This window comes from Bradyrhizobium sp. UFLA03-84 (assembly GCF_002289535.1).
In the GTDB taxonomy this organism is placed as follows: Bacteria; Pseudomonadota; Alphaproteobacteria; order Rhizobiales; family Xanthobacteraceae; genus Bradyrhizobium; species Bradyrhizobium viridifuturi.
Genome location: NZ_NSJY01000005.1, coordinates 395467 through 452461 on the forward strand (window position 1 = coordinate 395467; position 56995 = coordinate 452461).

At 66.0% G+C, this 56995-nt stretch carries 53 protein-coding genes and 1 tRNA gene; 27 read left to right on the forward strand and 27 right to left on the reverse strand.

The window, feature by feature from the left end; translation table 11 throughout:
• Nucleotides 1-46 precede the first annotated feature (46 nt).
• The 5 genes from CK489_RS04645 (at nt 47) to CK489_RS04665 (ending at nt 7516) form a co-directional block, all read left to right on the forward strand.
• On the forward strand, nt 47-634 hold the full coding sequence (locus CK489_RS04645; RefSeq protein WP_095731456.1) for a PadR family transcriptional regulator: 588 nt from the start codon (nt 47-49) through the stop codon (nt 632-634).
• Between the two features lie 276 nt (nt 635-910).
• Nucleotides 911-4477, forward strand: a complete 3567-nt coding sequence (locus tag CK489_RS04650; protein ID WP_095731908.1) for a tetratricopeptide repeat protein — start codon at nt 911-913, stop codon at nt 4475-4477.
• A gap of 115 nt (nt 4478-4592) precedes the next feature.
• Nucleotides 4593-5438 carry a COG3904 family protein gene (locus tag CK489_RS04655; protein WP_095731457.1) on the forward strand — a complete coding sequence of 282 codons (846 nt, stop codon included), beginning with the start codon at nt 4593-4595 and terminating at the stop codon, nt 5436-5438.
• A 369-nt stretch (nt 5439-5807) separates the two neighbouring features.
• Nucleotides 5808-6737, forward strand: a complete 930-nt coding sequence (locus CK489_RS04660; RefSeq protein WP_050628218.1) for a sulfite exporter TauE/SafE family protein — start codon at nt 5808-5810, stop codon at nt 6735-6737.
• Entirely contained in the window at nt 6734-7516 is a 783-nt protein-coding gene (locus CK489_RS04665; protein ID WP_095731458.1) for a TIGR02186 family protein, read from the forward strand. Before CK489_RS04660 ends, CK489_RS04665 begins: the two co-directional genes overlap by 4 nt.
• Here CK489_RS04665 and CK489_RS04670 read toward each other — a convergent pair.
• Nucleotides 7513-8823, reverse strand: a complete 1311-nt coding sequence (locus CK489_RS04670; RefSeq protein WP_095731459.1) for an aspartate aminotransferase family protein — start codon at nt 8821-8823, stop codon at nt 7513-7515. The two genes, CK489_RS04665 and CK489_RS04670, sit on opposite strands and share 4 nt — an antisense overlap.
• Nucleotides 8824-8970: 147 nt before the next feature.
• Here CK489_RS04670 and CK489_RS04675 point away from each other — a divergent pair, with 147 nt between their 5' ends.
• Nucleotides 8971-9465, forward strand: a complete 495-nt coding sequence (locus CK489_RS04675) for an Lrp/AsnC family transcriptional regulator (protein ID WP_095731460.1) — start codon at nt 8971-8973, stop codon at nt 9463-9465.
• On the opposite strand, the gene CK489_RS04680 is transcribed toward CK489_RS04675, so the two are convergent.
• Genes CK489_RS04680 through CK489_RS04690 form a run of 3 tightly spaced genes read right to left on the reverse strand, consistent with a single transcriptional unit; the run spans nt 9462 to nt 12538 of the window.
• Entirely contained in the window at nt 9462-10793 is a 1332-nt protein-coding gene (locus CK489_RS04680; RefSeq protein ID WP_095731461.1) for an NRAMP family divalent metal transporter, read from the reverse strand. The genes CK489_RS04675 and CK489_RS04680 overlap by 4 nt on opposite strands.
• A gap of 57 nt (nt 10794-10850) precedes the next feature.
• Complete coding sequence (locus tag CK489_RS04685; RefSeq protein ID WP_095731462.1) at nt 10851-11615, reverse strand: MBL fold metallo-hydrolase; 765 nt, start codon at nt 11613-11615, stop codon at nt 10851-10853.
• On the reverse strand, nt 11612-12538 hold the full coding sequence (locus tag CK489_RS04690; protein ID WP_095731463.1) for a DMT family transporter: 927 nt from the start codon (nt 12536-12538) through the stop codon (nt 11612-11614). Before CK489_RS04690 ends, CK489_RS04685 begins: the two co-directional genes overlap by 4 nt.
• A gap of 110 nt (nt 12539-12648) precedes the next feature.
• Between CK489_RS04690 and CK489_RS04695 the strand changes: the two genes are divergently transcribed.
• On the forward strand, nt 12649-13512 hold the full coding sequence (locus CK489_RS04695; RefSeq protein ID WP_095731909.1) for a LysR family transcriptional regulator: 864 nt from the start codon (nt 12649-12651) through the stop codon (nt 13510-13512).
• Between the two features lie 215 nt (nt 13513-13727).
• Here the strand turns inward: CK489_RS04695 and pdeM are convergent, their stop codons facing one another.
• The 4 genes from pdeM to CK489_RS04715 all read right to left on the reverse strand — a co-directional run bounded on the left by pdeM (nt 13728) and on the right by CK489_RS04715 (nt 19737).
• Nucleotides 13728-14399 carry a ligase-associated DNA damage response endonuclease PdeM gene (gene pdeM, locus CK489_RS04700; protein WP_198960830.1) on the reverse strand — a complete coding sequence of 224 codons (672 nt, stop codon included), beginning with the start codon at nt 14397-14399 and terminating at the stop codon, nt 13728-13730.
• Between the two features lie 63 nt (nt 14400-14462).
• Nucleotides 14463-17078 carry a ligase-associated DNA damage response DEXH box helicase gene (locus CK489_RS04705; RefSeq protein ID WP_095731910.1) on the reverse strand — a complete coding sequence of 872 codons (2616 nt, stop codon included), beginning with the start codon at nt 17076-17078 and terminating at the stop codon, nt 14463-14465.
• Nucleotides 17079-17308: 230 nt separating this feature from the next.
• Nucleotides 17309-18535, reverse strand: a complete 1227-nt coding sequence (locus tag CK489_RS04710) for an ABC transporter substrate-binding protein (RefSeq protein WP_095731465.1) — start codon at nt 18533-18535, stop codon at nt 17309-17311.
• Between the two features lie 275 nt (nt 18536-18810).
• Nucleotides 18811-19737 carry a methyltransferase domain-containing protein gene (locus CK489_RS04715; RefSeq protein WP_095731466.1) on the reverse strand — a complete coding sequence of 309 codons (927 nt, stop codon included), beginning with the start codon at nt 19735-19737 and terminating at the stop codon, nt 18811-18813.
• 129 nt (nt 19738-19866) lie between these two features.
• Here CK489_RS04715 and CK489_RS04720 point away from each other — a divergent pair, with 129 nt between their 5' ends.
• The 5 genes from CK489_RS04720 to CK489_RS04740 all read left to right on the forward strand — a co-directional run bounded on the left by CK489_RS04720 (nt 19867) and on the right by CK489_RS04740 (nt 25219).
• Nucleotides 19867-20946 (forward strand): ligase-associated DNA damage response exonuclease, encoded by a 1080-nt coding sequence (locus CK489_RS04720; RefSeq protein WP_095731911.1) that lies wholly within the window; start codon nt 19867-19869, stop codon nt 20944-20946.
• Entirely contained in the window at nt 20943-22595 is a 1653-nt protein-coding gene (locus CK489_RS04725; RefSeq protein ID WP_095731467.1) for a cisplatin damage response ATP-dependent DNA ligase, read from the forward strand. Before CK489_RS04720 ends, CK489_RS04725 begins: the two co-directional genes overlap by 4 nt.
• 97 nt (nt 22596-22692) lie before the next feature.
• Nucleotides 22693-22998, forward strand: coding sequence for a DUF6460 domain-containing protein (locus CK489_RS04730; protein WP_050632008.1), 306 nt, complete (start codon nt 22693-22695; stop codon nt 22996-22998).
• Nucleotides 22999-23020: 22 nt separating this feature from the next.
• Entirely contained in the window at nt 23021-23755 is a 735-nt protein-coding gene (locus CK489_RS04735; protein WP_050632005.1) for an MBL fold metallo-hydrolase, read from the forward strand.
• Between the two features lie 120 nt (nt 23756-23875).
• Entirely contained in the window at nt 23876-25219 is a 1344-nt protein-coding gene (locus CK489_RS04740) for an MATE family efflux transporter (RefSeq protein WP_050632004.1), read from the forward strand.
• Here the strand turns inward: CK489_RS04740 and CK489_RS04745 are convergent.
• Both CK489_RS04745 and CK489_RS04750 read right to left on the reverse strand, forming a co-directional pair.
• Nucleotides 25191-26288: a quinone-dependent dihydroorotate dehydrogenase gene (locus CK489_RS04745; protein WP_095731468.1), complete on the reverse strand. Its 1098-nt coding sequence runs from the start codon at nt 26286-26288 to the stop codon at nt 25191-25193. The genes CK489_RS04740 and CK489_RS04745 overlap by 29 nt on opposite strands.
• On the reverse strand, nt 26285-26629 hold the full coding sequence (locus tag CK489_RS04750; RefSeq protein ID WP_198960831.1) for a DUF952 domain-containing protein: 345 nt from the start codon (nt 26627-26629) through the stop codon (nt 26285-26287). Before CK489_RS04750 ends, CK489_RS04745 begins: the two co-directional genes overlap by 4 nt.
• Nucleotides 26630-26829: 200 nt before the next feature.
• Between CK489_RS04750 and CK489_RS04755 the strand changes: the two genes are divergently transcribed.
• A complete protein-coding gene (locus CK489_RS04755; protein ID WP_050632001.1) occupies nt 26830-27483 on the forward strand; it encodes a S24 family peptidase in 654 nt (217 codons plus the stop codon).
• Between the two features lie 165 nt (nt 27484-27648).
• Here the strand turns inward: CK489_RS04755 and CK489_RS04760 are convergent, their stop codons facing one another.
• From CK489_RS04760 to CK489_RS04785, 6 genes are all read right to left on the reverse strand, one after another.
• Nucleotides 27649-28434, reverse strand: a complete 786-nt coding sequence (locus tag CK489_RS04760; protein WP_245350257.1) for a class II aldolase/adducin family protein — start codon at nt 28432-28434, stop codon at nt 27649-27651.
• Nucleotides 28435-28745: 311 nt separating this feature from the next.
• Nucleotides 28746-30386: a lysine--tRNA ligase gene (locus CK489_RS04765; RefSeq protein WP_095731471.1), complete on the reverse strand. Its 1641-nt coding sequence runs from the start codon at nt 30384-30386 to the stop codon at nt 28746-28748.
• 182 nt (nt 30387-30568) lie between these two features.
• Nucleotides 30569-31603 carry an ABC transporter substrate-binding protein gene (locus CK489_RS04770; RefSeq protein ID WP_095731912.1) on the reverse strand — a complete coding sequence of 345 codons (1035 nt, stop codon included), beginning with the start codon at nt 31601-31603 and terminating at the stop codon, nt 30569-30571.
• A gap of 91 nt (nt 31604-31694) precedes the next feature.
• A complete protein-coding gene (locus CK489_RS04775; protein ID WP_050629614.1) occupies nt 31695-32285 on the reverse strand; it encodes an SCO family protein in 591 nt (196 codons plus the stop codon).
• 18 nt (nt 32286-32303) lie between these two features.
• Nucleotides 32304-32459, reverse strand: coding sequence for a hypothetical protein (locus CK489_RS04780; protein WP_245350258.1), 156 nt, complete (start codon nt 32457-32459; stop codon nt 32304-32306).
• Nucleotides 32460-32642: 183 nt separating this feature from the next.
• The gene (locus tag CK489_RS04785) at nt 32643-33110 is read right to left on the reverse strand and encodes a hypothetical protein (RefSeq protein WP_050629612.1); all 468 of its coding nucleotides are present in this window, start codon (nt 33108-33110) and stop codon (nt 32643-32645) included.
• 275 nt (nt 33111-33385) lie between these two features.
• Here CK489_RS04785 and CK489_RS04790 point away from each other — a divergent pair, with 275 nt between their 5' ends.
• Nucleotides 33386-35044: an FAD-binding dehydrogenase gene (locus tag CK489_RS04790; RefSeq protein WP_095731472.1), complete on the forward strand. Its 1659-nt coding sequence runs from the start codon at nt 33386-33388 to the stop codon at nt 35042-35044.
• 111 nt (nt 35045-35155) lie between these two features.
• Here CK489_RS04790 and CK489_RS04795 read toward each other — a convergent pair whose 3' ends face one another.
• Entirely contained in the window at nt 35156-35515 is a 360-nt protein-coding gene (locus CK489_RS04795; RefSeq protein ID WP_094194082.1) for a hypothetical protein, read from the reverse strand.
• 281 nt (nt 35516-35796) lie between these two features.
• Entirely contained in the window at nt 35797-36144 is a 348-nt protein-coding gene (locus CK489_RS04800; protein ID WP_050629610.1) for a winged helix-turn-helix transcriptional regulator, read from the reverse strand.
• Nucleotides 36145-36249: 105 nt separating this feature from the next.
• On the opposite strand from CK489_RS04800, the gene CK489_RS04805 reads away from it, so the two are divergent.
• The 3 genes from CK489_RS04805 to CK489_RS04815 all read left to right on the forward strand — a co-directional run bounded on the left by CK489_RS04805 (nt 36250) and on the right by CK489_RS04815 (nt 39248).
• Nucleotides 36250-37719, forward strand: a complete 1470-nt coding sequence (locus CK489_RS04805) for a CDGSH iron-sulfur domain-containing protein (RefSeq protein WP_095731473.1) — start codon at nt 36250-36252, stop codon at nt 37717-37719.
• A gap of 80 nt (nt 37720-37799) precedes the next feature.
• On the forward strand, nt 37800-38723 hold the full coding sequence (locus CK489_RS04810) for a CE1 family esterase (protein WP_095731474.1): 924 nt from the start codon (nt 37800-37802) through the stop codon (nt 38721-38723).
• A gap of 174 nt (nt 38724-38897) precedes the next feature.
• The gene (locus tag CK489_RS04815; protein WP_028334578.1) at nt 38898-39248 is read left to right on the forward strand and encodes a RidA family protein; all 351 of its coding nucleotides are present in this window, start codon (nt 38898-38900) and stop codon (nt 39246-39248) included.
• Between the two features lie 72 nt (nt 39249-39320).
• Here CK489_RS04815 and CK489_RS04820 read toward each other — a convergent pair whose 3' ends face one another.
• Together CK489_RS04820 and CK489_RS04825 are read right to left on the reverse strand one after the other, a co-directional pair.
• Nucleotides 39321-40469, reverse strand: a complete 1149-nt coding sequence (locus CK489_RS04820) for an alpha/beta fold hydrolase (RefSeq protein ID WP_502694103.1) — start codon at nt 40467-40469, stop codon at nt 39321-39323.
• Between the two features lie 195 nt (nt 40470-40664).
• Nucleotides 40665-41729: an aromatic ring-hydroxylating dioxygenase subunit alpha gene (locus CK489_RS04825; RefSeq protein ID WP_050629607.1), complete on the reverse strand. Its 1065-nt coding sequence runs from the start codon at nt 41727-41729 to the stop codon at nt 40665-40667.
• A 106-nt stretch (nt 41730-41835) separates the two neighbouring features.
• On the opposite strand from CK489_RS04825, the gene CK489_RS04830 reads away from it, so the two are divergent.
• The 9 genes from CK489_RS04830 to CK489_RS04870 all read left to right on the forward strand — a co-directional run bounded on the left by CK489_RS04830 (nt 41836) and on the right by CK489_RS04870 (nt 51059).
• Nucleotides 41836-42744 (forward strand): LysR family transcriptional regulator, encoded by a 909-nt coding sequence (locus CK489_RS04830; RefSeq protein ID WP_095731476.1) that lies wholly within the window; start codon nt 41836-41838, stop codon nt 42742-42744.
• Between the two features lie 108 nt (nt 42745-42852).
• Complete coding sequence (locus CK489_RS04835; RefSeq protein ID WP_095731913.1) at nt 42853-43215, forward strand: nuclear transport factor 2 family protein; 363 nt, start codon at nt 42853-42855, stop codon at nt 43213-43215.
• A 201-nt stretch (nt 43216-43416) separates the two neighbouring features.
• Nucleotides 43417-44208 (forward strand): helix-turn-helix transcriptional regulator, encoded by a 792-nt coding sequence (locus CK489_RS04840; protein ID WP_050629605.1) that lies wholly within the window; start codon nt 43417-43419, stop codon nt 44206-44208.
• Nucleotides 44209-44312: 104 nt separating this feature from the next.
• Complete coding sequence (locus tag CK489_RS04845; RefSeq protein WP_095731477.1) at nt 44313-45482, forward strand: cytochrome P450; 1170 nt, start codon at nt 44313-44315, stop codon at nt 45480-45482.
• Nucleotides 45483-45729: 247 nt separating this feature from the next.
• Nucleotides 45730-46122, forward strand: coding sequence for a DUF5132 domain-containing protein (locus CK489_RS04850; protein WP_095731478.1), 393 nt, complete (start codon nt 45730-45732; stop codon nt 46120-46122).
• Between the two features lie 136 nt (nt 46123-46258).
• Nucleotides 46259-46816, forward strand: a complete 558-nt coding sequence (locus CK489_RS04855) for an HMA2 domain-containing protein (protein ID WP_095731479.1) — start codon at nt 46259-46261, stop codon at nt 46814-46816.
• 26 nt (nt 46817-46842) lie between these two features.
• Nucleotides 46843-48960, forward strand: a complete 2118-nt coding sequence (locus tag CK489_RS04860) for a heavy metal translocating P-type ATPase (protein WP_095731480.1) — start codon at nt 46843-46845, stop codon at nt 48958-48960.
• Nucleotides 48957-49796: an EcsC family protein gene (locus CK489_RS04865; protein WP_095731481.1), complete on the forward strand. Its 840-nt coding sequence runs from the start codon at nt 48957-48959 to the stop codon at nt 49794-49796. Before CK489_RS04860 ends, CK489_RS04865 begins: the two co-directional genes overlap by 4 nt.
• Before the next feature lie 15 nt (nt 49797-49811).
• Nucleotides 49812-51059, forward strand: coding sequence for a DUF445 domain-containing protein (locus tag CK489_RS04870; RefSeq protein WP_095731482.1), 1248 nt, complete (start codon nt 49812-49814; stop codon nt 51057-51059).
• Nucleotides 51060-51129: 70 nt separating this feature from the next.
• On the opposite strand, the gene CK489_RS04875 is transcribed toward CK489_RS04870, so the two are convergent.
• From CK489_RS04875 to CK489_RS04890, 4 genes are all read right to left on the reverse strand, one after another.
• A complete protein-coding gene (locus CK489_RS04875; protein WP_095731483.1) occupies nt 51130-51330 on the reverse strand; it encodes a hypothetical protein in 201 nt (66 codons plus the stop codon).
• Complete coding sequence (locus tag CK489_RS04880) at nt 51330-52433, reverse strand: hypothetical protein (RefSeq protein ID WP_095731484.1); 1104 nt, start codon at nt 52431-52433, stop codon at nt 51330-51332. The genes CK489_RS04875 and CK489_RS04880 overlap by 1 nt, the downstream gene beginning before the upstream one ends.
• A gap of 147 nt (nt 52434-52580) precedes the next feature.
• Complete coding sequence (locus tag CK489_RS04885; RefSeq protein WP_095731485.1) at nt 52581-53510, reverse strand: dihydrodipicolinate synthase family protein; 930 nt, start codon at nt 53508-53510, stop codon at nt 52581-52583.
• A gap of 39 nt (nt 53511-53549) precedes the next feature.
• Nucleotides 53550-54716, reverse strand: coding sequence for an NADH:flavin oxidoreductase/NADH oxidase (locus CK489_RS04890; RefSeq protein WP_095731486.1), 1167 nt, complete (start codon nt 54714-54716; stop codon nt 53550-53552).
• A gap of 289 nt (nt 54717-55005) precedes the next feature.
• Here CK489_RS04890 and CK489_RS04895 point away from each other — a divergent pair, with 289 nt between their 5' ends.
• A complete protein-coding gene (locus CK489_RS04895) occupies nt 55006-56025 on the forward strand; it encodes an LLM class flavin-dependent oxidoreductase (RefSeq protein WP_095731487.1) in 1020 nt (339 codons plus the stop codon).
• A 286-nt stretch (nt 56026-56311) separates the two neighbouring features.
• On the opposite strand, the gene CK489_RS41665 is transcribed toward CK489_RS04895, so the two are convergent.
• The 3 genes from CK489_RS41665 to CK489_RS04905 all read right to left on the reverse strand — a co-directional run bounded on the left by CK489_RS41665 (nt 56312) and on the right by CK489_RS04905 (nt 56893).
• Complete coding sequence (locus tag CK489_RS41665; protein WP_198960832.1) at nt 56312-56482, reverse strand: hypothetical protein; 171 nt, start codon at nt 56480-56482, stop codon at nt 56312-56314.
• Between the two features lie 43 nt (nt 56483-56525).
• Nucleotides 56526-56777 carry a DUF3551 domain-containing protein gene (locus CK489_RS42870; protein ID WP_158226409.1) on the reverse strand — a complete coding sequence of 84 codons (252 nt, stop codon included), beginning with the start codon at nt 56775-56777 and terminating at the stop codon, nt 56526-56528.
• Between the two features lie 42 nt (nt 56778-56819).
• Nucleotides 56820-56893, reverse strand: a tRNA-Gly gene (locus CK489_RS04905).
• Between the last annotated feature and the right edge of the window lie 102 nt (nt 56894-56995).

Here is a 56995-nt window from a genome sequence, read left to right on the forward strand (position 1 = left end):
GCGAACTTCAGGATGCCGAACTCGGGAACTCAAATGGAGGTGGGCGTTGGCACTCGGTGACGCAATCCTCGCCTGCCTCACGGAGCGTCCGATGACGGGCTATGAGCTCGCCAAGACGTTCGACGCCTCGATCGGCTTCTTCTGGAAGGCCGACCATCAGCAGATCTACCGGGAGCTCTCCCGGCTGCGCGACAAGGGCCATGTCCAGGGCCGCGAGGTGGTGCAATCCGGCAAGCCGAACAAGCTGGTCTACACGCTGACGGCCGAGGGCCGCGCGGCGCTGAAGCACTGGGCGGCGCGACCGAGCGTCCCGCCTTCGATCAAGGACGATTTGCTGGTCCGGCTCTATGCGCTCGACTGCGTCGACATCGAGCCGCTGCGCACCGACCTGATGGCGCGGCTGGAACATCATCGCGACCGCTATGAGCGCTACGAGCGCCTGCTCAACAAGCGCTTCCCCGACGGCACCGCGCCTGCCGCCGATGTCGGCAAGATGCTCAGTCTGCGGCTCGGGATGCGCCACGAGCGTGTCGTGGTGGAGTGGTGCGAGGAAGCGCTCGATGCGCTGTCGGCAATGTCAGGCCGCGGCAACGTTACGCCGCTCGACGACGGCAAGCGCGAAAGCAACGGCTAGAAACAAACGTCGTCCCGGCTTGCCGTGTTCGTCATGCGCGGCTGAATCCGCTCTGCCGGAAAACGATAGGCCTGTCCTGATCCGGCGCAACAGGTTCCGGGAATCCCTAACTTTAAGGCCCGCCGACTGCATTCCTTAACCCGTTATTTACCGTGACGGGAAAAAGTCAGCAGCTGAAGCAGACGACCAGCGCAGAATTCGATTGTCTCTTAACGGGAATGCGCGGGGAGGCTGCGGGCGCAGAGTATGGCGCCGGAGTCGGGACCGGACGGAATCATGAATTCGCGCGTATCGTGGAGTGTTGACGGCATCGATCCCTCCGTCCGCGACAGGGCCGAAGCGGCTGCGCGTCGCGCCGGGATGTCGCTGAACGACTGGCTCAATTCCACCGTCGGTGAGCCGAGCCCGCCGGATTGGCGCACGGAGCAGCGGCAGCCGATGCCGAGCCGGGAAAGCCGCGAAGTCGCCGACATCCATCAGCGGCTCGACGCGATCACCCGCCAGATCGAGCAGATTGCAAAACCGATGACGCGCGCCGAAGCCGTGCGCGCCGAAGTGCCGCGCGGCCAGCCCGCGGTGGCACGGCAGCTGAACGATGCGATCTCGCGCCTCGATGCGCGGCTGTCGCAGATCTCGCGGCCGCAGCCGACGCGCGAACCGCAGCCCCAGCCCCAGCCGCAGCCGCAGCCGATGCGTGAAGCCCAGATGCAGCGGGAGCCTCAGATCAACGACCGGCAACTGGAGGAGCGGCTGCGCCAGGCGGAAGCGGTCGAGCGCGCCGCAGCCCAGATCTACCGCCCCTCGCCGCCGCTGAGCCCGGCGTCGTTCGATTCCGCGATCGCGGAAATCGCTGCGCGCCAGAACGAGCTCGACGACCCCACGCCCCGGCAGATGCCACAGCGCAGCGCGCCGCCGACGCAGCAGTCGGCACCGCCGATGGCCGCCTACGCGCCGCCGCCGGCGGCGCCCGCCGGCCCGGACTTCTCCTCGCTCGAGCGTCATCTGCTCAAGATCACGAGCCAGATCGAGGCGCTGCAGCGGCCCGACCATATCGAGCAGTCGATCGCGTCGTTCCGCGGCGAGCTCGCGGAAATCCGCCAGGCGATCACCGAGGCGATGCCGCGCCGGGCGATCGAGTCGATCGAGAACGAGATCCGCTCGCTGCATCACCGGATCGACGAGATCCGTCACGACAGCAACAACGGCCAGGGCCAGGCGATTGCCGGCATCGAACGCGCGCTGTCGGAGATCCGCGAGGCGCTGCGCACGCTCACGCCCGCCGAGCAGCTCACCGGCTACGACGAGGCGATCCGCAATCTCGGCGCCAAGCTCGACATGATCCTGCGCGCCAACGACGATCCGTCGACGGTGCATCAGCTCGAGAGCGCGATCGCGGCGCTGCGCGCCATCGTCTCCAATGTCGCCTCCAACGACGCGCTGCTGCAGCTCTCCGGGGACGTGCATGCGCTGGCGGCGAAGGTCGACCAGCTGTCGCAGATGTCGCGCGGGGATTCCTACGGCGACGCCTTCGCGGGGATCGAGCAGCGCATTGCGGCACTGGCCTCGTCGCTGGAAGGCCGCGAGCGGCCGGCCGGCTATGACAACACCGATGCGATCGAGGGCGCCCTGCGCTCGCTGTCGGAGCGGATCGACCGCCTGCAGGTCGGCAACGACAGCTCGTCGGCATTCACCCATCTCGAACAGCGCGTCTCCTATCTGCTCGAGCGCCTGGAGTCCGCCGACCAGCGCTCCGGCAATCTCGGCCGGGTCGAGGAAGGGCTGCATGACATCATGCGGCACCTCGAGGCGCAGCACGCCCATATCGCCTCGCTCGCCGACGCCACCCGCAACAGCGCCAATACATCAGCGCCGCAGCCGATGATGGATAGCGGCATCGTCGATCTGGTGAAGCGCGAGCTGTCCGACATCCGCTTCAGCCAGTCGGAGACCGATCGCCGCACCCAGGATTCGCTGGAGACGGTTCACAACACGCTCGGCCATGTCGTCGATCGGCTGGCGATGATCGAGAGCGATCTGCGCACGGTGCGCACCGCGCCGCCGCCTGCCCCTGCGCCGGCCGAACTGCGGATGGACGCGCCGCGGATGGAGATGCCGCGCGCGGCGATGCCGCAACCGGTCGCGCAGCCCCAACCTGAATCGTACAGGCCGGAATCGTACCGGCCCGAATTGCCCAATCCTGCGCAGGCGCAGGAGCACTTCATGTCCGCGCCGCGCGAATTCCATGCCGCACAGCCGGTCGAGAGCGCACCGCCGCCGCTGCCGCCGCGCGCGATCAGCGAGATCCTCGAGCCGCATGCGGCGTCCGCACGCGCTGCGCTCGCACCGGAACTGCCGCCGGATCATCCGCTCGAGCCGGGCACGCGCCCGTCGGGCCGGGCGTCGTCGCCGTCGGAGCGGATTGCGGATTCCGAGCGCGCGATCTCCGATCTGCCCGCGGGCAAGAAGGAGCCGGTCTCGACATCGAGCTTCATCGCCGCCGCGCGCCGCGCCGCGCAGGCCGCCGCCGCGCAACCGGTCAACGAGAAGGCGGCGCGCGCAGCGAGCAAGGCCGCCGCCAAGGCCAAGGAGAAGGCCGACAAGGCCGCGAAGGCTGCCGCCGCCAAGGCCGGCGTCAAGGCCGGCGCGCCGGCGGCTGCCGCAACCGAAGCCCAGCCTTCGACCATCACCTCCAAGATCCGCTCGCTGCTGGTCGGCGCGAGCGTGGTCGTGATCCTGCTCTCCACCGCCAAGATGGCGATGAACCTGCTCGATACCAGCTCCGCGCCGCAGGCGCCTGCGATCGAGCAGCGCGAGCCGGCCGCACCTGCCATGCAGCCGCCCGTTGAAAATCCTGTGACCCCGGCACCGGCTGCGCCATCCGGCGTGCCCGGGCCGTCGATGACCTCGCCGACCCCGCTCGGCCGTCAGTCCAACAACACCGCGGCGCCGAACACGCTCGACAGCGCGCAGGTGACGATTCCTCAGGTGGCCCCTGCACCGGCCGCCGCGCCGGAGCCCGCCGCGGCGCCACCGGTTGCCGCCGCCAGCGATATCACCGGCACGATTCCGACCGCTCCGCCGCTCGGCGGCAAGCTCGCGACGATCCAGATTCCGGCCGGCGAGAAGCTGCCCGAAGCGATCGGCGGTCCGGCGCTGCGCACCGCCGCGATCAAGGGCGATGCGGCCGCGGCCTACGAGGTCGGCATCCGCTATGCCGAAGGCAAGGGCGTGCCCGCCAATGTCGACGAAGCCGCCAAATGGTACAGCCGCGCGGCGCAGGCCGGCGTGGTGCCGGCGATGTTCCGGCTCGGCACCTTCTACGAGAAGGGTCTCAGCGTGAAACGCGACTTCGACGTGGCCCGGCGCTATTACGTGCAGGCCGCCGAGCGCGGCAACGCCAAGGCGATGCATAACCTCGCCGTGCTCGACGCCGATGGCGGCGGCAAGGGCGCCGACTACAAGAGCGCTGCGCAATGGTTCCGCAAGGCGGCCGATCGCGGCGTTGCCGACAGCCAGGTCAACCTCGGCATCCTCTATGCCCGCGGCATCGGGGTCGAACAGAACCTCGCCGAGTCCTTCAAATGGTTCAGCCTCGCCGCCGCACAGGGCGACGCCGACGCCGGCCACAAGCGCGATGATATCGCCAAGCGGCTCGACCCGCAGTCGCTCGCCGCCGCGAAGCTTGCGATCCAAACCTTTACCCCCGAACCGCAGCCGAGCGATGCGGTCAATGTGCCGGCCCCGGCCGGTGGCTGGGACGGCGCCCCCGCGCAGCCCGCGGCGGCGAAGTCCGTCAAGCCACCGTCGAAGCGGACCGCGGCGCTGGCGGCTCCCGCTCACTAAAACGAGAATGGCAACGGCGCCTCGACGGCGCCGCTGTCCTATCCCTCCCGCCTTCCGCCGTGTAGACAGGCGCGCAGTCCCGCCCCAGCGGCGTGTGCGTCCCGGAGGACCAGGTTTGTCTGTCGACGATCGTCAGGATGATGGCACCAGCCACCGTTCGTCGCCGACCGGTCCCCGCGTCGCGCCCCCTCGCCAGACGCCGTCGCCGTTTGCCGCGCGCCCGAGCGCTGCGCCGCCGCCTCCGCCGCGGCAAGGAAACGTGGCCCCGCCGCGCGGTACCTTCCGCTTCTCGCTCCCCTCCATCATCATCTTCGTGCTGCTGCTGTCGAGCGTCGCCATTCAGGCCTACCGCGACCTGTCGCGGCCGGGCGCCTGGGACTTCTGGCGCGAGACCTACATCGCCGCGAGCATGACCTCGGCGGTGATATCAGACGTCGACATCGACGGGTCGGGCCGCGGCCGGCGCGCGCTCGCGATCAGCGGCAAGATCGGCTCGGCCAGCGCGAGCTGGTTCCGCGACCGGCTGAGCGAGGCCCGTCTCGCGCCAGGTGATGCCGTGCTGCTGTCGTCACCGGGTGGCGCGCTGAATCAGGCCGCCATCATGGGCGAGGTCATCCGCACGCACGGGCTGGTCACCGCCGTCGCGACGGCCGATGCTTCGGGCAAGCTCCGCCCCGCAGCCTGCGCCAGCGCCTGCGTCCTGGTCTATGCCGGCGGTGCGACCCGCTATGGCGTCGCGGGCTCGCGGCTCGGCGTGCACCGCTTCACGACCAGCGCACCGGTCAGCGATCCGCTCGCCGAGGCGCAACGCATCCAGGGCATGGTGCTCGGCTACATGACCAAGATGGGCGTCTCCTCCGGGATCGTGGAGGCGATGTCGCAGACCTCGGATATCCGCTGGTTGAGTGCGAAGGAAGCGCTCGCGCTCAACCTGATCACCAGGCCCGTCGACCAGCCCTGAGGCATGATCCGGACCCGAAGGGCCGCGTTAGCGCAAAGTGCGGAGCGGCTTTCCCTCGCGACAAACGCGGAACGCGTTTGCGCGGAGATCATGCTCAAACAAGCCGGCTTCGCTGTCGTTAATCTGAATTATCAACCACGTCCGCAGCCGAGCGGCCACGTGCGGCGAAAAATGCCACCCGGGGCGGAAACTTTAGTCCCTCCCCCCGCCAAATTCGGTTATGCAAGAATGCGGCAATCGACCCGCGTTCGCCTGCTCCTTGCGCGCCGACCGGATTCGTTCAGCCGGAGAATGCCCGACCCGAACGACATCACGCCGTGATGCGGCCTTGCGCCCCAGCATGCGGCGAACCGACAAGAAGCGACGCGCGTGCAGCTCTACCTCCCGATCGCCGACATTCCGGTCAATGTCTTCCTCATCCTGGCGATGGGCGCAGCGGTTGGATTCGTCTCCGGCATGTTCGGGATCGGCGGCGGCTTCCTGATGACGCCGCTCTTGATCTTCGTCGGCATCGCGCCAGCGGTCGCAGTCGCCTCGGTCGCCAGCCACATCGCGGCTTCCTCGTTCTCCGGCGCGATCTCCTACTGGCGCAGGCGCGCAATCGACCCACTGCTGGCGGCGGTGCTGCTGGTCGGCGGCACGCTCGGCACCGCGCTCGGGGTGTGGACCTTCACCTTCCTGCGCTCGCTCGGCCAGCTCGATCTGATGATCGCGCTGTCCTACGTCATCCTGCTGACAACGGTCGGCGGGCTGATGTTCTGGGAGGGCCTGCGCGCGATGCTGCGTGCCCGCCGCGGCGGAACGGTCACGCTGCGCAAGCCCGGCAGCCACGGCTGGATCCACGGCCTACCGCTGAAGCTGCGCTTCAAGCGCTCCAAGATCTACCTCTCGGTCATCCCGGTCGTCGTGACCGGGCTCGTGATCGGCTTCATCGGCGCTGTCATGGGTATCGGCGGCGGCTTCATCCTGGTGCCGCTGATGATCTACGTGCTGCGGGTGCCGACCTCGACCGTGATCGGCACCTCGATGGTGCTCACCCTCGTCACCATGGTGTTCGCCACCATGCTGCACGCGGTGACCAACCATCTGGTCGACGCCGTGCTGGCGCTGATCCTGATGATCGGCGGCGTCACCGGCGCGCAGTTCGGCGCCCGCGCCGGCCAGAAGATCCGCGGCGAGCATCTGCGCCTCTTGCTCGGCCTGCTGGTGCTCGCGGTCGGCATCCGTTTTGCCGTCGAGCTGGTGATCCGGCCGCAGGACCTCTACAGCATTCGCGAAACCGGCGGAGCCCCGCCATGAGGCTGCGCTCGCTGCTTGTCATCGCCGGCCTCGCCGCCGCCAGCCTGGCGGCCTCGCCCGCCTGTGCCGAGCGGCTGATCGTGTCGGTCTCCAACCACCGCGTCACGGTGACGCCGAATTATTCCGGCGGCGAGCTGGTGCTGTTCGGCTCGGTCGAGAAGGACGACAAGACGCCGCCCAATCGCAGCAATTACGATCTCGTCGTCACGGTGGCCGGCCCGCGCGCCGACATGGTGACGCGGCGCAAGGAGCGTAAATTCGGGATCTGGATCAACACCGATTCGCGCCAGTTCATCCAGGTGCCGGGCTATCTCGCGCTGTTCTCCAATCGGCCGTTCGACCAGATCGCCGCACCGGAGGTGCAGCGGCGGCAGCAGCTCGGGCTCAACAACGTGCTGCTGATGCAGCGGGTCGGCCCTGACTTTGCCGACGTGGTGCCGAACGATCCGTTCCGCAGCGCCTTCGTCCGGCTGCGCTCCGAGCACGGCCTGTACCGCGAGGCGACCTCGGCGGTGACGTTCCTGACCCCGACCCTGTTCCGCACCGGCATTCCGCTGCCGGCGGAGGTGCCGATCGGCACCTACAATGTCGAGATCAAGCTGTTCAGTGACGGCGCGCTGGTGACCAAGACCGAGACCGCCTTCGAGATCGTCAAGGTCGGCTTCGAGCAGTTCGTCGCCACCACCGCGCGGCATAACGGCCTGGTCTATGGCCTCGTCACCGCGTTCATGGCGCTGATGACGGGCTGGATGGCCTCAATCGTGTTCCGAAAGGATTAGCCATCCTTTCCGTGCAACGCGCTTTCGAACGCGTCGCCTAGGATCGAGACGCCGAGATCGATCTCGTCATCGCTGATCGTGAGCGGCGGCGCGATGCGGAACACACTGCCCATGCCTGGCAACTGCACGATGTTGGTGCTCAGTCCGAGCTCCAGACAGCGCTGCGACACAAGCGTTCCGAGCGCTTCGTCAGGCTCCTTCTTGAAGCGGTCGCGCACGATCTCGATGCCCTGCATCAGTCCCCTGCCGCGCACGTCACCGATGCATTCGAACCGGTTCTGAAGCGCGAGCAGCCCGTCCCGCAGCCGCGCGCCCGCGATGGCGGCACGCTCGACCAGTCGGTCGCGCAGGATGATCTCGATGACCTTCAGCCCGACCGCGGCCGGCATCGGATCCGACACATGTGTCGTGTAGAACAGGAAGCCGCGCTCGTGACAGCGCTCCTCGATCTCGGCCGACGTGATGACCGCGGCCAGAGGCAGGCCGGCGCCGAGCGTCTTCGACAGGGTCAGGATGTCGGGCACGACGCCGTCGCGCTCGAAGGCGAACATGGCGCCGGTACGCCCAAGGCCGGTCTGCGCCTCGTCGACGATCAACAGCATGCCGCGCGCGCGGCACAGCTCCTTCAGCGCGGCGAGATAGCCCTCCGGCAGATCGATCAGCCCGCCGGAGCTGAGGATCGGCTCGGCGATCATGCAGGCGAGCGAGCCGGTCGACTGGCGATCGACGAGATCGAAGGCGTAAGCCAGTTCGGCCCGCCAGTCGGCCGCATTGCCGAAACGCGGCCGATAGGGGTTCGGCGTCGGGATCGCGAGCGCGCCGACCGGCGCGGGACCATAGCCCTTGCGGCCGGCTGAATAGGTCGCCCCCGCCGCGCCTGACGTCATGCCATGCCAGGACTGCGCGAACGCGACGGTTTCGAAGCCACCGGTGAAGAGCTTCGCCATCTTGATCGCCGCCTCGTTCGACTCAGCCCCCGTGCTCAGCAGCATGACGCGATCGAGCCCCGGCGGCAGCAGGTCCGCGAGTTTCTCGGCCAGCGACACGACCGAACGGCTCAGCATGCCGCTGAACAGATGGTCGAGCCGCTCGGCGTGCGCGCTGATGGTCTGGACGATCTCGGGGTGACCGTGACCAAGCACGGCGCTCATCTGCCCGGAGGTGAAATCCAGGATCGCGCGGCCGTCGGCGTCATGGACGAAGGATCCGGAGGCGCGCTCGATGATGACGGGCGCGAACGTCCCGCCGTACCGGATCAGGTGACGCCGCGCGCGATCCCAGAATGATTTGTCGTCATTTCCAGCCATACCCATGCCCTTTGCCGCTCAGTCGCCGTGATCAAGGCTATTGCAGCGCATCTTATGCGCGCGCTGCCGCAATGAGCTTGCGATTTGAGATGCATTTCATCCCAGTCTCTGCAATCAATTGCGCAAAACGCACCAAATGCGAAAGAAATGGGAACCACGATCGTGATGATCGACGAGATTGACCGGAAGATCCTCGACGTGCTGCAGGTCGAGGGGCGCATCACAAATCTCGAGCTGGCCGAACGGATCGGCCTCTCGTCTGCCCCATGCATGAGGCGGGTCCGGACCCTCGAAGAGGCCGGCGTCATCAATTCCTATGTGGCGCTGGTGGACCCGGCGCGGGTCGGGCTCGGATTCGACGTCATCGTCGAAGTTCGCCTCAAGCAACAGACCAGGGAATCCTTCGCGCGCTTCGAGAAGAAGGTGATCGACCTTCCGGAGGTCGTCGAATGCTGCATGATTGCCGGCGACTGGGATTACTCGCTGCGGGTCGTGTCCTCCGACCTCGCCCGCTATCAATCGTTCATCCTCGACCGCCTGATGCATCCGGACAGCGACATTGCGAGCTACCGCACGACTATCATCCTGCGGAAGGTCAAATCGACGACCAAGATCGATAGCTCGCTGTTCCGCGGGGACTAGAGGAGAAACCCGATCCCCATCGCGATCACGCTGAGCGCCATCGCAGCCGTGGAGAGCCAGCCGAGCCCATACAGCCACCCGCCGATCGCGAAGCGGCCCATCACCTCGGTGTGGCGGGCCATCAGCATCAGCAGCACCATCACGGGCACGGCAAGCACGCCGTTGACGACCGCGCTCCAGTACAGCGCCGAGATCGGATCGATCGGGGTGAAGTTGAGCGCGATGCCGATGCCGCCCGACAGCGCCAGCACCGAATAGAACGCGATCGCCTCCCTCGGCTTGCGCGTCAGTCCGACCGGCCATCGCCGGCCCTCGCCGACCGCGTAGGCCGTCGCGCCCGCAAGCACCGGGATCGCCAACAGGCCGGTGCCGACGATGCCGAGCGCGAAGATCACCTCGGCGAACGGCCCGGCGATCGGGCGCAACGCCTCGGCGGCCTGCGCCGAGGTCTGGATGTCGGTCTTGCCGGCGGCATGCAGCGCGGCTGCGGCGGTGACGATGATCGACAGCGCTATGACGTTGGAAAACGCCATGCCGGTGACCGTGTCGGCACGGATGCGCGAGAATTCGCGCTGCGCGCCGTAGTGCCGTTCGATCAGCGGATGCTTGCTGGCATCGACCCGCTGTTCCTCGGCCTCCTGCGAGGCCTGCCAGAAGAACAGATAGGGCGAGATCGTGGTGCCGAGGATCGCGACGATGGTTGTGAAATAATCCGCGCTCCACGTCAGGCGCGGAACGAGCACGCCGGCCAGCGCCTGCGTCCATGACACCTTGGCGAAGGCAAGCGCCGCGACATAGGCGAACAGGCTGAGCGTCAGCCATTTCAGGACGGCGACGTAGCGCCGGTAGTTCATGAAGATCTGGGCGGCGACCGAGGCCACGCCGAACAGCACGACATAGAGGATCGCGGGGCCACCGATCAGGAGTTTGGTCGCGTCCGCCATCGCCGACAGGTCGGCGGCGATGTTGACGGTGTTGGCAACGAACAACAGCATCACCACGGCTGCGAGCAGCCAGCCCGGATAGTGCTTGCATACGTTGCCTGCGATGCCGTGCCCGGTGACGCGGCCGACCCGCGCCGAGATCTCCTGGATCGCGGTCATCAGCGGGAAGGTCAGCAGCATGGTCCAGCCGATGCCGTAGCCGAGTTGCGCGCCGGCCTGGCTGTAGGTGCCGATACCCGATGGATCGTCGTCGGAGGCTCCGGTGATCAGGCCGGGGCCGAGCGTCTCCAGGACGCGACTGACGCTGAACGGCCGGCGCCGAGGCTTCGCCGTCGGCGCCGTGTCATGCTTGTCGTGTGGTGCGATCGTCCCTTGGCGCGTCATGTCCGGTTCCAGCCGTCTGACAACGAGCCGGATACGCCGGGGTTCCTGCAATGAAACCTAGCTCTCGATGACGGTGGCGACCCCGGGCTCGAGGATGCGCAGACGGCGGCCGAAGCCGAGCGTATCGAAGCTCGCGCGCAGATCGCTCGCGTTCTGCCGGAAATGCGCCCAGCCGTCGGTATGGACCGGCACGATCACCGCGTCGGCAAAGGCGCGCGCGGTCTCGATCGCGTCGTTGGTGTCCATCGTGAGATGGAACGGGCCGCGGGTTTGCGCCGCGCCGGCGAACGGCAGCACCACGCCGCAGTCGAAACGCCGCGCGACCTCGGCGACGCCGTCGAACCAGGTGGTGTCGCCACTGACATAGACCGGACGGCCCGGCTTCGTCCGCTCCACCACGAAGCCGATCACGTCGCCGGACAAGGGCTCGATGCCCGCGGGCCCGTGCCGCGCCGGCGTCGCGGTGATGGCAAGCGTCCGCCCGCCTTTCTTAAGTGTCGTCGAGGCCCAGGGCGCAAAACCCTCGGTATTGCCACCGAGCCGCTTGGCGCCGGCCTCCGTCGTCAGCACGCGCCTCGCGTCCTTGAGAAAGTCCCGGCCGGAATGGTCGAGATTGTCGGAATGCTGGTCGTGGCTCAGCAGCACCGCATCGATCTCGCCGACGTCGCGCGCACCGAGCGCGGGGCCTGTCAGCTTCTCCAGCTTCACATGCGGCAGTTGATAGTCGCCGGGCGCATCGAAGGTCGGATCGGTGAGCAGGCGGAACCCGTCGATCTCGATCAGGGCGGTCGGGCCCCCGATCAGGGTGATGGTGATGCTCACGTTCCACTCCTCTTGGGCGATGCCGCGGCGGGGCGCGTCACCAGATAAATGCCGAGAGCGACCGGAACGATCCCGAGCAGGTCGCGAAATTTGACATGCTCGCCGAGCACGAGATAGGCGAACAGCATGCCGAGCGGCGGCATCAGGAAGTGATAGGCGCTCGCAGCGGTCGCGCCACACACTTTCAGGAGATGAAACCAGAGCAGATAAGCGAGGATCGAGCCGCCGAGCACGAGGAAGGCGAAGGCGCCTGCGAGTCGCATGCTCGGCACGATGTCGCTGACGCTGGAGAGCGTGAAGGCGAACGGCATCACCGCAAGGCCACCGGCGATGTTCTGGATGCCGTTGCCGATCCACAGGCTACCCTTCGGCGCCAGCAGCTTGAACAGCACGGTGCCGGCGACGATCGAGGCCAGCGAAGCCAGCGTGAACAGGATGCCATGCGGGCTGTCCGTGCCGACCTTGATGCGATGCCAGACGATGAAGGCGACGCCGACGATGCCGAGCACGAGACCGATCACCTTGCGCAAGGTCATGCTTTCGCCGAGGAACATCGCGGCCAGCATCGCGGTGAAGACCGGATTGGCCGAGACGATCAGCGCGCCGAGCCCGGCGGAGACCGTCTTTAGTCCGGTATAGCCGAGGCCGAGATAGAGCGCGTTGTTGGCGACGCCGATTACGGCGAACACGGCGACATCGCGCCAGCTGAGATCCCATTGGTCCCGTCGCAGCCAGGAGATGCCGAGGATCAGAACGCCGGCGAGCGAGAATCGCGCAGCGAGCAGGATCAACGGCGGACAATCGGTGACGCCGATCTTGCCGGCGACGAAAGCATAGCTCCAGAGCAGGCAGAACAGCGCGATCAGCAGCGGCAGGGTGTTGAAGCGGGCGCGGGGGGCGGCGATTGACGTTGCGGCGGACATGGCGATTTTTCCTGGCGGGTTCTCCATCGCCCATGATCTAGGCCCGCGCCTTGTCATTTGGAAATTAAATGATAGACTGCCATCCAGTGGATTTATAAATGGAGGCTGCGATGCTCGATCTGGAGCTGTTGCGCAGTTTCGTCTCGGTGGTCGATGCCGGCGGCTTCACCCGCGCCGGCGAGCGCGTTCACCGCACGCAATCGACGGTCAGCCAGCAGATCAAGCGCCTGGAGGAGGATGTCGGCCAGCCGCTGCTGATCCGCAGCGGCAAGGACGTCACCCCGACGGAAGCCGGCGATCAGCTGCTGACCTATGCACGGCGGCTGCTGGCGCTGGCCGAGGAGGCACGCGACGTGGTGTCGCGTCCGGGCAGCGAAGGCGCGATCCGGATCGGCATCACCGAGGATTTTGCCGCCTATCGGTTGACGCGATTGCTCGCGACCTTCTCGCGCAGCCATCCGAATCTGCGCCTCGATGTGCGCTCCGGCCAGAGCCTTTACCTGTACCGCGATCTCGAGCGTGGCGATCTCGATCTCGCGCTGATCAAGCGCGCCGCCAGCGAGAGGGGCGGCATCGCGGTGTGGCCGGAACGCGTGCACTGGGTGACGAGCAAGAGCCATCCGCGCGACACCACCATCGGCTCGGTGCCGCTGATCGGCTTCGGCTCGGGCTGCCTCTACCGCGCCCACGCCATCCATGCGCTGGAGAGCGCCGGCCGCAACTGGCACATGGCCTACACCTCCTCCAGCCTCGCCGGCATCCAGGCTGCGGTCGCGGCGGGCCTGGGCTTGAGCATTCTTTCGGAAATGTCGATCCAGGCCGAGCATCGCGTGCTGACAGCGAAGGACGGCTTTGCGCCGATCGAGCGGACCGAAGTCGCCCTCGTCGCCGCCCCCGAGGCGAGGCCCGCGACATTGCGGCTGGCGGATCGGCTCGCGGAATATTGCGAGAGCGTGCAGGCGAAGGCGGCGTAGCGAAGGTCGGGCCGCAATTGCGGTGTCGTCCCTGCGAAAGCAGGGGACCCATGACCACAGGGCGCGGTGAGAGGGCAGGCTGGAGCCACAGCCCTCTTCAACTACAAAACCCTGTGATTATGGGTCCCGGGTCGCGCTGCGCTTGCCCGGGACGACGCTGAGTATGTGGTGCGATGTACGAATGACGGCAGGCTCGAGCGAGCCGGTCGCGACCGTCAATAACACCGCGACGCAGCGAACGCGTGGACGCGGTTGTCGCCGAGCACGTGGGCCATGAAGCCGCGCGACCCGAATATCCGGGCGAACGCGGCGTCGCGGACACTGAGGCCGCCGGTGTAGGCGCCGAACGCCGGCATCACCGCGCGCTCGCCGTCACTGGCAAAACAGCGCCGCTCGATCGAGCGGCCGCGGGTCGGCACCCGCGCCTTGGGATGCAGGTGCCCGGCGATCTCACCGCTCGCGCCGGTCGGCTCGTGGCGGAACACGATCGGGCCGATCGCAACTTCGGTCGCGACCACGCCGCCGAGACTGGACGGCAGCGCCGGATCGTGGTTGCCCGCGATCCAGATCCAGTTTCGCCGCATTTGCAGCGCCGCGAGCGCCGCACGATCCGGTTCCGATAGCCGCGCATGCGCGTCGCGATCGTGGAAGCTGTCGCCGAGCGCGACCACCTGCCGCGGATCGTGCCGCGCGATCACGGCGGCAAGCCGGCTCAGCGTCGCCACCGTGTCGTAAGGCGGCAGCAGCACGCCGCGGGCGGCAAAGCTCGAGCCCTTTTCCAGATGCAGGTCGGACACCACGAGCAGGCGCTGCTCTTCCCAGAACAGCGCGCCGGAAAAATCCGCCACGAAGCCGACATCCGCCACCGTGACTCTCGCAACGCGCATGTCGTCACCGTCTCGCAAAGCTAGCGCGCTTGCCGTCACGTCTTGTTCCCCACAATATCAGCGTTAGGTCATAGCCTCCCGCACGAGTTCCTCGGCCGCCTCGGCCAGAAGCTCGTCGGATGCTTCGCCATAAACTGACTCGCGGCCGATTTCCAGCAGCGCGGGGACGGCAAGCGGGGAAACGTGGTCGAGATCCTTGTGGGTGATCCGGCCGTGGATACGCGAAAGCATGTCGCTGAGACGGCGCAGATCGAGCAATCCCGTGGCGGCATCGTTGCGCGCGGCGCGCAGCAGCACGTGGTCGGCCTGATGCTTGCGCAGCACGTCGTAGATCAGGTCGGTCGAGAACAGCACCTGGCGGCGCGACTTCTCCTCGTCGGTGAAGCGGCGCGCGATCAGGCCGGAGATGATGGCGCAGTTGCGGAAGGTGCGCTTCATCAGCGCGGATTCCGCAAGCCACGCTTCGAGGTCGTCGCCGAGCATGTCGGGATCGAACAGCGCGTTGAGATCGAGCTTGCCGTGCCGGACCATGAAGGAGAGATCGCCGACGCCCCAGACCGCGAGCGCGTATTCGTTTGCGACGAAGCCGAGCGGACGGGCGCGGGCGCGCTCCAGCCGGCGCGTCAGCAGCATGCCGAGCGTCTGGTGCGCGAGCCGCCCCTCGAAGGGATAGCAGACCAGATAATGGCTGCCGCCGCGCGGAAAGGTCTCGACCAGGAGCTCGCGCACCGCCGGCACGCGGGAGAACTTCCGCTGCAATGACAGCCAGTCGTGCACCTGGTCCGGCAGCGCGTTCCAGGCGCGGCTGTTTTCGAGCAGCTTGCGAACCCGTTCGGCCAGATAGGTCGAGAGCGGGAACTTGCCACCCATATAGGACGGCACCTTTGCATCTTTGTCGTTGGCGCGGGAGACGTAGACTTGGTCTTCAACCAAGGCCTCATAGCGCACCACCTCACCGCCAAAGACAAACGTATCGCCGGGCACCAGGCCCTCGATGAACACCTCCTCGATCTCGCCCAGCATCCGGCCGCCGCGCGCGATCGCGCCGGTTGATCCGTGACCGCCGGCGCGCGAACGCACCAGCCGCACCTTCAGCATGGTCTCCTCGACGATGGTGCCGACATTGAGGCGGTAGCTCTGCCGCACCTTGGGATTGGTGACGCGCCAGCGGCCCTGCTTGTCCTGCTTGATGCGCGCGAAGCGCTCATAGGTCTTCAGCGCGTAGCCGCCGGTGGCGACGAAATCGACCACGTCGTCGAAATCGGTGCGTGACAGCGCTGCATAGGGCGCCGCGGTCCTGACCTCATCGTAGAGCTCATCCGACAGGAACGGTTTGCCGCAGGCACAACCGAGCACGTGCTGGGCCAGCACATCGAGCGCGCCCGAGCGCAGCGGCGGCGTGTCCTGCGCATTCTCGGCGATCGCATCGATCGCGACACGGCATTCCAGCACCTCGAACCGGTTGGCCGGCACCAGGACGGCGCGCGAAGCCTCGTCGAAGCGGTGGTTGGCGCGGCCGATCCGTTGCATCAGTCGCGATGATCCCTTGGGCGCGCCGATATTGATGACGAGGTCGACATCGCCCCAGTCGACGCCGAGGTCGAGCGAGGAGGTGCAGACCACGCCGCGCAGCCGGCCCGCGGCCATCGCGTCCTCGACCTTACGGCGCTGCGCGACGTCGAGCGAGCCGTGATGCAGCGCGATCGCGAGCCCGTCGTCGTTCATCCGCCACAGATCCTGGAACAGCATCTCGGCCTGGCTGCGGGTGTTGACGAACACCAGCGTGGTCTTGTTGCGCTTGATCAACTCATAGACCTCGGGCAACGCGTGGCGGGCACTGTGGCCGGACCACGGCAGCCGTTCGCGCGTATCGAGCATCTCGACCACCGGCGGCGCGGCGCCGCCGGCGGTGACGACGTCGGCGGATGCGTTCTCGCCGCCCGGCTGCGGCACCAGGAAGCGCGCCAGTTGCTCCGGCTCGGCCACCGTCGCCGAGAGGCCGATGGCGCGCGCCTGTGGCGCGATGGTCCAGAGCCGCGCCAGCCCGAGCGACAGCAGATCGCCGCGCTTCGAGGTGACCAGCGCATGCAGCTCGTCGAGCACGATGCGCTTCAGCGAGGAGAACAGGAACGGCGCGTCGTCGGAGGACAGCAACAGCGCCAGTTGTTCCGGCGTCGTCAGCAGGATGTCCGGCGGATAGCGACGCTGCCGTTGCCGCCGCGACACCGGCGTGTCGCCGGTGCGGGTCTCGATCCGGATCGGCAGCCCCATCTCGGCGACCGGCGTCTCCAGATTGCGCGCGATGTCGACGGCGAGCGCCTTGAGCGGCGAGATGTAGAGCGTGTGGAGGCCGCTGCTGCGGCGGACCGAGCGGCCGGTGGAGACGACTTTTGGCCTTGAATCGACTTCGACAGCTCCTTCGCTCGTCTGCCGCTGCGACTTGATCCCACCCGGCTCGTTCGCCAACTCCACCAGCGTCGGCAAGAACCCGGCCAGCGTCTTGCCCGCACCCGTGGGCGCGATCAGCAGCGCGGAACGCTCCTCGCGCGCTTTTTCCAGCAACGCGAGCTGATGCTCGCGCGGCGACCAGCCGCGTGAGGCGAACCAGTCGCGAAACCGGCGCGGCAAGAGATCGGCCGTTTCCGACGGCGGGACGGAAAAGAGATCGAGCGTCGACACGCCCAAGAGGTAGGTGGTTCAGGCGGTTTCGTCGAGGGCGGGACGGAAATGGCGGCAGGTGGCAGGAAGTCACTTCACCTCGCCCCGCTTGCGGGGAGAGGTCGGATCGCATCGGCAGATGCGATCCGGGTGAGGGGGCACAGGTCTCACGGCACACACCGCCTGGCGGAGAGAGCCCCTCACCCCAACCCTCTCCCCGTAAGAACGGGGAGAGGGAGAAGAAAGACGCCCTACTCCGTCATCGGCTCGCCGGAGAGGTCCCAATCCTTGCCGTTGAAGATCGAGACGTAGAGCGTCTTCATCGGTGTGTAGTCGTCGGGCGTGTAGCTGTAATTGATGCCGTCGAGGAAATAGGGCGAGTGGAAACCGGCCAGCGTGGTGGCGTGCTTCAGCACGTTGGCGCGGGTCAGGTCATCGCCGCAGCGGCGCAGGATTTCGCCCATCGTCACCGCCTGGCCGTAGCCGGCGAAAGCGATGGTGTTGTCGGGATCGATGTTCGGCAGGTACTTCTTGCGCAGCTCCTCGAACGCGACCACGTCGGCGTCCTTCTCGTAGCGCGGCACGCCGACTTCCTTGTTGTAGCGGATCGCGACGATGTCCTTGGCGTTCTCCAGCCCCGCGGCGCTCAGGATCGAGCGGCCGGTCGAGCCCGCCGACAACAGCTGCAGCGGCTTCCAGCCGAGCTCGGCGACCTTGCGGATCGACTGCGACGTCGCCTTGCCTGTCGTGATGTTGTAGAACACGTCGGCGCCCGACTTCGAGAGATTGATCAGCTGGGAATCGACCGTCGGATCGGTGAGATCGTAGGTCTGCTCCATGATCACCTGTGCCTTGCCGCCGGCATCGGCCAGCACCTTCTTGAACGGCCCCAGGAAGTCGCGGCCGAAATCGTCGTTCTGGTAGAGGATGCCGATCTTGGCATTCGGCTTCACGCTGACGACGTGCTTGGCGAGGATACGCGCTTCAGTCGGATAGAGCGGCAGGCCCGCCATGGTCCATTTGAAGTTCTTCGGGTCGTTCCACTTGGAGGCGCCAGTGTTGAGCAGCAACTGCGGCACGCCCTTGGAATTGAGATATTTGTGCACGGAGGTCTGCGGCGCGGTGCCGAGCGAACCATAGAGCGCTAGCACCTCCTCCTGCTCGACTAGGCGGCGCGTCGCCTCGACGCATTTCGGCGCGCTGTAGGCGTCGTCCATGGTGAGGAATTTCACCTTGCGGCCATTGATGCCGCCCTTCTCGTTCAGCATCTGGAAATAGGCTTCGCCGACGCGGCCGAGCACGCCATAGAGCGAGCCGGGGCCGGAATGCGGCACGGTCTGGCCGAGCTTGATCTCGGTGTCGCTCGCGCCCGGATCGTACTTCTTGTCGGCGGCCCGGACGAACGGCGCGGGCAGCACGGACGCTGCGATAACGGATAATGCGGTGGCGCCGAATTCGCGCCGAGTATGTTTTTTCATTGTGTCTCTCCCTGAGGCGCAAAGCTCTCGCATTCCGCCTTGCGCCGGGCAAGCGCGAAGTCACGGCTGTGTGGCGCAATGCCGCGTCACGGCAAATGCGTAGCGTGTAGACTCAAGTTGGGGAGCGATGCGCGCACTTTCTCCCTTCTCCGGGAGAAGGTGGCGCGGACAACGTCCGCGCCGGATGAGGGGTCTGCGTCCTCGGATAGAGACCCCTCACCTCGATGCTGCAGCATCGAAGCCATCCTCTCCCACAAGGGGAGAGGGTAAGGACGTCACGGCTTGATGGCCACCGCGACCAGCCCGGGCGCCGGAATGTTGTCTTCATTGCGCGCCGAGAGATCGTCGAGCAGGGCCAGCGTCAGCCCCGCGGCGGCCACCGACGCGCGCACATAGGCCGCGCTGTGGGCGTAGCGCAGCCCCTCACCGAGGATGACGCCCTCGCCGTCATGGGTCTCGGTCGTAATCGCGACCACGCCGCCCGGCACCAGCACGCGCGCGGCCTCGGCGAGCACAGGCGCGAGGTCGGCGACATAGACCATCGCATCCGCGGCGAGGATCAATTCGGCGCTGGCGTCCAGCTTACCCGAAATCCCCTGCAGCATGTCGTCGACCTCGAGCTCGGCATAAAGTCCCGTGGCGCGCGCCTTGTCGATCATGCGCGGCGACAAATCGATGCCGATGAAGCGATCGACATGCTGCGCGAACGCGCCGGCCGCGAGCCCGGTGCCGCAGCCGAGATCGATCGCGCGCTTGAAGAAGGCCGGCTTCTTCGCCGACGCGCGTACCGACAGCACCGCCTTGAACAGCAGCGCCGGACCACGATAGCCGAGATCGCCGACCAGCGCCGCCTCGAAGCGCGGCGCATATTGATCGAACAGCGTCTGGACATAGCCCGGCGGCATCGAACCGACGGCCTCGACGCCGAGCTGCATCAAATGCAGGCCGGCGCCGTGGCGGTCGTCGGGATCGGCGTCGCGCGCGGCGCGGAACGCTGCGATCGCGGCCTCGCGCTGCCCGAGCTCGAGGCGGATCTTGCCCAGCGTGTACCAGGCCGACGGGAATTTCGGCACCAGCTCGATCGCCTGTTCGAGCAGCTCGGCGGCAGCCGGCAGATCGCCCTTCAATTGCAGGTCGCGCGCGAACTCGTAGCGGCGGTCGGCAACGAGGTCGCCGGAGGACAGAAACAGGCGCGGGGCCATTCGCTTAAGGAACCAATCTTGGCCTAGTCTGGCCATCCGGAAAGCACGGACTTTTTCCGGAGATGGATGCGCCGGTCAAGCCCGCGCATGGCAATTAGATATCGCGGAATTGATGCCTATATGTCCGGCATGCGCCCGCAAGACATCCTGATGCCCGTTCCGGCCGGGCTTTGCTGCAAGCCCGGCGGCTTCCACATCGATCCAGTCAGGCCGGTCGAGCGGGCCCTGATCACGCACGGCCATTCCGACCATGCACGCCCCGGCCACGGCGCGGTTCTCGCGACCCAGGAAACGCTCGACATGATGCGGCTGCGCTATGGCGAGAATTTCGCCGGCTCGGTGCAGGCGGTCGCCTATGGCGAGGAGATCAGGCTCGGCGACGTCACGGTGACGTTTCACCCCGCCGGGCACGTGCTCGGTTCCGCCCAGATCTCCGTCACCTGCAAGAGCAGGCGCATCGTCGCCTCCGGCGATTACAAGGATGCGCGCGACCCGACCTGCGCACCATTCGAGCTGGTGCCCTGCGACGTCTTCATCACGGAGGCGACCTTTGGTCTGCCGGTGTTCCGCCATGGCGATGCCGCGGGTGAAGTGAACAAGCTGCTGGCATCGGTGAAGCTGTTTCCGGAGCGAGCGCACCTGGTCGGCGCCTATTCGCTCGGCAAGGCGCAGCGCGTGATCGCGCTGCTGCGCGAGGCCGGCTACGACGCGCCGATCTATCTGCATGGTGCGATGGAGAAGATCACTTACTATTACCAGGAGCGCGGCATTCCGCTCGGCGAGCTCAGGCCCGCGCGCGGCATGAAGAAGGCCGAGCTTGCCGGCACCATCACGCTGGCGCCGCCGAGCGCGACATCGGATGTCTGGACCCGGCGCTTTCCCGATCCGGTCACCGCCTTTGCGTCAGGCTGGATGCGCGTGCGCGCCCGGGCGCGGCAGGGCGGCGTCGAGCTGCCGCTGGTGATCTCGGATCATGCCGACTGGGACGGGCTGACGGCGACGATCGCCGCGACCGGCGCCGGCGATATCTGGGTCACGCACGGCCAGGAAGACGCGCTGGTGCATTGGTGCAAGAGCAAGGGCCTTGCCGCGCGGCCGCTCGATCTGGTCGGCTATGGCGACGAGGATGAAGGCGAGACCGCGGCAGTCACCGGCGAAGCCCAACCCGATGGCGAGGCACAGCCCGTCGGCGAGACCAGGAAGCCATGAACCGTTTTGCCGAATTGCTCGACCGGCTCGCCTACGAACCCGGCCGCAACAACAAGATCAGGCTGCTGGTCGGTTATTTCCGCGAGACCGAGGACCCCGACCGCGGCTACGCGCTGGCGGCGCTGACCGGCGCATTGTCGTTCAAGCACGCCAAACCGGGCTTGATCCGCGATCTGATCACCGAACGTGCCGACCCCGTGCTGTTCGGCTATTCCTATGACTACGTCGGCGATCTCTCGGAAACCGTCGCGCTGATGTGGCCGAAGGCTGAATTGCCGGGCCATAACAACCCGCCTCCTCCCAGCCTGACCGATGTCGTCACCACGTTGCGCACGCTCGGCAAGGCGGAGCTGCCCGCGCAGCTGGCGCGCTGGCTGGACGAGCTCGACGAGACCGGACGCTGGGCGCTCCTGAAACTCGTCACCGGCGCGATGCGGATCGGGATCTCGGCGCGGCTGGCGAAGACCGCCGCGGCCGCACTCGGCGATAAAGACCCGCACGAGATCGAGCTGATGTGGCCCGGGCTGTCACCGCCATATCTCGACCTGTTCGCCTGGCTCGAAGGCCGTGGCGACAAGCCGGTCAACAGCGATCCGACGCCGTTCCGACCGGTGATGCTGGCGCATGCGATCGAGGATAGCGACTTCGCCAATCTCGACGCCGCCGATTTCAGCGCGGAATGGAAGTGGGACGGCATCCGCGTGCAGGCCGTCGCCGGCCGCGACGCGCACGGTCACGTCCAGACGCGGCTCTATTCGCGCACCGGCGAGGACATCACCGGCAGCTTCCCCGACCTCGTGCCGTCGCTGCATCTGCCCGGCGCGATCGACGGCGAATTGCTGGTGCTGCGCGACGGTCGCGTGCAGACCTTCAACGTGCTGCAGCAGCGGCTGAACCGCAAAGTCGTCTCGCCGAAGCTGATCAAGGAATTCCCGATCCACCTGCGCGCCTACGACCTGCTCGGCGACGACGAGAGCGATCTGCGCGAGCTGCCGTTCACTGAACGGCGCGCGCATCTCGAAACCTTCGTCGCCAAGCTCGGCGATCCGCGCATCGACCTGTCGCCGACCGTCCCGTTCGCGAGCTGGCAAGAACTCGCCGCCGCGCGCGCCGATCCCAAGAGCGCCGGCGCCGGCGACGATGCCGACGCGGTCGAAGGCGTGATGCTGAAGCGGCGCGACGCGCCCTATCTGCCGGGGCGGCCGAAGGGCCCGTGGTGGAAATGGAAGCGCGATCCGCACATCATCGACGCGGTGCTGATGTATGCCCAGCGCGGCCACGGCAAGCGTTCGTCCTATTATTCCGACTACACGTTCGGGGTCTGGACCCGCGGCGATGCCGGCGACGAGCTGGTGCCGGTCGGCAAGGCCTATTTCGGCTTCACCGACGAGGAGCTGCTGCAGATCGACCGCTTCGTCCGCCGCAACACCACCGAGAAGTTCGGCCCGGTGCGGCATGTCGTGCATGAGCCGGACCAGGGGCTCGTGCTGGAGGTCGCGTTCGAAGGCTTGCAGCGCTCGCCACGGCACAAATCCGGCGTCGCGATGCGCTTTCCCCGCATCAGCCGGCTGCGCTGGGACAAGCCGCCGCGCGAAGCCGACCGGCTGGAGACACTTGAACGGATGTTAATCTCCATGACAGGAAGTTAAACCGGCAAGCCGCATGGCAGCCATTGATCGCGCTCCACGGGTTTCCCATGTGCTCCGCCGTGACCTATAATGCGGGCGATTCCGCCAGGAGATCATGATGCCAGACAACATCCGAGACTTGCCGGCCGGCCACAGTGACGGCCTGTACCGCTTTCTCGGCGGCTCGCCGCTGTCGGTGGCATTCCGGCTGATCCTGCTATCGATCCTGGTCGGCGTCGTGCTCGCCGCGATCGGCCTCGACCCGTGGAACATCCTCTACAGCATCCGCCGGCTGTTCCAGAGCATCTGGGATTTCGGCTTCGACGCGATCAACTGGGCCTGGCGCTATTTCCTGCTCGGCGCCGTGATCGTGATCCCGATCTGGCTGTTGTCGCGGCTGTTCGGCGCGCCGCGCGGCCGGTGATCCAACGGAAAGCCCGCAGCCGATGCAATTGCAATTTGTCGGCTGCGGCGATGCATTCGGCTCCGGCGGCCGGTTCAACACCTGCTTCCATGTCACCGGCGCGAGCGCCAATTTCCTGATCGACTGCGGCGCGTCCTCACTCCCGGCGCTGAAGCGGCTCGAGATCGATCGCAACGCGATCGACCTGATCCTGATCACGCATTTCCACGGCGATCACTTTGCCGGGCTGCCGTTCTTCCTGCTCGATGCGCAGTTCTCCCGCCGCACCCGGCCGCTGGTGATCGCGGGTCCTGAAGGCATCGAAACGAAACTGCCTGCGGTGATGGAGGTGATGTTTGAACACTCCTCCAGGACCAAGCAGCGCTTCGATTTGTCCGTCGTCACGCTCGCCCCGCAGGAACGATGCAGCTTCGGCGAGGTGACGGTGACGCCGTATCCTGTCGTGCACGGCGAATCCGGCGGACCGTTCCTCGCCTATCGCATCGAGGCGGAAGGCCGCACCGTCTGCTATAGCGCCGACACCGAGTGGACCGACGCGCTGATTCCGGCTGCGCAAGATGCCGATCTTTTCATCGCCGAAGCCTACACCTACGACAAGATGGTCAAGAACCATCTCAGCCTGAAGGCGCTCGAAGCGCATTTGCCCGCGATCAACGCCAAGCGCGTGGTCCTGACGCATATGAGCGACGACATGCTCGGCCGCGTCGAGGACCTGCCGTATGTGGCAGCGAGCGACGGCATGGTCGTGGCGTTCTGACGATACAATTGCTTCGTAAGTGGCCCAGCCCCCACGCCACCGCATTGCTCTGAGGACATTTCCAGCATGGCCGCGCAACGGATGACGCGATAGAAGCGTACATTCCTCACAATTGTAGCCATGCACGCCCCCGTTCACCAGAAGATCACCACCCGCCAGGTGTTCGCCATCGCCGGCCCCGCGATGGTCGCCAACCTGACGACGCCGCTGATCGGCATCGTCTCGACCACCGCGATCGGCCGCCTCGACGATGCGGCGCTGCTCGGCGGCGTGGCGATGGCCTCGGTGATCTTCGACTGCCTGTTCTGGCTGTTCGCCTTCCTGCGCATGAGCACGCTGGCCTTCACCGCGCAGGCACAAGGCGCCGGCGAGCCGCAGGAATATGCCGCGATCCTGGTGCGCGGTTTCATCGTCGCCGGCCTGATCGGGGCGGCGCTGATCGCGCTGCAGGTGCCGCTGGCCGCAATCACGTTCCAGCTGATGGGCGGCAGCGAAGGCGTCACGCGCGCGGCGAAAACCTATTTCATGATCCGGATCTGGTCGGCGCCGCTGGCGCTCGCCAACTACGTCATCCTGGGCTGGCTGGTCGGCCAGGCACGCGCCAATCTGGCGCTGGCGCTGCAGATCGTGATCAACATCATCAACATGATCGCGACCGTGCTGCTGGTGCAGGCCTATGGCGCCGGCATTGCCGGTGCCGCGATCGCCGCCGTGCTCGCCGAGACCGCCGGTTTCGTCGTCGGCATCGTCGTGGCGTGGCGGATCTCGCAAGGCGGCTTCGCCGTTCCCGCGGCCACGCTGTTCGATCGCGCCAAGCTGATGCGCATGCTCGCCGTCAACCGCGACATCATGGTCCGCACCGCGGCGCTGATCGCCGTGTTCCTGTTCTTCACCGCCAAGGGCGCGCGCGAGGGCGACGTCACGCTGGCAGCGAATTCGGTGCTGAACAACTTCCTCTTGGTGAGCGCCTTCTTCCTCGACGGCCTCGCCAACGCGGCCCAGCAGCTGTGCGGCCGCGCATACGGCGCGCGCGACGGACGCGGCTTCGCCGATTCGACCCGACTGGTGCTGCTGTGGGGCGTCGGCTTTGCGCTCGTGGTCTCGGTGCTGTTCGCGCTGTTCGGACCGGCGCTGATCAATCTGATGACGACCAGCGACGACGTGCGCCGCTATGCGCGCGACTTCCTGCTGTTCGTGATCCTGGCGCCGCTTCCCGGCGTGTTCGCCTTCGGCTTCGACGGCATCTATGTCGGCGCGACCTGGGCGCGCGAGATGCGCAATCTGATGCTGGCCTCGCTCGCGATCTTCCTCGCCACCTGGTGGGTGCTGAGCGGATACGGCAACACCGGCCTGTGGATTGCGCTGCTCGGCTTCTACGTCGCGCGCGGCGGCCTGCAAGGCCTGCGCTATCCGGCGATGCTGCGGAAGACGTTCGCTACCGCACCGGCCAATCCTCGGCCGTGATCGTCGCGGCATCGGCGCCGACGATTTCCGACAACGAGTCGCGCCCCGTCCGCAGCAGGGTCGAGGACAGATCGCGCTTGATGTCCTCGACCAGGCCGATGCCCTTGTAGACCAGCGAGGAATACAGCTGGATCAGGCTGGCCCCGGCACGGATCTTGGTCAGCGCGGCACCGCCGCTATCGATGCCGCCGACGCCGATCAGCGGAAACGCGCCTTCGACGCGAACATAGGTCTCGGCCACCATCCGCGTCGAGAGGCGGAACAGCGGGCGGCCCGACAGGCCGCCCTGTTCCTTGGCCCGGTTCTCCTCGCGCAAGGTCGACGGCCGCGCCAGCGTGGTGTTGGCGACGATCATGCCGTCGACGCGCCGCGAGCGCGCGATGTGCACGACGTCGTCGAGCTCGGTAAGGCTCAGATCCGGCGCGATCTTCAGCAGCACCGGCGAATCGCCGGCGTTCTTGCGCACGCGCTCGCGGGTATCGATCACCCGCGCCAGCAGATCATCGAGCGCCGCCGATTGCTGCAGATTGCGCAGGCCCGGCGTATTCGGCGAGGAGACGTTGACGGTGAAATAGCTCGCGACCGGGGCGAAGGTCTCGATCAGCTTCACATAGTCGGCAGTGCGGTCCTCCGAATCCTTGTTGGCCCCGACATTGACCCCGACGATGCCGCCACCGCCGGCGCGCGCGGCGAGCCGCCGCAGCACGGCTTCCGCGCCGTCATTGTTGAAGCCCATGCGGTTGATGACGGCCTCGTCGCGCTCCAGCCGAAACAGCCGCGGTCGCGGATTGCCGGCCTGCGGCTTCGGCGTCACCGAGCCGATCTCGACAAAGCCGAACCCGAGCCGCAGCAGCGCGTCGGGCACCTCGGCGCTCTTGTCGAAGCCCGCCGCCATGCCGATCGGGTTTGGAAAGTTCAGCCCGAAGGCACGCACCGCGAGCTTGGGATCATCCGGCCGCAGCCGGATCGGCGGCAGTAGCTTCAGGCCCTGGATCGCCATGCGATGGGCGTCCTCGGGATCGAACCAGCGCAGCAGCGGCAGCGAGAAGGCGTCGAAGGCACGGATCACGGCTTCAGCTCCGGAACGTCGTGGCCGCCGTCGGAGCGCGCGCGCAGGTTGAGGATTTCGACCACCGCGCCGAGATCGAGTTCGCCGTAGAGATGCGGAAACAGCTCGTCATTGCGCGACCGCTCCCAGCGCAGGGTATCGCCCAGTGCTTCAGCATCGACCGCAACCAGGAACAGGCCGGTTTGCCCGTGGTAGTGCTTACGCGCGGTCTCGGCCACCTGGGAGGCGGTGGAAAAATGGATGAAGCCGTCGCGATTGTCGTCCGGACTGCCCCGGTAGACGCCCTGCCGCTCGGCCTCGCGCCAGGCCGAAGCGGGGGTGATTTTATAGATCATGGGCACGGCCCGGCCTTCCCTTTTGTCCTTGAGTCTCTTGGGGTTTTATCCGGATTTGAGGGGAAATGCCCCAGACGCCAACTGGCGAGCGAGGGACCGTATCGGCGGCGGCGGCGCAACTCAAGCGGCGCCGGGACACACCGCACGGCGGATTTGCGAAAACGCCGGGTTTCAGGTAATAATTCCTACCATCCGGGGTATCCTCGATGGCCAAACAGCCCAAAGCCGCCCGCCCGCTGACTCACGCGCAGGTCTGGGCCGCGCTCGACCGGCTCGCCGAACGCGCCGGCCTGTCGCCGTCCGGCCTTGCCAAGCAGTCAGGTCTCGATCCCACCACCTTCAACAAGTCCAAGCGCGTCACCGGCGACGGGCGCGAGCGCTGGCCGTCGACCGAATCGCTCTCCAAAGCGCTGGCCGCGAGCAATGCCAGCATGGAGACCTTCGTGCAGTTGCTCGGCGACGGTCCGCGCGGCGGCCAGTCGGTGCCGTTGCTCGGCTTCGCACAGGCCGGCGTCGGCGGCTATTTCGACGACTCAGGCTTTCCCGCCGGCAAGGGCTGGGACGAAGTCGCGCTGCCTACAACCACCGACGAGCACGCCTACGCGCTGGAAATCGAAGGCGACGCGATGAAGCCGACCTATCGCGAAGGCGACATCATCGTGGTGTCGCCGGCGACCGCGATCCGCCGCGGCGACCGCGTCGTGGTGCGCACCACCGGCGGCGAGGTGATGGTGAAGGAACTGAAGCGCCGCACCGGCAAGGTGCTGGAGCTCGCCTCGCTCAATCCGGAGCATCCCGACCGCATGCTCGATGCCGAGGAAGTCGCGTGGATCGCGCGCGTGGTGTGGGCGAGCCAGTAGCTGCGGCGATTCAGTCGCCATCTTCGTCGTCCCGGCGTAGGCCGGGACCCATAACCACCGCTCATTATGCTTGAGCACGCTGGGGCCACAGCGCGCTTCAACAACCCGATCCTGTGGTTATGGGTCCCGGCTTTCGCCGGGACGACAGCGGAGTTTGACGCGAACTTACGTCGCGTAGTCCGGCTCCTTGCGGTCCAGCATCCGCTTCAGCGCATCGAAGTGCCGCTGTGCCGGGCTCGGGCCGCTGTAGAGGTGGTCGTCGCGGAAATCGCGCTTGGTCTTCTCCACCACATGCTGCGGCAATTGCTTGAGCGGCTGCTGGGTCCACATCGCGTAGATCTGAACCTGCGCGGCGCGCTCGATGTAATAGAGCCGGTCATAGGCATCGGCGACGGTCGCGCCGACGGTCGAGATGCCGTGATTGGCCATGAACAAAATGGTCTTGTTGCCGATTACCTTGGCGAGCCGCGCGCCTTCCTCGGGATCGAGCGCGGGGCCGGTGTAGAGATCGTCATAGGCGATCGCCTCCGACAGTCCGACCTCGGTCTGGCCGATCTCCTTGATGCGCGGATCCTCGAGCCGCGTCAGCGCGCTCGCATAGGGCATATGCGTGTGGAACACCGCCTTGGCCTGCGGCAGCGCCTTGTGGATCGGCGCATGGATGCAATAGCAGGAACGCTCGACCTCGCCCTCGCCGCGCTTCACCTCGGCATCGTCGATGCCGACCTCCATGAAGGACGACGCGGTGACCTCCGACCAGTGCATGCCGAACGGGATCTGGTAGTAGCGGTCGCTGCGGCCGGGCACCACGAAGGTGAGATGGTTGAAGATGCCTTCGGAAAAGCCGTGGATGTAAGCGAGCCGATGCGCCGCCGCGAGATCGACCCGCGCCTGCCATTCCTCGGCGCTCGAACTGTCCTGCAGCGATGTCGGCGAAACCCTGAACTGCATGCGCATGCTCCCATCTGTGCCGGCCGCTCGACGGCGGCCGTGCTGATTTTGTGGAGCGAGTGTAGCGCAGTCCGGCAGCGGCCCGGCTGAAATTGCAGCAGGACAGCCATCCGGTTTTTGCGGCCTCGGCGCAATCACGACCAAGGCAAGTAAGCCGCTGCAGGCGCCTCAACTTCCGCCGTCGTCCCGGCCTTGAGCCGGGACCCATAACCACTGATCATCGTATGTCGCGGCGCTGGTGCCACAGCTTGCCTTAACGACGGCGGCCTGTGGTTATGGGTCCCTGCTTTCGCAGGGACGACAGCGGCAAACTACGACGACCGCGCGAGCGCGCCGTCGATCATGTTGACCGCGTTCTGCACGCCGTAGACCGCGACGAAGGAGCCGAAGCGCGGGCCCTTCTCCTGGCCGAGCAGCACCTGGTAGAGCATGTTGAACCAGTCGAGCGAGACGCCGGGACGGCCGTCCTTGCCCTTCTTGACCATGTCGAGGAACGGCTCGCGGCGGCCGATTTCGTAGACCACGTTCTGGATGTCTTCCGCGGTCGCATCCGCCGGCATGTTGGCGAGCGCATCGCGCAGGTCTTGCAATGCGGCGCGTTCGCCGTCGGTCGGCTCGCGGAACTGCTTGGTCGGCGCCACGAAGTCGCGATAGTAGTTGATGGCGTAGCCGACCATCGCGTCCAGCTTCGGATGGGTCTGCGGCGTCACGCCCGGACGATAGCGGCCGATGAAGCCCCACAGCGTCTCGGCATTCTCCGCGTTCGACGATGACACCAGCGTCAGCAGCAGCTGGAAGGTGACGGGCATGTCGGCCTGCGGCGGCTTGCCGGAATGGATGTGCCAGACCGGATTTTGCAGCTGCTGGCGCGCCTCCTGCCGGGTGAAGCCGTCGAGGAACTGCTGGTAGTCGTCGACATTGCGCGGGATGACGTCGAAATAGAGCCGCTTCGCCGCCTTGGGCTCGCGGTACATGAACAGCGACAGCGATTCCGGCGAGGCGTAGCGCAGCCATTCGTCGATGGTCAGGCCATTGCCCTTCGACTTCGAGATCTTCTGGCCCTTCTCGTCGAGGAACAGTTCGTAGTTGAAGCCTTCCGGCGGCGTGCCGCCGAGCGCCGCGCAGATCTTGGCCGACAGCTTCACCGAATCGATCAGGTCCTTGCCGGCCATTTCATAGTCGACGCCGAGCGCGTACCAGCGCATCGCCCAGTCCGGCTTCCATTGCAGCTTGCAGCGGCCGCCGGTGACGGGAACGGTGACGGTCTCCTTGGTGTCGGGATCTTCATAGGAGATCGTGCCGGCCTTGGCGTCATGCGCGGTCACCGGCACGTAGAGCACGAGGCCGGTGCGCGGGCAGATCGGCAGGAACGGCGAGTAGCTCGCGGCGCGCTCCTCGCGCAGCGAGGGCAGCATGATCGCCATCACCTTCTCGATCCGCTCCAGCATGCGCAGCAGCGCGGCGTCGAACCGGCCCGAGGTGTAGTACTCGGTCGAGCTTGCGAACTCGTAGTCGAAGCCGAACTGGTCGAGGAAGGCGCGCAGCCGCGCATTGTTGTGCTGGCCGAAGCTCGGATGGGTGCCGAACGGATCGGGCACCTTGGTCAGCGGCTTGCCGAGATGCTGTTGCAGCAGCTCCTTGTTCGGCACGTTGTCCGGCACCTTGCGCAGGCCGTCCATGTCGTCGGAGAAGGCGAGCAGCCGCGTCTTGATCTTGTCCTCGGTGAGCACGCGGAAGGCATGGCGCACCATGGTGGTGCGCGCGACCTCGCCGAAGGTGCCGATATGCGGCAGGCCCGAGGGGCCGTAGCCGGTCTCGAACAGCACCTCGTCCTTGGGATTTTTCTTCAGCCGCGCCACAATCGCTTTCGCCTGCTCGAACGGCCAGGCGTTGGATTGTTCGGCGAGCGCCCGCAGGTCGCTCGGGCTGGCGGCAGGATCAATCACGGACATTCTTCAGGCTTTCTCCAAAAAGGCCGCGAAAACTAACGCTTTCGCGGCAAAATGCAAAGTTTCGGGCCAACTCTCCCCAAACTGTCATTGCGAGGAGCAAAGCGACGAAGCAATCCATCTATCCTCGCGGTGAGGCATGGATTGCTTCGCTTCGCTCGCAATGACGCGGATCGTGCAGGGCGTCAGAACGGGCTGATCGAGAAATAGCGCAGCCACAGATCGGTGAAGCGGCCTTTTTCCCAGATCCGGAACAGCGCCCAGTTCAGCGACTGCCGCAGCAGGTCGTTGCCCTTGCGCACCGCGATGCCGACGCCCTCGCCGAAATAGCGGCTCTCGACGAAGGGGCCGCCCGAAAACGCGCAGCATTCGGCGGAATCGGTGCCGTTGATCCAGAACGCCAGCGAGATCGCATCGCCAAAGATGAAGTCGACCTCGCCGCGGCGCAGTGCCGCGCGTAGCGTGTCGTTATCCGGATAGGAATGGATCTCGGCGTCGGTGAACATCGCCTTGAGGTAGGCCTCGTGCGAGGTGCCACCGATGACGCCGACCTTCTTGCCCTCGAGATATTCCGGGCGGATTTCCGGCATCACGTTGTCGCGGCGTGACACGAAGCGCGCCGGCGCGCGGTAATAGGGATCGGTGAAATCGACCTTGGCGCGCAGCTGCGGCGTCACGGCCATCGAGGCGATGATGGCATCGCCCCGGTTGGTGGCGAGCGCATCGATCAGGGTCTCGAAGCGCCGCATCTGGATGGTGCAGGTGACCTTGATCTCGTCGCACAGCGCGCGCGCCAGATCGACGTTGAAGCCGGCCGGATTGCCGTCGGGGCCGGTGAAGTTGAACGGCGGATAGTCGGTCTCGGTCAGGAAGCGGATCACGGTGAGCCGCGACAGGTCCGGCCGATCCGGCCGCCGCCGGGGGTCCCAGAAGCCAGGCACGGCCTGCGGCGCGGCCTCGGTCGCCCTGGCCGGCTGGTTCGGCGCCGATGGGGTGGCAGCCGATGGGGGCGTCGCGGGCGCCACCGGTGCAGGCGCGGGCCTTGCAGGCAAGGCCGGTGCGGGGGCCGGCTTGGCGGCGGGTGCCTGAGGCGCCGATGCGGGAGGCGTCTGAGCGACCGCTGGGCCGGCCATCGCCAGCACCGCAGCCGCCATCATTGCCGCGGCCAGGCGAAGCTGGCGCGAGCGGACGGCAAAGGGCTGGGCGGGCTGATTTGGCATAACCGGCAATATCAGGAAATTGAACGGCTTATAGACCATCCGGCGCCCGATGCGAGCGCCGAATAGGTTAATTCTGAACCGGAAATGGCGGTCAGAGATACCGCTTGAGATCGGCAGCCGCCTCTTCCGGCGTCCGTTTCAGATTGAACGGCGCGACAAAATGGCCGTCGCGATCCATCAGATAGATCAGCGCGGTGTGATCCATCGTGTAGTCGCCATCCTTCAGCGGCACCTTCTTGGCGTAGACGCGATAGCTCGACAGCACCTTGGCGATCGCGGTGGGATCGCCGGTCAGGCCCTTGAGGTGCGGATCGAAGCTCGACAGGTAGTCCTTCATCGCCGTGGCGGTGTCGCGTTCCGGATCGACCGAGACGAAATAGGCGTTCACTCGATCGGCGTCCTTGCCCATCGCCTTCAGGACCTCGGAAATCTCGAACAGCGAGGTCGGGCAGATGTCCGGGCAATGGGTGAAGCCGAAGAAGATCAGCGTCGGCTTGCCCTGGAGGTTCTTGTCGGTGACGGTCTGTCCGGCCTGGTCGGTGAGCTGGAACGGCCCGCCGATCGCCGCCGGCGCGGCGACGGTGCGCAAGCCGCCGACTGCCCACAGCATGAGGAACAGGCCGACCGCCAGACTGCCCGCGAAGGCAGCGAAGATCACCAATGGGCGCGTGGTCCGGGGCATGATGCGGGGACGTCCTTGTCAGAAGCAGGCGGAGATGCCGGCCGTGATCATTTCGAAAAACACCGCGGTCCCGTAGTGGAACCAGAGCGCGGCGGCAGCGAGCAAGGCCAATACGCCGATGCCGGCGGCGCCCCACAGGATCATGGACGCCACCCGGCCCTGCGGAGCCGTCACGAGCTCGGATCGGGTGGAGATCGGCTGAACCATGCGGTTGAGATAAGCCGGGTTCCCCCGAGCAGCAAGCGCAATGGCGGTCGCAGGCCGTCAAATGATAGCGAGCCGATTTTCGTTGCCTGTCCCGTCATGCCCCAGGTTACCGGCCATGGCGAGAAACGACGTCAAGCCGAGATCGGCCGTTCAGTGCGCGGGTTTGGCCGCCAAGGCCTGGGCGTTGAGATAGCACGGCTTGTACAGCGCCTGCAGCTGCTTGCCCTGCAGGAAGATCATGCGCCGGGTCAGGCCGCCGCGATCGGTGATCCATTTGCGCACCGCCGGCGGGTACATCAGGTACAGCATATGGGTGGCTTCGGGATTGGGGACCGGGCGGCCGTTGTCGCCGTAATCCCAAGCGGCATGGAAGCCGAGACTGGCGTGTGAGGTCACACAGATCCGGTCGTGAGGAACCTTGCCGAGCACGATGGTGCAGGCCGAGGCGCACAGCCCGTCGATGATCACGGTCTCACCCGACGTGCGCAGGTCCTGATACTTGTCGACATACACGCCGATCTTGCCGCCGCGATCATCGGCGATCCTGACCACTGCTTGTGACGCCCCCATTCCCGCCAGCAGGAGAACCGCCGCGAGCAACCCCGTCATCAACTTCATTGGCCAGCCCCAGTCCAAACCGAATCTGTTGGTCTTGTGATGCAGACGGCGAGAGCGTGTTGCGAGACTGGATTTTTGTCCAGACGAGCGAAGCCGGTCAAAACAAAATCAAATTGGGTGTTGCGCGCGCGCTGCAGTGGCGTGAGGGAAAGGTCCCAAACTGGAACAACTTGCCGCAACCATTTGATGCGTCGCCGCCACAGGCAAGGTCCTTTTGGCGTTGACCGCGCACAACGCCACGGTCTTGAATCGCGGCGGGACGGGGGAAATCAAAAATGGCTGACGATGCAGATGTGATCGTGATCGGCGCCGGACTTGCCGGTCTGGTCGCCGCGACCGAGATCGCCGACGCCGGCAAGCGCGTCATCGTGCTCGATCAAGAAGGGGAACAAAGCATCGGCGGCCAGGCGTTCTGGTCGTTCGGCGGATTATTTCTGGTCGATTCGCCGGAACAGCGCCGGCTCGGCATCAAGGATTCCGCAGACCTCGCTCTGCAGGACTGGATGGGCACCGCGGGTTTCGATCGCGAAGAGGATCACTGGCCGCGCAAATGGGCGGAGGCCTATGTCGCGTTTGCGGCGGGCGAGAAACGCGACTGGTTGCGCGCGATGGGCCACCGCATCTTCCCGGTGGTCGGCTGGGCCGAGCGCGGCGGCTACGACGCAATGGGTCACGGCAATTCGGTGCCGCGCTTCCACGTCACCTGGGGGACCGGCCCCGGCATCGTCGAGCCATTCGAGCGCCGCGCGCGCGAGGCTGCGAAGAGCGGGCGGCTGGTGTTCAAGTTCCGCCATCGCGTCGATGCGCTCAACGTCAGCAACGGCACCGTCGACGGCGTCAGCGGCGTGATCCTGGAACCGACCTCTGTCGAGCGCGGCAAGAGTTCCTCGCGCGAAGTCGTCGGCGATTTCTCCCTGCGCGCGCAGGCAGTGATCGTCGCCTCCGGCGGCATCGGCGGCAATCATGACCTGGTGCGGCAGAACTGGCCGAAGCGGCTTGGCGAACCGCCGAAGTTCATGATCTCGGGCGTGCCCGAACATGTCGATGGCCGCATGATCGGAATCACCGAGCAGGCGGGCGGGCGGCTGATCAACCGCGACCGCATGTGGCACTATGTTGAGGGCATCCAGAACTGGAACCCGATCTGGCCGCGTCACGGCATCCGGATTCTTCCGGGGCCATCGTCGATGTGGTTCGACGCATCGGGCAAACGGCTGCCGGCACCGCTGTTCCCGGGCTCCGACACGCTCGGGCAACTGCATTACATCATGGGCACCGGCTACGATTATTCCTGGTTCATCCTGACCCAGAGCATCATCAAGAAGGAGTTCGCGCTCTCGGGCTCGGAGCAGAACCCTGACCTCACCGGAAAGAGCTGGCGCATGACGATCAAGCGCGCCACCAACAAGGGCGCGCCGGCGCCGGTGGAGGCGTTCAAGCAGCATGGCGCCGACTTCATCGTGCGCGACAACCTCGCCGACCTCGTCGGTGCCATGAACAAGCTCGCCGGCAACGACCTGTTGCAACTCGACGCCATCAGGACGCAGATCGAGGCGCGCGACCGCGAGATCACCAATCCCTATGTCAAGGATGCGCAGGTGATGAACCTGCACAATGCGCGTCGCTATATCGGCGACCGGCTGATCCGCACCGCGAAGCCGCACCGGATCCTCGATCCAGAGCACGGCCCGCTGATCGCGGTGAAGCTCAACATCCTGACCCGCAAGACGCTCGGCGGCTTCGAGACCGACCTCGATTCACGCGTGTTCGGCAACGATCGCCAGATCATCCGCGGGCTCTATGCGGCAGGCGAAGCCGCCGGCTTCGGCGGCGGCGGCGTACACGGCTATCGCTCGCTGGAGGGAACATTCCTCGGCGGCTGCCTGTTCTCGGGCCGCAACGCGGGGCGCGCGGCCGCGAAGGCGGTGGGCTGAGACAATCCCCTCGCCACGGAAGAGACGGCGAAACGAAAATGAAAAGGCCCGCCGGGTTTGAGCCGGCGGGCCCTTATCATTGAGTCCGAATTTCCTCAGCTATCCCAGCGCTCACGCCAGCTTGGTGAAGAGCGTGAGGATGCCGTTGCTGAGATTGACCGCAACAACCTGTGCCGAGCTCAGTCCCTTCGCCTTGAGCGCGGATGTCGCTTCCGTGGACGCGTCGATGGAACCCCGCAGGTTCTTCAGGTCTTCTTCGCTTGCCTTTGCGATGACAGCCTCGACCCTCGAGCGGACTTCGGGCTTCAATTCCTTGACGTCCACGACCTGTATGGTCTTGATCGTGGCGGGTTGCTCGGACTGGGCCTGCGGCGGCGTGTTCGGTTGCGTTCCCTGCGTTTGCGCCCAGGCAGGTGTTCCAAGCGAGAGCGCCGCAACGATGACGGATGCCGTAGAGATGCGCATGAGCATTCCTTGTGTTGATTGCCCCCAACACATCCCGCGACAACGAGCTTTCCTTGCTGATGGTTCCGGCCGAAAATCCGTTCTCCAAACCAGTTCCTATGAAAGTTGGGGAACCATCGCAGGGGCGCGGTCAAAATATCGAAAACAACCCCATGCAAAGCAGCCGGCCACGGCCGCGCTCGACCAACCGCCTTGACACGTCGGGCAACTCAGGGGCATAATTCTAATATTCAGAAATTGCGCGAAGTGTCCCTCGCCCTGCGGCCGCAACCCAATCTCATCTTGCCCTACTCCACCTCCGCGCTCGCGAAGCGCACGCCGAACGTGTCGGCGTTGGCCTCGCCCCAATCGTAGAGCGCCTGCAGCATCGGCTTCAGCATCTCGCCGCGCTTGGTCAGGCAGTAGCGCGAGGAGCCGCCGCCGCGCTCCTGCTTGACGAAGCCTGAGTTGCAGAGATCGCGCAGCCGTTCGGTCAACACCTTGTCGCTGAGCTGCGGGATGTCGTGACGCAATTCGCCATAGCGCATCGGCCGGACCTTGAGGCGGCTGAGGATCACGGTCTTCCATTTGCCGCTGAGCTGATCGATCGAGAACTCGACCGGGCAGCCATATTTGCGCTTGGTCTTGCGGATCATCGCAACTCTCCCGCGGCACTTTCCATCTGGTTCGTTGAGAGCCGCCATCGATCCATCTAAGCACGCTTCGCACGGGTTGGGCGAGCTTAGGGATCACTGCAACGCATGACAGACAACAATTCCGCCCAAGGCGCAAACCAAGGCCCAAATGACGAGCAACACAAGCGCAGGCGCATCATCGTCAGACGCAACGGGCCCTACGAACCCGAGCCCGGCATTGCGATCGTCGATCATCTCGGCGTGCCGGTTGCAGCCGAGGCGCCGGTGCGGCTGTGCCGCTGCGGACAATCGCAGACCAAACCGTTCTGCGACGACAGCCACGTCGCGCGCGGCTTCACCGACGCCAGGGATCCGCGGCGCGTGCCCGACAAGCGCGAGGTCTATGCCGGGCAGCAGGCCTATGTGTTCGACAATCGCGGCACCTGCGCGCATTCAGCCTTCTGCACCGACCGGCTCAACTCGGTGTTTCATCTCGGCGAGGAGCCGTTCATCGCGCCGAGCGGCGCGCGCCTCGATGATCTCATCAACGCGGTGCGCAGATGCCCATCGGGCGCGCTCGGGATCGGCATCGGTCCGGAGCGCGACGCCAACCTGTCCGACATCAACCGGCCGCCGCAGATCGAAATTTCGAAGGACGGGCCCTATCGCGTCACCGGCCATGTCGAGCTGGTCGATGAGGACGGGATGCCGATCGCCCGGAACGCCGGCGCGTCGCAGGAACATGCCAGCCTGTGCCGCTGCGGCGCGTCGCTGAACAAGCCGTTCTGCAGCGGCATGCACTGGAACGTCGCATTTCACGATCCCGTCCCCGATCCCTTGCGCGAGCCGACGCTGTTCGAATGGGCCGGCGGCTATCCGGCGCTGCTCGACATGACGCGCATCTTCTACAGCCGCTACGTGCCGGAGGATCCGCTGCTTGGCCCGCTGTTCGCCGAGATGTCGCCGGACCATCCCGAGCGGGTCGCGGCGTGGCTCAGCGAAGTGTTCGGCGGACCGCGCTTCTACACCGAACGCTATGGGGGCTATCGGCGGATGGTGTCGCAGCACATCGGCAAGGAGATCAGGCCGGAGCAGCGCGCGCTGTGGGCCACCTACATGGTGCAGAGCGCCGACGACGCCGGACTGCCGTCCGACCCGGAATTCCGCGCCGCCTTCGTCGCCTATATCGAATGGGGCTCGCGGATCGCGGTGGAGAATTCCGGCGCCGGAGCGACACCGCCGCCGAACATGCCGGTGCCGCGCTGGTGGTGGGTCTGCAACGCAACGCCGGCCGCGCGGCCGGCCGCGATCGCAGGCGATGCCCAGGCCGCGGACGAAACCGGCGTCGCGCTGCCCGGCCCCGGCGAGGCGGTGCAGTTCGAGCAGCACATCCGACCGCTGTTCCGGCCGATGGATCGCAGCTCGATGCTGTTCGCCTTCGACCTCTGGAAGGAGGAGGACGTCGCCCGGCACAGCCGGCAGATCCTCGCCCGCCTGGAGGCCGGCACCATGCCGTGCGACGGCGCCTGGCCGGCCGAACGGGTGGCGCTGTTCGCTCGCTGGGCCCACGCATCGAAAGCGCCGACCGGATCGTGACGCGACGATCGCGCAAGACTGGTTGAAGCGGTCTCGCCGGCGTGCTGCAATTGTCGCGGCAGGGTCGGGTTTCCGCGGCGATGCGACGACGTGCAATCGTAATGTTGGCTCTGGCCGGCGTCCTTGCCCTGGGCGTTGCGCCGGCGGCTGCGGATTCGCTCCTCGTCAACGGCACGACGCGAACATTCGTGCTGCAAGCTCCGGCAACCAGGCCCGCGCCGCTTGTCATCGTGCTGCACGGCAAGACCCAGAGCAGCGCCGACATGATGACACGGACGTCGTGGCCGCTGATCGCCAAGCGCGATGGCTTTGCCGTGGCCTATCCCGATGGATTGAACCACGCCTGGGCCGACTCCCGGCCGCACCAACGACGCGCCGGCAATCCGCCGCCCGAGGGCACCGACGACGTCGCCTTCATCACGCAGTTGATCGCAAAGCTCGTGGGCGACGGCACCGCCGATCCCAGGCGCATCTATGTCACCGGCATCTCCAATGGCGGCGCGATGGCGATGACACTCGTCTGCGAACGCGCCGATCTGTTCGCTGCCGCCGCCAGCGTGATCATGAACCTGACCGATGAATCCGCGCGCGCCTGCCGGCCGCAGCGACCGGTGCCGATGCTGCTGATGAACGGCACCGCCGATCCGCTGATCCCCGATCAGGGTGGACGCGGCACCAGCAGGTTCGCGGTCGACGGATTCTGGTCGACCGAACGGACCCTGCAATTCTGGCGGCGCACCAATGGCTGCGCGACCGGGGACGCCGCAACCACCGATCTGCCAGACCGCAATCCGTCCGATCAATCGACCGTCACGCGGATCGAAACGAACTGTCCGCAGGGACGTGACGTGGTGCTCTATCGCGTGAACGGCGGCGGTCACCGCATGCCCGGCAACTTCCCGGATGCGCATTTTGCTAAACTGGCCACCACACTGCTCGGCCCGCAGAATGGCGACATCGACGGCGCCGACACGATTTGGGCATTCTTCATGCGATTTCCGTGAGAGGTACGCTGCAAAATGCGCAGTGGCGGCGGTCGCCCCGACAGTATAGAGGTCTGCTTCTGATCAAATCAGAAACTCTCGATCTCTTGTTTTGACGCGTTTTCTTCACGCGAACTGCTAGCCACTTCGCTTGAAAACGCTATAGACATGCCCGCCATTCAAGTGGAGACCCAAATGAGCATTCAGCGTTTCGAAACCGGCCCGCGCATGAGCCAGGCCGTCGTTCACGGCAACACCGTCTATCTCGCGGGCGTCGTCGCCGGCAAGGCGGCGGGCGGCAGCGTCACCGACCAGACCAAGGATATCCTGTCGATCATCGACGGCCACCTCGCCAAGGCCGGCACCGACAAGTCGAAGCTGCTCAGCGCGACCATCTACATCACCGACATGAAGACGTTCCCGGAAATGAATGCGGTGTGGGATGGCTGGGTTTCCCAGGGCAATACCCCGGCTCGCGCCACCGTCGAGGCCAAGCTCGCGGCGCCGCAGTACAATGTCGAGATCATGGTCGTCGCGGCCAAGTAGGCGCGACATCGCGATGGACGTTCGATGCCCCGGATTGCAAAACTGCAGTTCGGGGCATTTTCATTTGGCGCCTCACGCGCTGATCCGCGCTCGCTCGCTTGCGGCCTCGTCAAGATCGGACTGAAGCCAACGTGCAATCCGGCGCCACGGGCCAGTCAGGGCCATGCAGCCGACGAACAGGCCGAGGTGACCACACGGCTCGGTGTCGCATTGCAACCATGCATGCGGCGTACCCAGGAGCCGCATTGTCGCGAATGCCTGATCGGGCGGAACAACGACGTCCTTATCCGCGGCGAGCAGGTAGACGGGCAGCTTCACCGCAGCAAGATCGATCTTGCAACCGAGCGCGACGAAGTCACCGGTAGCGATCCGGTTCTTGCGAAAGATCCAGTCGGTCACCTCGAGGTAGAAGGTGCCCGGCAGATCAAGCGTCTCATCGTTCCAGCGCGTGAAGCGATCGAGCAAGAACCGCGCATCCTCCGACTCACCGTCGAGCCGCCGCTGCAGCGCGGCCTCCACGTCGAGCATGTTGAACGGGGCGCTCCAGACCTGCAACATGTGCTCGCCACTGACGATCCCATGTCCCTGACGCACCATTGCCTCGAAGCCTTGCTGCGGAAGCGAGGCAACCATCCTGGACAGATATGACGGTGCCGAGACGTCGACCGGGCTGCCTGCAAGCACGAGCCGCCGCACCTTGCCGGGAAAACGCGCAGCATAGAGCAGCGACAGCCAGCCGCCCTGACAGAGACCTGCGAGGTCGACGGGTGGCCCGATGGTGTCAATGGCCACGTTGAGATCGGACAGAAAGGTGTCGATCGAGAAATACCGCATCTCCGGCGTCGCCGAGCGCCAATCGGTGAGATAGAGACGTGCAATGCCGGCCTCTTGCAACGCCTCCATCAGGCTGTGGCCGTGTGCAAGATCCGCAATCTTCGCACGGTGCAGCGCATAGGGCGCGCAAACCAACAGCGGTCGGCCCTCGACCGCTGTCGAGAAGTCGAGCAGGCGCATCGTCGGCAATTGCAGCGCGACGGAATTGGCCGTCGTCCAGGGCAGCTCCATTTCGTCGGACGCATCCGTCGGCTCGGCCGGGCGATCCGGGTACCATTGTGAGGAGATGTCCAGCGCCAATCGCATGGCTTCAAACGGCCATAGCCAGGCGTGCTGCACCCAGTTGGTGCTGCCACTCCGTTCAGAGGGATCCGCCTTTTCGCGCAAGCTCACTCACCGATTGATCGCCGGTGAAGATAGTCAGGCCGGCGCAGGTCGAAACCTTGACCCCGATCAAGAACCGACGAATTAAGGTCGATCACCTTACGTCAACCCGCTGGAACGGCAGCCATGCCGGGAGGTCACGATCTCGCGATCCCGGCGCGACTTGTGGCTAGGCGCGGACGACCATCGCTGCCGCGATCATGCGGCCCGTGCCGTTGCCTTTTCCGCCTCGAGCCTGCGGGCGAACAGCCAGCGGAAATAGGTCAGCGGCGCGTCGGCGCCGATCGCGAGCAGCTGATAGTCCGGATCAGCGTCGAGCACCTTCTGCTGCGCCTCGATGAAGTCCTTGTCCTCGTTGAAGGCCTCCTCAAGGGAATGCCGCAGCGACAGCGAAATGTTCGGATTGTCGATGTCGAAATCGTGCAGATAGTTCCAGAAGAAGTGCGTGGACGAGCGCGTCTCCGGTGTCATGAACTGCGCATTGCGATATTGCCGGGTGCCCGGAACCTGAACGCCCTTCTCCGCGCCCTGCCCGGCCGGCGCAAACATCGTGTCGAGCGTGAAGATCCCCGGCACGATCATGCGGCCGACATTGCGGCGATCGACCATGTCGTCGCGGTTGGAGATCACCTTCTTGTGGTAGGGCGGCGCATCGGCGCCCATGTGCCAGCGCTCGACGCGGAAGCCGTCGTCCAGCTTTTCGATCGCGACCGGCTTGGTCTTGTAGGCATATTCCTCGGAGCCGCCTAGCGTGTTGGTGTGCACGAAGGCGAGATGGGCGAAGTCGCTGAGATTGTCGACGATCAGGAGCCAGTTGGCCTTGTAGTGCATGTAGCCCGGCAGGCCGCGCCATTTGGGGTCCTCTAGCGGCGGATAGTCGAGGACCAGCTTCGGATCGGCCTTCTCGGGATCGCCGGTCCAGATGAAGATCATGTTGTAGCGCTCGACCACGGGATAGCTGCGCACGCCGAGCCTGGCGGGGATCGCGTCCTGGCCCGGGATCTGGATGCACTTGCCGTCGGCCGCGAACTTCATGCCGTGATACATGCACCTGATGTCGTCGCCCTCGACCCGCCCCATCGAGAGCGGCGCGGCGCGATGGCAGCAACGGTCGTCGAGCGCGACGACTTTTCCGCTGGCGCCGCGATAGATCACGATCGGCCGCTCCAGGATGGTGCGCGCCAGCTTCTTGCCGTCGATCAGCTCGTGATTCAGCGCCGCCACATACCACGCGTTGCGCAGGAAAATTTCGCCGTCAGCCATCTCACCCTCCCGATGCACTATTGCTTGCAATCAGGTTAGGTGATCCCGGCGATCGGGATAATCCGATTTGGCTGGACACACTGTACCGGTAGATGGACAATCGGCCATGGAGTGGCGCGACTGGGAGCTGTTTTGCGAGGTTGTCGAGCATGGCGGCTTTACCGCGGCTGCGCGCGTGCTCGGGCACCCCAAATCGAGCCTCAGTGCTGCGGTGCAGCGGCTCGAGGCCAATCTCGGGCTGCGGCTGATCGAGCGGACCACGCGGCACCTGCGGCTGACCGATTCCGGCGAGACCATCTATCGCAAGGTCCGCCCGCTGTTCGCGGCGCTGCACGACACCCACAGCGAGGCGCTGGCGATGTCGAGCGCGGTCGCGGGCACGCTGCGCATCAAGGCGCCGTACGAATTCGGCGCGCATCACGCGGGGCCGGTCGCCTGCGCGGTGATGGGCCGCTATCCCGAGCTCGTGATCCGGATCGACGTCGAGCACGACATCGTCAATCCGATCGCGGAGAATTACGACATCGTGTTCGCGATGCTGGAGGCCCCGCTGCCGTCGGCCGGCATCGTGATCCGCCGCGTCTTCACGCTGGAGCGCGGCCTGTTCGCGGCACCGGCGCTGCTGGGGAAGTTCGGTGAACCGCGCACGCTGGACGAGCTGAGACAGCTGCCGCTTCTGACCGGTCCCAGCGATCCGAGATGGGCGATCACCACGCCGGGCGGCGCCGTCGAGCATCTCGCCGTCGACCGCGCGCGTCTCACCTCTTCGAACGCGCATGTCCGCCTGCAGGCGGCGCTCGCCGGCCATGGCGTGCTGCGGGTCACCGCGAGCTACACCCGCGCCGCGGTCGCGGCCGGCCAGTTGCGGCGGCTGCTGCCGGACCATGGCTGCGAGCCGCTCAATGTGCATGCGCTGCTGCCGGCGCGGCAATTCGTCCCGGCCAAGGTGCGCTGCTTCCTCGATGCGATGGAGGCGCACGCGCGCGGCGATCCCGAGGCCTACATCAAACCGTGACCGGCACATCAGCGACGCGCGATGACCTCGGAGGTAATCGATCGGCGCACGCGAACCTTCGATAGTCCGGACAGCCGCTCAAGTCCGGCACATCAGAAGGAGAGCACCATGACCGACCACGCCACCGTCGCCCGCAACTACATCGCGCTCTGGAACGAGCGGACGCCGAGCCGGCGCCGCGAGATGCTGAGCCAGAACTGGACCAGTGACGCGCGCTATGTCGATCCGCTGATGAGCGGCGACGGCCATGAGGGCGTCGACGCGCTGATCGCCGGCGTGCAGCAGAAGTTTCCGGACTTCACCTTCAAGCTGATCGGCGAGCCGAACGGCTTCGGCGACCACGTCCGGTTCTCCTGGGGCCTCGGGCCCGACGGCGTCGACAGCCCGATCAAGGGCACCGACTTCGCCCTGCTGAAGGATGGCCGGATCAGGAGCATCACCGGCTTCCTCGACCAGGTGCCGGGGGCTTAACCAGTTCCGTCGTTCCGGGGCAACCCGAAGGGCTGAGCCCGGAATCCATCGGGCCGCGAACTTTGTGGTGGAATGAATTCCGGGCTCGACGCTGCGCGTCGCCCCGGAATGACGCGGGGAAGGTTCAGAACGCCGACGCGTCAGCCGCTTCCACCCCCGTGAAGCCGCTGCTAGTCTTCCCGAAACACAGGGGAGGACACCATGAAGGCAGATCGCGCCTTCAAGACTTCGGTCGTCAGCGACATCACGCCGGCGCTGCTGGCGATCGGCCGCGAGGGCTTTGCGCAGGCCCTGATCGGCGCGCTGCGCCGCGTCGCCGGGGTCGGCCACTGCATGGTGTTCTCGTTCACCGGGCCGCGGTCCGCTGCGTGCCTGCTCGACGTCGGCAACATCCCGACCGGGCGCGACCTCGGGATCGCCTATTCCGAACATTTCCACCAGGCCGACCCGAACCGCGATGCGGTGTTCGAGGGCAAGACGCAGGCGGTGCCGATCGTGCTGCCGACCTTTGCCCGGCGGATGTACAGCGACGGCTACCGCAAGATCTTCTTCGACGATTCCGACATCGTCGACAAATTCGCGTCCGCGATCTGGACCGGCGACACCTGCTTCTACGTCAATTTCTACCAGATCACCGCGCAGGGCCGCTTCAGCCGCGCGCAGATCGCGCGCCTCGCCGCGGTGGCGCCGGCGTTGACCGCAGCCGTGGCGCGGCACTTCCAGCGCGAGCCGGACGCCGATCCGATCGCGCGGCTAAAGACCCTGTTTGCGACCGCCGAACCATTGTCCAGGCTGACCGGACGCGAGAGGGAGGTCTGCCTGCGCATCCTTTCGGGCCTCAGCTCCGAAGCGATCGCCGCCGAACTCGGCATCGGGCTGCACTCCGCCCTCACCTATCGCAAGCGCGCCTATGACAAGCTCGGCATCTCCTCGCAGAACGAGCTGTTCGCGATCGCACTGCGGCTGATGGCGTCGGCACGGCAGCTGAACTGAAGCGTCGAAGCGGCCGCTTCCCCTGTCCCCAACGGTAGGGACAGACCGGCCGCGCCTGCCGGCCTATGCTCGGTTCGAAACCCGAGGCAACCCGAGATCACGTCGTGAGCACCGCCCCCCATTTCGACATCGACATCCCCGCCTTCTGGCAGGATCCCTATCCGACGCTGGCGCGCATGCGCAAGCAGGCTCCGATCGCCTTCGTGCCGCAACTCGGCAGCACGCTGCTGTGCAACCGCGACGACATCTTCGTCTCCGAGAAGCAGATCGACGTGTTCTCGTCGCACCAGCCCGAAGGGTTGATGAACAGGCTGATGGGCCACAACATGATGCGCAAGGACGGCGATGCGCACATGAACGAGCGCAAGGCGATCTTCCCGGCGATCTCGCCGAAGACAGTCAGGTCGCACTGGACTGCGCAGTTCGCGGGACATGCGGCACGCATCCTCGACGAGTTGACGCCGAATGGGGTGGTCGATTTCGTGCAGGCCTTCGCGCTGCCGTTCTCAGCCGAATGCCTGAAATCGATCACCGGCCTCACCAACATGCGGTTCGAGGACATGAATGCCTGGTCGCAGGGCATGATCGACGGCATCGCCAATTACGTCGGCGACCCCGCGATCGAGGCGCGCTGCCGTGCCGCGACCTCGGGCATCGACGCCGCGATCGACGACATGGTGCCGGTGTTGCGCAAGACGCCCGACCTCAGCCTGCTCGGCGTGCTGTTGCAGACCGACATGCCGATGGACAGCGTGCGCGCCAACATCAAGCTGGCGATCTCGGGCGGCCAGAACGAGCCGCGCGATGCGATCGCCGGCACGGTGTGGGCACTTTTGACCCACCCGGACCAGCTCGCATTGGCAACCAGCGGCGCGATTCCGTGGCTACAGGCGTTCGAGGAATATGCGCGCTGGATCTCGCCGATCGGGATGTCGCCGCGGCGGATCGCAAAGCCGTGGACGATCCGGGACGTCGCCTTCGAGACCAACGAGCGGGTGTTCCTGATGTTCGGCTCGGCGAACCGCGACGAGAAGCATTTCAACGAGCCCGATCGCTTCGACGTCCGCCGCGACGCCAGCAAGAGCATCGCGTTTGGCGCCGGTCCGCATTTCTGCGCCGGCGCCTGGGCATCGCGCGCCATGGTCGCCGACGTCGCGCTGCCCGCGATCTTCGCAAGGCTCAGGAATCTGCGCCTGATCGAAGACCGGCCGCCGCGGATCGGCGGTTGGGCGTTCCGCGGCCTGCTGGACTTGCCGGTGACGTGGGACCGGTAGGGCGGCGCAACCTGCATCTGCCCTTGGATCCAGCTGAGCGCAGACACATCGAGACATAAAGATCGCCCGCCGAGGCTTGCCGCGCCCGATGCGGGCACTCCCGCAGGTGAGTAGATGCGCCCAGTCGCGCCGCGACACCATGCCGCCGCAACCGGTCGGACGACTGTAATCAAACTGTCACGAATCCATTTCAATCCGCCGTTATTGATGAAACTGCAGTTAGTTGTGCGGTCACAAGGGATTTCCGATGAACCCGAACACCAATGGTAGCAGTCACGATACCGCCTTCCACCATGACGCCCCCGAGCAGGATTCCGAAGAAGGCGGCGGCATCAACAAGACGGTCGCGGTCGTCGCGGTGGTGGCTGTCGGTGCGGCCGTGTTCGAAGCTGCCTTGCTGCCGGGACTTGCGCTTGGCGTTGCCGCAGTCGCGGCGCCGAAGTACCTGCCGAAGCTGGCGGGCGCACTCAATCCGTTGTTCAAGTCCACCGTTCGCGGCACCTACAAGTTCGCGCAGAAGTCGCGCGAGATGTTTGCCGAAGCCCACGAGCAGGTGAACGACATCGTTGCGGAAGTAAAGGCCGAGAGCCAGGCCCAGGAAGGCAAGGCGGCCGACAGCCGGGCTTCGTCCGCGGCCTGAACGGGATCGGACGGGCGGCAAGGCGGCGACGTGCGCCGCCGATCGGCCTTGCGACGCCGGCACGGCGCGCAATCGGATTTGACGACGGCATCATTCGCGTCCCGCGCCGGCGTTGGAACGCTGTGAGAGGAATGCGATGACAAAGATGAAGCTGCAGATCGCGCATCAGGTTCCGGGCCGGATCCGCATGAAGGTGCCGTCGGCCAAGGAAAACCCCGAGCTTCTCGAACAGATCAAACAGACCTTCAGCGTCATTCCCGGCATCGAGGACGTCACCGTCAATCCGACCACGGGAAGTGTCGTGCTGCACTACGATGCCGACCGGCACGACGAGTTTCATGGCCGGCTGCAGCATCACACCGGCGGTCACTACAAGCCGCCGGCCAACGAAATCGACGCGCTGGCGACCAAGATCGAGCAGGAGGCCGAGTATCTTGCCGAGCACTCGCATACGGCCAGGGTGATCGTCGACTTCTTCAAGGACTTCGACAACGGCATCAAGGTCGCCACCGGAAACGTGGTCGATCTGAAGATCCTGCTCGCCACCGGCATCGCCGGCTTCACCATCTTCGAGGTCGGCGCCAACGCCGCGACGCCGGTCTGGGTCACGCTGGCGATCTTCGCGCTCAACCACATGATTCAAGCCAACATGCGCGACGCGGAGCAGGCGGAGCCGGAAGGCGCGGCGGCCTGACCCGCCAGGGGCAAGAGTGCGAATTCATGGACTTCCGCTTCTGCCACTCCATACCAGGACGCATTCGTCTGAGCATTCCCGCGCTCGGACAAAATCGCAACCTGGGCGAGATCTGCCTCGGCTGGCTGCGAGCGCAGGAAGGCATCAGGACCGCACGGATTAACTACGACTGTGCGAGCCTCGTGCTGGAATACGATCCGGCGCACGAGCAGCGGCTGCTCGCGCTGCTGAACGGCTTCAAGGCCATGAGCCTCGCCGACCTCAAGGCGCTGTGCGCGAGCACCGCACCGGACGCGGCCTCGCCGCGCGCCAGCGTTCCGGAAGTCTCCAAGCGCTCGCCCTTGGCACTGCCGACCCTGTCTTTGTTCATGGCGTTCAGCGCCAATCCGGTGATCACGGCGATCAACATGCCGCTGATGCTCTGGAACGCGATCCCGATCGCCAGGCGCGCCTGGAAGGTCTGGGCCAACGAGAGCCGGCTGAACATCGACGTGCTCGATACGCTCGCGATCAGCGCCTCCGTGCTCCAGGGCAATCCGCTGGCCGGCTGCATCGTCACCTGGCTGATCAAGCTCGGCGACTGGATTCGCGACCTGACCGCGGCGGGCTCGCGGAAAGCGATCAATGAGCTGCTCGAATTCCAGTCGAAGACGGCCTGGCTGCTGCGCGACGGCGAGGTGGTGTCGATCCCGGCCGCCGAGCTCAAGAACGGCGACATCGTCGTGGTGTATCCCGGCGAGATGATCCCGGTGGACGGCGAGATCATCGACGGCTCCGCCACCATCGACCAGAAGACGATCACCGGCGAGGGCCTGCCGGTGCATCGCGGCAAGGGCGAAGCCGCGTTCGCCGCCACCGTGATCCGCGAGGGCCAGATCACGCTGCGTGCGCTGCGCGTCGGAACGGCGACCACCGCCGGCCAGATCGTCCGCTTGATCGAATCCGCGCCGATCGGCGACACCTGCATGCAGAACCATGCCGAACGCTTCGCCGACCGGCTGGTGACCCCGACGCTCGCGCTTGCTACCGGCACCGCGATGGTCTCGGGCGACTTCAATCGCTTCCTCTCGCTCGTCATCGTCGACTACGGCACCGGCATCCGCGTCGCGGCCCCCACCTCGGTGCTGTCCTCGATGACGCTCGCGGCGCGCACCGGCATGATCATCAAGAGCGGCGGTCATATGGAGAAGCTCGCCGGGATCGACACCATGGTGTTCGACAAGACCGGCACCCTCACCCACGGCACGCCCGCCGTGATCGACGTGATCTCCTACCAGAAGCAGATCACGCCGAACCATCTGCTCGGGCTCGCCGCGGCCGCCGAAACCAAGCTGCAGCATCCGGTCGCCGAGGCGTTGCGCACGCGGGCCCGGCAGCTCGCGGTGAACATCCCGCCCTGCAACGAGACCACCTACCGCCTCGGCCTCGGCGTCGAGGGCCAGGTCAACGGCTATTACGTCCATGTCGGCAACCAGCGCTTCATGCGCCAGAGCGAAATCGCCGTCGACGCCTCGGCCCTCGATCGCGCGGCGCTCGACCAGCGCGGCTTTTCGAGCCTCTATATCGCCGTCGACGGCAAGCTCGCGGGCCTCGTGCCGTATTCCGACGAAATCCGCGAGGAGAGCCGTTCGGTGATCCAGCGGCTGCATGCGCTGGGAGTCAAGAACAGCATCATGCTGACCGGCGACAACGGCGTCGTGGCGCGCGCCGTCTGCGAGAATCTGGGCCTCACCGAGCACTTCGCCGACATGCTGCCGGCCGACAAGGCCGGCGTGATCCAGGAACTGCAGCGCCAGGGCCGCAGGGTCGCCATGGTCGGCGACGGCATCAACGATTCGCCTGCGCTCAGCTTCGCCGATGTCGGGATCGCGATGAAGCATGGCGCCGAGGTCACGCACGAATCCGCCGACGTCATCCTGATGGAAGATTCGCTCTGGAAGCTCGTCAAGGCGGTAGAGATCTCGCAAGGCGCCGTCAGCCTGATCAAGCAGAACTACGCCATCGTTGCGGCGCTGAACACACTGGCGCTGGGACTAGCCCTGCCCGGCGGGCTGATCACGCCCGAGGTCACTGCGCTGATCAGCAACGGCTCGGCGATCCTGGCGAGCTTCAACGGCATACGGCCAATTCTCAGGTATCAATGAGCCAGGATGTCGCCCAGCTCGTTGTCCTTCCACCCGGCGATCACGCCGCGCTCCAAGCCGCAGTCAAGACGCTGGAAAGCTCCAACCTCGCGGCAAGGATCGCCGACTATGCGGGCGTTCCCGTCAACCGGGTCCTCAACCTGCTGCCGAAGGCCGCCAACCGCCAGCTCAGCGGGCTGGTGCGCACCGCAGTCATGAAAGGGCTGGAAGTTGCCGTCGATACGCTCGACGAGAAGCCGCCGCCGTCACCCGCGGTGACCTTCTCGTCGTTTCTCGCAGGCGTAACCGGAGGCGTCAGCGGCCTGTTCGGCTTCGGCGCGCTGGCGATCGAACTTCCCCTGACCACGACATTGATGCTGCGCGCGATCGCCGAAATCGCAAGGCACCAGGGCGAGGATCTCTCCAAGATCGAGGCAAGGCTCGCCTGTCTCGAGGTGTTCGCCTACGGCACCAAGCGAACCGACGACAGCATCGATGTCGGCTACTACGCTGCCCGCGCGCTGATCAGCAAATACACCAGCGACGCAGCCGCCTATATCCTGGAGCGCGGCGCGGTCGATGCCTCGGCTCCCGTGATCTCCAACCTGGTCAGCGAGATCGTCTCGCGGTTCGGGCTGGTGGTCTCGGACAAGGCCGCGGCCGGCGCGGTGCCGATCATCGGCGCGGCGTTCGGCGCGAGCGTCAACGTCATCTTCATGGACCATTTCCAGAAGATCGCGAAGGGGCACTTCACCGTGCGCCGGCTGGAGCGGGCCTATGGCAGCGCGGGCGTCAGGCGACATTATGCGGCGATCGCGGCCCGGCTCGGACTGCGGCGCGGCGTTGCGACGGCATGAGGCGTTTGGCAGCAATTGGACATCGGCGCCGCACATCCGCCTGAGGACACCAGGCTGCGCGACCTTCGTCGCATGCGGGCGCTCGCCACGGCCCTGCTCGTGTTCATGCTGCTGGTGTTCCTGGCGACCTCGATGGCGCAGCCGCACTGGCCGTGGCTGGCCTATCCGCGCGCTTTCGCCGAAGCCGGCATGATCGGCGCATGCGCCGACTGGTTCGCGGTGGTCGCGCTGTTTCGTCATCCGCTCGGCATCCCGATTCCGCACACCGCGATCGTTCCGCAGAGCAAGCAGCGGATCGCGGTCGCGCTCGGCCGCTTCATCGCCAATAACTTCCTGTCGCCCCGCGTGGTCGGCGATCGGATTCGCGACGTCGACATCGCCGGCTGGGCGGCGCAATGGATCGAGCGTCCGTCGCACGCGCGCAGCGCCGCCCAGCGCACCGTCTCGGCGGTCCACCAGGCGCTGCAGGCAACGCCGAGCGCCGAGATCAACGCCTTTCTGACCCGCCGGACAAGGCAGGGGATCGCCGCGGTTCCCGCAGCCCCGCTCGCTTCGCGCGTGCTGGCGCTGTTGTGGGCGCACGGCAACGCCCAGGTGGTGATCGAGCGGTTGATCACGTCAGCGAGCGTTGCACTCGCCAACAACAAGGAAACCATCCGCAAGAAGGTCTCGCAGCGCTCCTACCGGTTCGTGCCGAAATGGGTCGACGGCATGGTGGCCGACCGCGTCATCTCCGGCGTCAGCCAGACGCTCGACGAGATGCGCGAGCCTGATCATCCCTGGCGCGTCGAGCTCAAGGCCGAGATCGAGCGCCTGATCGACCGCCTCGCCACCGATCCCGACTACCTCGCCAGGGGCGAGGAGCTGAAGCAGCAGATGCTCGACAATCCCGCCGTGATCCGGCAGATCGATGCGATGTGGCACGCCATCGAGGCGCGGCTGAACTCGGCGGCGACCTCGGCCGCGATCGCCGACGCGATCGAAACCGCCCTGATCTCGGTCGCTACACGGGTCCGTGACGATGCCGAGATGCGCGACCGCATCAACCGCTGGCTGCGCGTCGCCGCGCTGCGCGCCGTTGCATCGCGACGCCAGGAAATCGCCGCCTTCATCCGCAAGGTAGTCGAGAACTGGGATACCGAAACCCTGATCATGCGGATCGAATTGCAGGTCGGCCGCGATCTGCAATTCATCCGGATCAACGGCACGGTCGTCGGCGGGCTCGTCGGCCTCTTGATCTTCTCCGTCTCGCGCTGGCTGTAACGCCCGGATTCTTTTTTGACGCGTCTTCTTCACGCGAACAGGTGTGCACTTCGCTCGAAAACGCTTTGGATCAGGGAAAACGAATGCGCAGCAGCGGCAACTGCTGCAACTTGTCGAGCAGGCGCACCACCTGGCTTGCGGCCATGCCGAGGCAGCCGAGGATGAAGCCGCGGCGGGTCAAGCCGCACTCGCGGTCAGCGAATTCCAGGCGCTGGAGACGCGGTTCGGGAGCGGTGTTCGCACGCAGAGCGGGGAGCGTCGTCATCTGCATCAGCCGATCGGAATCCGGATTTCCGGCGCTGTGGTCATCTGCTCGATCGTCGTGTCGAACGACAGGCAATCCGGATTCTCGCCCGGCATCCGGCGCAGCGCCTCGACCAGTTGCTCCTGCTCGAGCAGGAATGCGCGGCCGTCGCGCAGCCGGGCGTAGGCCGCCCACGGCACGAATTTGGTGAACGGGAACCGGAATCCCTCGCGCGGCGACACGTCGATGTTGAGGCCGGAGACGAACAGCACGTTCTTGGTCGCAAACGCCGGCTCGCGCAGGATGCTGCGGTAGGTGCGGTCGAACTCGGCCTGGGTGACGTAGCGAGCGGCATCCAGCGCAGGGTGCGACGACGTCACCAGCGCCGGCATGACCGGGGCGAGCGCCGCCTCGAGAAGGTCATGGCCCTCGGGGCCTTCAGCCGGCGCACGGCGGAAGTGAAACAGGTCGGGTGACAGCGCCGCACCGATCGGCGCCGCCGTCTCGTGAAAGCAGGCGTCGCCGAGCCGCTGACGAATCGCTGCGCCCGCGCGAAAGACCCTGGACGTGCTCAGCACGGTCAGCGGCTGAAGCGGCGTCTCGACTATGCGGTCGAGCCGCAGAAAGACACCTTCGCTGCGGCCCTCGTCGAGATACTGATTGTCGATCTGGAACACCGGCTCGCCATTGAGACGGCCGCATTGCACCTGCCGGCAGGCATGGGCGTATTCGTCCTCGTACCAGCGCAGCACGCCGCAGAGCTTGCCGCAGCAATCGCCGAACCGGCAACCGTCGGTGCGGTGACGCTGATAGACGCCGAAACGGCCGTCATCGGGATTGTAGCCGACATGGCTGGCCTGGATCAGCACCAGGTCCTCGCCGTGATGGGCATAAGGCCCGTGGCGGTTGATCGCGACCTTGCCGCCGACCCGACCATGGTCGAACGGAAACGTTCCGAAATGCTGGGCCAGCAGCATGACCGGATAGCCCTGGCTCTCATCGGAGCAAAAGGCGCGTGACGGCAGCATATGCTGCCGCTCGAAGCCGAGCGACCGGCAGTAATTGTAGAGCCGCGGCACGAAATGGCCGTAGCGCATCGCAAAACCGCCAACCCGGAAGGTTTCGATCATCCTCTGCCCGAGCGGTCAGACCTATCCAGAGTGCACATTGGGGCAAAATTCCCCGCTCCCCGTACCGGATCGGAACGGTAGATACCGTTGTTGACGGTTATGTGAATGCAGCCGGGAGCGACGATCCGGACGGGCAGCCGGTGAGGCTCAGCGTCCCCAGCGCAGCACGACCGGATCGAGCGTGCGCGCGATCTCGATCAGCCCGGCACGGGTGGCCGGGTGCAGCGGCTGCAGCGGGTGCCGTACGGCGTCCGACTTGATGACGCCGCCCTCGCGCATCAGCACCTTGCAGGCTTGCAGCCCGCATTGCCGGTTCTCGTAGTTGATCAGCGGCAGCCAGCGCGCATAAGCCTGCACGGCCTCGTCGCGGCGGCCGGCGAAGAACGGGTCCATGATCTGGCGGATGCCGTCGGGATAGCCGCCGCCGGTCATCGCGCCGGTGGCGCCGGCATCGAGATCGGCCATCAGCGTGATCGCCTCCTCGCCGTCCCACGGCCCCTCGATCTCGCTGCCGCCCTTCTCGATCAGGCCGCGCAGCTTGTTCGCGGCCATCGGCACCTCGATCTTGAAGTATCTGATGTTGGCCAGCTCCTTCGCCATCCGCGCCAGGAAATCGACCGAGAGCGGCGTGCCCGCGACCGGCGCGTCCTGGATCATGATCGGAATGCTGATGGCATCCGAGACCACGCGATAGAACTCGTAGATCGCCAGCTCGCCGACGCGAAAGGTCGCGCCGTGATAGGGCGGCATGATCATCACCATCGCGGCGCCGGCGGCCTGCGCCTCGCGGCTGCGCGCGGCGCACACCGCCGAGGAGAAATGCGTCGTGGTGACGATCACCGGGATGCGGCCCGCGACGTGCTCGAGCACGGCATGCATCACGGTCTCGCGCTCGGCATCGGTCAGCACGAACTGCTCGGAGAAGTTGGCGAGAATGCAGATGCCGTGCGACCCGGCATCGATCATGAAATCGATGCAGCGCCGCTGTCCGTCGAGGTCGAGGTTGCCGTTGGCGTCGAAGATGGTCGGCGCGACCGGAAAGACGCCGCGATAGGGGCGCTGGGCCGAACTCGTCATGTCAAATCCTCCCTCATGATTCTGTCGCAGCTTGTCGCGTCACGCGCTGCGGAACGGCAACGGCGGGCCTTCGAGCCTGCGCAGGCCAGGCTCACGGCGCTCCAGCCACCAGCCATACTGCTTCGGCCAGGACGCGAACACTTCGCCGCTCCCGCCACCCAACGCAAGCTCGGCATGCAGCGGCCAGTTCGGATCGAACAGCGCCTCACGCCCGATTGCGACCAGATCGGCCTGACCGTTGGCGAGGACATCCTCGGCCTGCTGCGGATGCAGGATCAAGCCGACCGCGATGGTGGCGATTTCGGCGGCGCGTCGGATCTCGTCCGCATAGGGCACCTGGAAGCCATAGCCGCGCGGAATCCGCGCCGCGGTTGCCGAACCGAGCAGGCCGCCCGACGAGCAATCGATCAAATCGGCGCCGCGCGCCTTGGCTTCGCGCGCGAACGCGATCTGGTCCTCGAGCGTCAGGCCGCCCTCGACGCCATCGACCGAGGAGATCCGCACCGCCAGCGGCCGCTCGGCGGGCCACGCGGCACGCACGGTCTCGATGATCTCGAGCGGATAGCGCATCCGCCCGGCGCGGTCGCCGCCATAGGCGTCGCTGCGGCGGTTCGACAATGGCGAGAGGAATTCGTGCAGCAGATAGCCGTGCGCGCAATGCACCTCGACGAACTCGAAGCCGGCCTCCACCGCGCGCAAGGTCGCGCGCCGCCATTGCTCGCGCAGCGCGGCGAGTTCGGCGACATCGAGCGCATGCGGCATCAGCCAGCCTTCCTCCATCGGGATCGCGCTCGGCGCCACCGTTCGCCACGGCAGATCGCCGCGGGCGCGGTCGGCCTCGTCGAGCGCGGCATTGCCATACCATGGCCGCTGCATGCTGGCCTTGCGGCCGGCATGCGCGAGCTGGATCGAGGGCACCGCGCCGTTGTCCTTCAGGAAGGCAGCAATGCGTTCGAGCGGCGCGATCTGCTCGTCATTCCAGATCCCGACGTCGCCATGGGTGATGCGGCCCTCGGCGGCGACCGCCGCGGCCTCGACCATCACGAGCCCGGCGCCGCCCTGGGCGAACTTGCCAAGATGCACAAGGTGCCAGTCGTTGGCGAGGCCGTCGGTCGCCGAATACTGGCACATCGGTGAAATCAGGATGCGGTTTCGGGAGGTCACGCCGCGAAGCGTGATCGGCTGAAACAGAAACGGCTGCGACATCGGGACCTGCGGACACGTGGTGGCGGGAAGAATGGCGGCCGAAAGCTAGGCGGCGCGTCCGGCAATCGCAAGTCGCGCGACAGCGCAGGCGGCAGGACCTGCACGCATGCAGCACCCGGGCAATGGCACGATCCGCAAAACCCGCGACATTTGCCGCAGGATATTCACGCGGCTGGTAAACACATTCCACCATCCTTTGATGACTTTCAGTCATGCCCGGCTGACTTTCAGTCATGCCGGGATCACCCCACGGATCGCAATTCGCGTCGGACATGCCTACATTGCCGACATGAAAAAAATCGGTTTCCTCTCGTTCGGGCACTGGACGCCCTCCCCGCAATCCCAGGCCCGCTCCGCCGCGGATGTGCTGCTGCAATCCATCGACCTTGCGGTCGCCGCCGAAGAGCTCGGCGCGGACGGCGCGTATTTTCGCGTCCATCACTTCGCGCGCCAGCTCGCTTCGCCTTTCCCATTGCTGGCGGCGGTCGGCGCCAGGACCAGCCGGATCGAGATCGGCACCGCCGTGATCGACATGCGCTACGAAAATCCGATGTACATGATCGAGGACGCCGGCGCGGCCGACCTGATCGCGAAAGGACGCCTGCAGCTCGGCATCAGCCGCGGCTCGCCTGAGCAGGTGATCGATGGCTGGCGCTATTTCGGCTACCAGCCGGGCGAGGGCCAGAGCGATGCCGACATGGGCCGGCGTCATGCCGAGATCTTCCTCGAGCTGCTGCGCGGCGAAGGCTTTGCGCAGCCGAATCCACGGCCGATGTTTCCCAACCCGCCGGGGCTGCTGCGGCTCGAGCCGCTCTCGCAAGGCTTGCGCGAGCGCATCTGGTGGGGCGCCGGCTCGAACGCGACAGCGGTCTGGGCGGCGAAGCTCGGCATGAACCTGCAAAGCTCGACGCTGAAGAGCGACGAGACCGGCGAGGCCTTCCACATCCAGCAGGCCGCGCAGATCCGGGCCTACCGCGCCGCGTGGAAGGAGGCCGGCCACACTCGCGAGCCGCGGGTCTCGGTGAGCCGCAGCATCTTCGCGCTGGTCGACGATCGCGACCGTGCCTATTTCGGCAACGGGCAGGAGGAAGACCAGATCGGCTTCATCGACGAGCGGACGCGCGCGATCTTCGGTCGCGGCTACGCCGCCGAGCCGGACAAACTGATCGAGCAGCTCAAGACGGATGAGGCGATCGCGGAGGCCGACACGTTGCTGCTGACCGTCCCCAATCAACTCGGCGTTGCCCACAACGCGCATGTGATCGAGAGCATTTTGACCCAGGTCGCGCCCGCGATGGGATGGCGATGAGTGCGCGCGGTCGGGACCCGCGGCGGCCGTCCTCTAGGGGATGTGGTTGAGAGCGGACGACCGGCCGCGGGCTTGAACCGACCATTCTCTGCCGGAGGGTGGCCGGTTCTACATGGCCAATGCCGGAACCCGCTGAAGCGTTCCGGCGGAACTCCGTTCTCAAACGCGGAGAACTACGGAAACATAACTGCGCGTTGTGAGAAGAACAGGTTGAGTACAGTTCGTTAGCCGCGGACGTTGCGTGAACAGATCGCCGTAATATCCCGGGACCATCGCGCGAGACCGGTTAAGAATCCCGGTCGCGATTGCGGCGCGTGAGATCGAGACGATCGACACGCTCGTCGATCCGCCGGTTCAGTTCCTCGTCCTCGTTCGAATCCCTGCCGCGACGGGCGCGAACGACGTATGCGCATCCCAGCACAGCAATCGCAATGAGCACGTAGAACCACCAGTCCATGCATTGATCTCAAATAAATGCCCGCGCATACGAGCAGAAAAGGTCATCGTCCGGGCCTGTCAGAACGCACCGGTCTTGGCGCGTAGAACGGGTTGACCAGGCAGGTTGCCGGATTCCCCGCTATGCTGGCCTGGCACTGCTGCAACGACGTGAAGATACAATCCATTCGCTCGCCGAGCAGTTCCCCGTAAACATGCATGCAGACGGGATAGCGAGGGTCATACATTTGGGCCGACGCCGGGGTCGCCGTGCAAAGCGCGCCGAGCGAGAGCAGCAGCGCCGCAAGCAACCTCACGTCTCGTCTCCTGCGATTGCCGGCACGAATTTGCCTGAGGACTGGAGCGGGCGAAGGGAATCGAACCCTCGTATGCAGCTTGGGAAGCTGCCGTTCTACCATTGAACTACGCCCGCGATCTCAATTGCTTGAGGTCGAACCCCATGGGGGCGACCGGCCGGACCATAGCCCGGGCGGCGGCCGAGGATCAAGCGTGCATTGACGGAAGGTCGCGGCAC

Excerpts from the sequence above, each read along its gene's own strand:
- CK489_RS04650 (WP_095731908.1), top strand. The coding sequence starts at position 911 with ATGAATTCGCGCGTATCGTGGAGTGTTGACGGCATCGATCCCTCCGTC.
- CK489_RS04665 (WP_095731458.1), top strand. The coding sequence starts at position 6,734 with ATGAGGCTGCGCTCGCTGCTTGTCATCGCCGGCCTCGCCGCCGCCAGC.
- CK489_RS04670 (WP_095731459.1), bottom strand. The coding sequence starts at position 8,823 with ATGGCTGGAAATGACGACAAATCATTCTGGGATCGCGCGCGGCGTCAC.
- CK489_RS04675 (WP_095731460.1), top strand. The coding sequence starts at position 8,971 with ATGGGAACCACGATCGTGATGATCGACGAGATTGACCGGAAGATCCTC.
- CK489_RS04680 (WP_095731461.1), bottom strand. The coding sequence starts at position 10,793 with ATGACGCGCCAAGGGACGATCGCACCACACGACAAGCATGACACGGCG.
- CK489_RS04690 (WP_095731463.1), bottom strand. The coding sequence starts at position 12,538 with ATGTCCGCCGCAACGTCAATCGCCGCCCCCCGCGCCCGCTTCAACACC.
- CK489_RS04695 (WP_095731909.1), top strand. The coding sequence starts at position 12,649 with ATGCTCGATCTGGAGCTGTTGCGCAGTTTCGTCTCGGTGGTCGATGCC.
- pdeM (WP_198960830.1), bottom strand. The coding sequence starts at position 14,399 with ATGCGCGTTGCGAGAGTCACGGTGGCGGATGTCGGCTTCGTGGCGGAT.
- CK489_RS04710 (WP_095731465.1), bottom strand. The coding sequence starts at position 18,535 with ATGAAAAAACATACTCGGCGCGAATTCGGCGCCACCGCATTATCCGTT.
- CK489_RS04715 (WP_095731466.1), bottom strand. The coding sequence starts at position 19,737 with ATGGCCCCGCGCCTGTTTCTGTCCTCCGGCGACCTCGTTGCCGACCGC.
- CK489_RS04720 (WP_095731911.1), top strand. The coding sequence starts at position 19,867 with ATGCGCCCGCAAGACATCCTGATGCCCGTTCCGGCCGGGCTTTGCTGC.
- CK489_RS04725 (WP_095731467.1), top strand. The coding sequence starts at position 20,943 with ATGAACCGTTTTGCCGAATTGCTCGACCGGCTCGCCTACGAACCCGGC.
- CK489_RS04730 (WP_050632008.1), top strand. The coding sequence starts at position 22,693 with ATGCCAGACAACATCCGAGACTTGCCGGCCGGCCACAGTGACGGCCTG.
- CK489_RS04735 (WP_050632005.1), top strand. The coding sequence starts at position 23,021 with ATGCAATTGCAATTTGTCGGCTGCGGCGATGCATTCGGCTCCGGCGGC.
- CK489_RS04740 (WP_050632004.1), top strand. The coding sequence starts at position 23,876 with ATGCACGCCCCCGTTCACCAGAAGATCACCACCCGCCAGGTGTTCGCC.
- CK489_RS04755 (WP_050632001.1), top strand. The coding sequence starts at position 26,830 with ATGGCCAAACAGCCCAAAGCCGCCCGCCCGCTGACTCACGCGCAGGTC.
- CK489_RS04760 (WP_245350257.1), bottom strand. The coding sequence starts at position 28,434 with ATGCAGTTCAGGGTTTCGCCGACATCGCTGCAGGACAGTTCGAGCGCC.
- CK489_RS04765 (WP_095731471.1), bottom strand. The coding sequence starts at position 30,386 with ATGTCCGTGATTGATCCTGCCGCCAGCCCGAGCGACCTGCGGGCGCTC.
- CK489_RS04770 (WP_095731912.1), bottom strand. The coding sequence starts at position 31,603 with ATGCCAAATCAGCCCGCCCAGCCCTTTGCCGTCCGCTCGCGCCAGCTT.
- CK489_RS04775 (WP_050629614.1), bottom strand. The coding sequence starts at position 32,285 with ATGCCCCGGACCACGCGCCCATTGGTGATCTTCGCTGCCTTCGCGGGC.
- CK489_RS04785 (WP_050629612.1), bottom strand. The coding sequence starts at position 33,110 with ATGAAGTTGATGACGGGGTTGCTCGCGGCGGTTCTCCTGCTGGCGGGA.
- CK489_RS04790 (WP_095731472.1), top strand. The coding sequence starts at position 33,386 with ATGGCTGACGATGCAGATGTGATCGTGATCGGCGCCGGACTTGCCGGT.
- CK489_RS04795 (WP_094194082.1), bottom strand. The coding sequence starts at position 35,515 with ATGCTCATGCGCATCTCTACGGCATCCGTCATCGTTGCGGCGCTCTCG.
- CK489_RS04800 (WP_050629610.1), bottom strand. The coding sequence starts at position 36,144 with ATGATCCGCAAGACCAAGCGCAAATATGGCTGCCCGGTCGAGTTCTCG.
- CK489_RS04805 (WP_095731473.1), top strand. The coding sequence starts at position 36,250 with ATGACAGACAACAATTCCGCCCAAGGCGCAAACCAAGGCCCAAATGAC.
- CK489_RS04810 (WP_095731474.1), top strand. The coding sequence starts at position 37,800 with ATGCGACGACGTGCAATCGTAATGTTGGCTCTGGCCGGCGTCCTTGCC.
- CK489_RS04815 (WP_028334578.1), top strand. The coding sequence starts at position 38,898 with ATGAGCATTCAGCGTTTCGAAACCGGCCCGCGCATGAGCCAGGCCGTC.
- CK489_RS04825 (WP_050629607.1), bottom strand. The coding sequence starts at position 41,729 with ATGGCTGACGGCGAAATTTTCCTGCGCAACGCGTGGTATGTGGCGGCG.
- CK489_RS04830 (WP_095731476.1), top strand. The coding sequence starts at position 41,836 with ATGGAGTGGCGCGACTGGGAGCTGTTTTGCGAGGTTGTCGAGCATGGC.
- CK489_RS04835 (WP_095731913.1), top strand. The coding sequence starts at position 42,853 with ATGACCGACCACGCCACCGTCGCCCGCAACTACATCGCGCTCTGGAAC.
- CK489_RS04840 (WP_050629605.1), top strand. The coding sequence starts at position 43,417 with ATGAAGGCAGATCGCGCCTTCAAGACTTCGGTCGTCAGCGACATCACG.
- CK489_RS04850 (WP_095731478.1), top strand. The coding sequence starts at position 45,730 with ATGAACCCGAACACCAATGGTAGCAGTCACGATACCGCCTTCCACCAT.
- CK489_RS04855 (WP_095731479.1), top strand. The coding sequence starts at position 46,259 with ATGACAAAGATGAAGCTGCAGATCGCGCATCAGGTTCCGGGCCGGATC.
- CK489_RS04860 (WP_095731480.1), top strand. The coding sequence starts at position 46,843 with ATGGACTTCCGCTTCTGCCACTCCATACCAGGACGCATTCGTCTGAGC.
- CK489_RS04865 (WP_095731481.1), top strand. The coding sequence starts at position 48,957 with ATGAGCCAGGATGTCGCCCAGCTCGTTGTCCTTCCACCCGGCGATCAC.
- CK489_RS04875 (WP_095731483.1), bottom strand. The coding sequence starts at position 51,330 with ATGCAGATGACGACGCTCCCCGCTCTGCGTGCGAACACCGCTCCCGAA.
- CK489_RS04880 (WP_095731484.1), bottom strand. The coding sequence starts at position 52,433 with ATGATCGAAACCTTCCGGGTTGGCGGTTTTGCGATGCGCTACGGCCAT.
- CK489_RS04885 (WP_095731485.1), bottom strand. The coding sequence starts at position 53,510 with ATGACGAGTTCGGCCCAGCGCCCCTATCGCGGCGTCTTTCCGGTCGCG.
- CK489_RS04890 (WP_095731486.1), bottom strand. The coding sequence starts at position 54,716 with ATGTCGCAGCCGTTTCTGTTTCAGCCGATCACGCTTCGCGGCGTGACC.
- CK489_RS04895 (WP_095731487.1), top strand. The coding sequence starts at position 55,006 with ATGAAAAAAATCGGTTTCCTCTCGTTCGGGCACTGGACGCCCTCCCCG.
- CK489_RS41665 (WP_198960832.1), bottom strand. The coding sequence starts at position 56,482 with ATGGACTGGTGGTTCTACGTGCTCATTGCGATTGCTGTGCTGGGATGC.